The 56,376-nt window shown below is 62.0% G+C and carries 56 protein-coding genes and 1 pseudogene (1 of these 57 only partly in view); 31 read left to right on the top strand and 26 right to left on the bottom strand.

Annotation, left to right across the window (positions count from 1 at the left end):
- The 7 genes from ACODSO_RS10805 to ACODSO_RS10775 all read left to right on the top strand — a co-directional run.
- Positions 1 to 425 carry the final stretch of an SDR family NAD(P)-dependent oxidoreductase gene (locus tag ACODSO_RS10805; protein WP_489037008.1) on the top strand. Its footprint begins 532 nt before the window's first position, so the window shows 425 of its 957 coding nt (coding positions 533-957); its start codon lies beyond the left edge, outside the window; its stop codon occupies positions 423 to 425.
- Between the two features lie 49 nt (positions 426 to 474).
- The gene (locus ACODSO_RS10800; RefSeq protein ID WP_489037006.1) at positions 475 to 1,221 is read left to right on the top strand and encodes a glucose 1-dehydrogenase; all 747 of its coding nucleotides are present in this window, start codon (positions 475 to 477) and stop codon (positions 1,219 to 1,221) included.
- Positions 1,222 to 1,343: 122 nt separating this feature from the next.
- Positions 1,344 to 2,279, top strand: a complete 936-nt coding sequence (locus ACODSO_RS10795) for a cyclase family protein (RefSeq protein ID WP_489037004.1) — start codon at positions 1,344 to 1,346, stop codon at positions 2,277 to 2,279.
- A gap of 129 nt (positions 2,280 to 2,408) precedes the next feature.
- The gene (locus ACODSO_RS10790) at positions 2,409 to 2,900 is read left to right on the top strand and encodes a flavin reductase family protein (protein ID WP_489037002.1); all 492 of its coding nucleotides are present in this window, start codon (positions 2,409 to 2,411) and stop codon (positions 2,898 to 2,900) included.
- Between the two features lie 39 nt (positions 2,901 to 2,939).
- On the top strand, positions 2,940 to 3,440 hold the full coding sequence (gene accB, locus ACODSO_RS10785; protein ID WP_489037001.1) for an acetyl-CoA carboxylase biotin carboxyl carrier protein: 501 nt from the start codon (positions 2,940 to 2,942) through the stop codon (positions 3,438 to 3,440).
- A gap of 2 nt (positions 3,441 to 3,442) precedes the next feature.
- A complete protein-coding gene (locus ACODSO_RS10780) occupies positions 3,443 to 4,798 on the top strand; it encodes an acetyl-CoA carboxylase biotin carboxylase subunit (protein ID WP_489036999.1) in 1,356 nt (451 codons plus the stop codon).
- A 3-nt stretch (positions 4,799 to 4,801) separates the two neighbouring features.
- A complete protein-coding gene (locus tag ACODSO_RS10775) occupies positions 4,802 to 6,268 on the top strand; it encodes a carboxyltransferase (RefSeq protein WP_489036997.1) in 1,467 nt (488 codons plus the stop codon).
- Positions 6,269 to 6,348: 80 nt separating this feature from the next.
- On the opposite strand, the gene ACODSO_RS10770 is transcribed toward ACODSO_RS10775, so the two are convergent.
- Both ACODSO_RS10770 and ACODSO_RS10765 read right to left on the bottom strand, forming a co-directional pair.
- Positions 6,349 to 7,923, bottom strand: coding sequence for a class I adenylate-forming enzyme family protein (locus ACODSO_RS10770; RefSeq protein WP_489036995.1), 1,575 nt, complete (start codon positions 7,921 to 7,923; stop codon positions 6,349 to 6,351).
- A gap of 57 nt (positions 7,924 to 7,980) precedes the next feature.
- Positions 7,981 to 8,532, bottom strand: a complete 552-nt coding sequence (locus ACODSO_RS10765; RefSeq protein ID WP_489036994.1) for a TetR/AcrR family transcriptional regulator — start codon at positions 8,530 to 8,532, stop codon at positions 7,981 to 7,983.
- Between the two features lie 251 nt (positions 8,533 to 8,783).
- On the opposite strand from ACODSO_RS10765, the gene ACODSO_RS10760 reads away from it, so the two are divergent.
- From ACODSO_RS10760 to ACODSO_RS10695, 14 genes and pseudogenes are all read left to right on the top strand, one after another.
- A complete protein-coding gene (locus ACODSO_RS10760) occupies positions 8,784 to 9,911 on the top strand; it encodes an acyl-CoA dehydrogenase family protein (RefSeq protein WP_489036992.1) in 1,128 nt (375 codons plus the stop codon).
- Entirely contained in the window at positions 9,908 to 10,810 is a 903-nt protein-coding gene (locus tag ACODSO_RS10755) for an acyl-CoA dehydrogenase family protein (RefSeq protein ID WP_489036990.1), read from the top strand. The genes ACODSO_RS10760 and ACODSO_RS10755 overlap by 4 nt, the downstream gene beginning before the upstream one ends.
- A gap of 30 nt (positions 10,811 to 10,840) precedes the next feature.
- Positions 10,841 to 12,205: an MFS transporter gene (locus ACODSO_RS10750; protein ID WP_489036988.1), complete on the top strand. Its 1,365-nt coding sequence runs from the start codon at positions 10,841 to 10,843 to the stop codon at positions 12,203 to 12,205.
- A gap of 114 nt (positions 12,206 to 12,319) precedes the next feature.
- Positions 12,320 to 13,561, top strand: a complete 1,242-nt coding sequence (ribB, locus tag ACODSO_RS10745; RefSeq protein ID WP_489036987.1) for a 3,4-dihydroxy-2-butanone-4-phosphate synthase — start codon at positions 12,320 to 12,322, stop codon at positions 13,559 to 13,561.
- A 34-nt stretch (positions 13,562 to 13,595) separates the two neighbouring features.
- A complete protein-coding gene (locus tag ACODSO_RS10740) occupies positions 13,596 to 14,381 on the top strand; it encodes an SDR family NAD(P)-dependent oxidoreductase (protein ID WP_489036986.1) in 786 nt (261 codons plus the stop codon).
- A 113-nt stretch (positions 14,382 to 14,494) separates the two neighbouring features.
- Positions 14,495 to 15,172: a 3-oxoacid CoA-transferase subunit A gene (locus tag ACODSO_RS10735; protein ID WP_489037054.1), complete on the top strand. Its 678-nt coding sequence runs from the start codon at positions 14,495 to 14,497 to the stop codon at positions 15,170 to 15,172.
- Positions 15,173 to 15,176: 4 nt separating this feature from the next.
- Positions 15,177 to 15,821 carry a 3-oxoacid CoA-transferase subunit B gene (locus ACODSO_RS10730; protein WP_489036985.1) on the top strand — a complete coding sequence of 215 codons (645 nt, stop codon included), beginning with the start codon at positions 15,177 to 15,179 and terminating at the stop codon, positions 15,819 to 15,821.
- A complete protein-coding gene (locus ACODSO_RS10725; RefSeq protein ID WP_489036984.1) occupies positions 15,818 to 17,821 on the top strand; it encodes a 3-hydroxyacyl-CoA dehydrogenase NAD-binding domain-containing protein in 2,004 nt (667 codons plus the stop codon). Before ACODSO_RS10730 ends, ACODSO_RS10725 begins: the two co-directional genes overlap by 4 nt.
- A complete protein-coding gene (locus ACODSO_RS10720) occupies positions 17,734 to 18,711 on the top strand; it encodes a cyclase family protein (RefSeq protein WP_489036983.1) in 978 nt (325 codons plus the stop codon). Before ACODSO_RS10725 ends, ACODSO_RS10720 begins: the two co-directional genes overlap by 88 nt.
- Positions 18,708 to 19,541 (top strand): enoyl-CoA hydratase-related protein, encoded by an 834-nt coding sequence (locus ACODSO_RS10715; RefSeq protein WP_489036981.1) that lies wholly within the window; start codon positions 18,708 to 18,710, stop codon positions 19,539 to 19,541. Before ACODSO_RS10720 ends, ACODSO_RS10715 begins: the two co-directional genes overlap by 4 nt.
- On the top strand, positions 19,534 to 20,751 hold the full coding sequence (locus ACODSO_RS10710) for an acetyl-CoA C-acetyltransferase (RefSeq protein ID WP_489036979.1): 1,218 nt from the start codon (positions 19,534 to 19,536) through the stop codon (positions 20,749 to 20,751). Before ACODSO_RS10715 ends, ACODSO_RS10710 begins: the two co-directional genes overlap by 8 nt.
- A 128-nt stretch (positions 20,752 to 20,879) precedes the next feature.
- Complete coding sequence (locus ACODSO_RS10705) at positions 20,880 to 21,500, top strand: 3-hydroxyacyl-CoA dehydrogenase NAD-binding domain-containing protein (RefSeq protein ID WP_489036978.1); 621 nt, start codon at positions 20,880 to 20,882, stop codon at positions 21,498 to 21,500.
- Positions 21,488 to 21,655 carry a hypothetical protein gene (locus ACODSO_RS10700; RefSeq protein ID WP_489036977.1) on the top strand — a complete coding sequence of 56 codons (168 nt, stop codon included), beginning with the start codon at positions 21,488 to 21,490 and terminating at the stop codon, positions 21,653 to 21,655. Before ACODSO_RS10705 ends, ACODSO_RS10700 begins: the two co-directional genes overlap by 13 nt.
- A 21-nt stretch (positions 21,656 to 21,676) precedes the next feature.
- A pseudogene (locus ACODSO_RS10695) lies at positions 21,677 to 22,270 on the top strand (amidohydrolase family protein); the annotation flags it as partial.
- A 74-nt stretch (positions 22,271 to 22,344) separates the two neighbouring features.
- Here the strand turns inward: ACODSO_RS10695 and ACODSO_RS10690 are convergent.
- Positions 22,345 to 22,782, bottom strand: coding sequence for a DUF6114 domain-containing protein (locus ACODSO_RS10690; protein WP_489036976.1), 438 nt, complete (start codon positions 22,780 to 22,782; stop codon positions 22,345 to 22,347).
- Positions 22,776 to 23,297, bottom strand: coding sequence for a DUF6230 family protein (locus ACODSO_RS10685; protein WP_489036974.1), 522 nt, complete (start codon positions 23,295 to 23,297; stop codon positions 22,776 to 22,778). Before ACODSO_RS10685 ends, ACODSO_RS10690 begins: the two co-directional genes overlap by 7 nt.
- A 421-nt stretch (positions 23,298 to 23,718) precedes the next feature.
- Between ACODSO_RS10685 and ACODSO_RS10680 the strand changes: the two genes are divergently transcribed.
- From ACODSO_RS10680 to ACODSO_RS10670, 3 genes are all read left to right on the top strand, one after another.
- Positions 23,719 to 24,729: a GGDEF domain-containing protein gene (locus ACODSO_RS10680; protein WP_489036972.1), complete on the top strand. Its 1,011-nt coding sequence runs from the start codon at positions 23,719 to 23,721 to the stop codon at positions 24,727 to 24,729.
- 47 nt (positions 24,730 to 24,776) lie between these two features.
- On the top strand, positions 24,777 to 25,187 hold the full coding sequence (locus ACODSO_RS10675) for a DUF6153 family protein (protein WP_489036971.1): 411 nt from the start codon (positions 24,777 to 24,779) through the stop codon (positions 25,185 to 25,187).
- A gap of 83 nt (positions 25,188 to 25,270) precedes the next feature.
- Positions 25,271 to 25,903, top strand: a complete 633-nt coding sequence (locus ACODSO_RS10670; protein WP_489036970.1) for a DUF305 domain-containing protein — start codon at positions 25,271 to 25,273, stop codon at positions 25,901 to 25,903.
- 66 nt (positions 25,904 to 25,969) lie between these two features.
- On the opposite strand, the gene ACODSO_RS10665 is transcribed toward ACODSO_RS10670, so the two are convergent.
- The 4 genes from ACODSO_RS10665 to ACODSO_RS10650 form a co-directional block, all read right to left on the bottom strand.
- Complete coding sequence (locus tag ACODSO_RS10665) at positions 25,970 to 28,024, bottom strand: heavy metal translocating P-type ATPase (protein ID WP_489037053.1); 2,055 nt, start codon at positions 28,022 to 28,024, stop codon at positions 25,970 to 25,972.
- 106 nt (positions 28,025 to 28,130) lie between these two features.
- Entirely contained in the window at positions 28,131 to 28,361 is a 231-nt protein-coding gene (locus ACODSO_RS10660; protein WP_489036969.1) for a heavy-metal-associated domain-containing protein, read from the bottom strand.
- Positions 28,362 to 28,971: 610 nt separating this feature from the next.
- Positions 28,972 to 29,379, bottom strand: coding sequence for a universal stress protein (locus ACODSO_RS10655; protein WP_489036967.1), 408 nt, complete (start codon positions 29,377 to 29,379; stop codon positions 28,972 to 28,974).
- Positions 29,380 to 29,387: 8 nt separating this feature from the next.
- On the bottom strand, positions 29,388 to 30,878 hold the full coding sequence (locus tag ACODSO_RS10650) for a CitMHS family transporter (RefSeq protein ID WP_489036966.1): 1,491 nt from the start codon (positions 30,876 to 30,878) through the stop codon (positions 29,388 to 29,390).
- An 86-nt stretch (positions 30,879 to 30,964) separates the two neighbouring features.
- Between ACODSO_RS10650 and ACODSO_RS10645 the strand changes: the two genes are divergently transcribed.
- Complete coding sequence (locus ACODSO_RS10645) at positions 30,965 to 31,669, top strand: GntR family transcriptional regulator (protein WP_489036964.1); 705 nt, start codon at positions 30,965 to 30,967, stop codon at positions 31,667 to 31,669.
- A 140-nt stretch (positions 31,670 to 31,809) separates the two neighbouring features.
- On the opposite strand, the gene ACODSO_RS10640 is transcribed toward ACODSO_RS10645, so the two are convergent.
- The 3 genes from ACODSO_RS10640 to ACODSO_RS10630 all read right to left on the bottom strand — a co-directional run bounded on the left by ACODSO_RS10640 (position 31,810) and on the right by ACODSO_RS10630 (position 34,125).
- Positions 31,810 to 32,271, bottom strand: coding sequence for a cupin domain-containing protein (locus ACODSO_RS10640; protein WP_489036963.1), 462 nt, complete (start codon positions 32,269 to 32,271; stop codon positions 31,810 to 31,812).
- Between the two features lie 83 nt (positions 32,272 to 32,354).
- Entirely contained in the window at positions 32,355 to 33,770 is a 1,416-nt protein-coding gene (locus ACODSO_RS10635; protein ID WP_489036961.1) for an NAD-dependent succinate-semialdehyde dehydrogenase, read from the bottom strand.
- A gap of 37 nt (positions 33,771 to 33,807) precedes the next feature.
- A complete protein-coding gene (locus ACODSO_RS10630; protein WP_489036959.1) occupies positions 33,808 to 34,125 on the bottom strand; it encodes a putative quinol monooxygenase in 318 nt (105 codons plus the stop codon).
- 89 nt (positions 34,126 to 34,214) lie between these two features.
- On the opposite strand from ACODSO_RS10630, the gene ACODSO_RS10625 reads away from it, so the two are divergent.
- Positions 34,215 to 35,270 carry an Ldh family oxidoreductase gene (locus ACODSO_RS10625; RefSeq protein WP_489036958.1) on the top strand — a complete coding sequence of 352 codons (1,056 nt, stop codon included), beginning with the start codon at positions 34,215 to 34,217 and terminating at the stop codon, positions 35,268 to 35,270.
- A 266-nt stretch (positions 35,271 to 35,536) separates the two neighbouring features.
- On the opposite strand, the gene ACODSO_RS10620 is transcribed toward ACODSO_RS10625, so the two are convergent.
- From ACODSO_RS10620 to ACODSO_RS10595, 6 genes are all read right to left on the bottom strand, one after another.
- Positions 35,537 to 35,770 carry an FAD:protein FMN transferase gene (locus ACODSO_RS10620; protein WP_489036957.1) on the bottom strand — a complete coding sequence of 78 codons (234 nt, stop codon included), beginning with the start codon at positions 35,768 to 35,770 and terminating at the stop codon, positions 35,537 to 35,539.
- A gap of 53 nt (positions 35,771 to 35,823) precedes the next feature.
- Positions 35,824 to 36,027 carry a response regulator gene (locus ACODSO_RS10615; RefSeq protein ID WP_489036956.1) on the bottom strand — a complete coding sequence of 68 codons (204 nt, stop codon included), beginning with the start codon at positions 36,025 to 36,027 and terminating at the stop codon, positions 35,824 to 35,826.
- 122 nt (positions 36,028 to 36,149) lie between these two features.
- Positions 36,150 to 37,100, bottom strand: coding sequence for a TAXI family TRAP transporter solute-binding subunit (locus ACODSO_RS10610; RefSeq protein ID WP_489036955.1), 951 nt, complete (start codon positions 37,098 to 37,100; stop codon positions 36,150 to 36,152).
- 25 nt (positions 37,101 to 37,125) lie between these two features.
- A complete protein-coding gene (locus ACODSO_RS10605; RefSeq protein ID WP_489036954.1) occupies positions 37,126 to 38,490 on the bottom strand; it encodes an MFS transporter in 1,365 nt (454 codons plus the stop codon).
- 123 nt (positions 38,491 to 38,613) lie between these two features.
- A complete protein-coding gene (locus ACODSO_RS10600) occupies positions 38,614 to 40,044 on the bottom strand; it encodes a sensor histidine kinase (protein ID WP_489036953.1) in 1,431 nt (476 codons plus the stop codon).
- Between the two features lies 1 nt (position 40,045).
- Positions 40,046 to 40,705, bottom strand: coding sequence for a response regulator transcription factor (locus tag ACODSO_RS10595; protein ID WP_489036952.1), 660 nt, complete (start codon positions 40,703 to 40,705; stop codon positions 40,046 to 40,048).
- A 132-nt stretch (positions 40,706 to 40,837) separates the two neighbouring features.
- On the opposite strand from ACODSO_RS10595, the gene ACODSO_RS10590 reads away from it, so the two are divergent.
- The gene (locus tag ACODSO_RS10590) at positions 40,838 to 41,770 is read left to right on the top strand and encodes a DAPG hydrolase family protein (protein ID WP_489036950.1); all 933 of its coding nucleotides are present in this window, start codon (positions 40,838 to 40,840) and stop codon (positions 41,768 to 41,770) included.
- A 128-nt stretch (positions 41,771 to 41,898) separates the two neighbouring features.
- Here the strand turns inward: ACODSO_RS10590 and ACODSO_RS10585 are convergent, their stop codons facing one another.
- The 9 genes from ACODSO_RS10585 to ACODSO_RS10545 form a co-directional block, all read right to left on the bottom strand.
- Positions 41,899 to 43,662, bottom strand: coding sequence for a sigma-54-dependent Fis family transcriptional regulator (locus tag ACODSO_RS10585; protein ID WP_489036949.1), 1,764 nt, complete (start codon positions 43,660 to 43,662; stop codon positions 41,899 to 41,901).
- A gap of 248 nt (positions 43,663 to 43,910) precedes the next feature.
- Positions 43,911 to 45,560, bottom strand: coding sequence for a chaperonin GroEL (gene groL / locus ACODSO_RS10580; protein WP_489036948.1), 1,650 nt, complete (start codon positions 45,558 to 45,560; stop codon positions 43,911 to 43,913).
- 45 nt (positions 45,561 to 45,605) lie between these two features.
- Positions 45,606 to 46,631: an NAD(P)-dependent alcohol dehydrogenase gene (locus tag ACODSO_RS10575; RefSeq protein WP_489036946.1), complete on the bottom strand. Its 1,026-nt coding sequence runs from the start codon at positions 46,629 to 46,631 to the stop codon at positions 45,606 to 45,608.
- Entirely contained in the window at positions 46,628 to 47,371 is a 744-nt protein-coding gene (locus ACODSO_RS10570) for an iron-sulfur cluster assembly protein (protein ID WP_489036945.1), read from the bottom strand. Before ACODSO_RS10570 ends, ACODSO_RS10575 begins: the two co-directional genes overlap by 4 nt.
- Complete coding sequence (locus ACODSO_RS10565; RefSeq protein ID WP_489036944.1) at positions 47,368 to 48,414, bottom strand: amidohydrolase family protein; 1,047 nt, start codon at positions 48,412 to 48,414, stop codon at positions 47,368 to 47,370. The genes ACODSO_RS10570 and ACODSO_RS10565 overlap by 4 nt, the downstream gene beginning before the upstream one ends.
- 61 nt (positions 48,415 to 48,475) lie before the next feature.
- Complete coding sequence (gene mimD / locus ACODSO_RS10560; protein WP_489036942.1) at positions 48,476 to 48,820, bottom strand: propane 2-monooxygenase effector subunit MimD; 345 nt, start codon at positions 48,818 to 48,820, stop codon at positions 48,476 to 48,478.
- Entirely contained in the window at positions 48,817 to 49,941 is a 1,125-nt protein-coding gene (locus tag ACODSO_RS10555; RefSeq protein WP_489036941.1) for an aromatic/alkene monooxygenase hydroxylase subunit beta, read from the bottom strand. Before ACODSO_RS10555 ends, mimD begins: the two co-directional genes overlap by 4 nt.
- Positions 49,942 to 49,986: 45 nt before the next feature.
- Positions 49,987 to 51,030 carry a 2Fe-2S iron-sulfur cluster-binding protein gene (locus ACODSO_RS10550; protein WP_489036939.1) on the bottom strand — a complete coding sequence of 348 codons (1,044 nt, stop codon included), beginning with the start codon at positions 51,028 to 51,030 and terminating at the stop codon, positions 49,987 to 49,989.
- A 100-nt stretch (positions 51,031 to 51,130) separates the two neighbouring features.
- A complete protein-coding gene (locus ACODSO_RS10545) occupies positions 51,131 to 52,762 on the bottom strand; it encodes a ferritin family protein (RefSeq protein WP_068374608.1) in 1,632 nt (543 codons plus the stop codon).
- Positions 52,763 to 53,063: 301 nt separating this feature from the next.
- Here ACODSO_RS10545 and ACODSO_RS10540 point away from each other — a divergent pair, with 301 nt between their 5' ends.
- Genes ACODSO_RS10540 through ACODSO_RS10525 form a run of 4 tightly spaced genes read left to right on the top strand, consistent with a single transcriptional unit; the run spans position 53,064 to position 56,298 of the window.
- Complete coding sequence (locus tag ACODSO_RS10540) at positions 53,064 to 53,783, top strand: SDR family NAD(P)-dependent oxidoreductase (protein WP_489036937.1); 720 nt, start codon at positions 53,064 to 53,066, stop codon at positions 53,781 to 53,783.
- Positions 53,784 to 53,820: 37 nt separating this feature from the next.
- Positions 53,821 to 54,540, top strand: coding sequence for an SDR family NAD(P)-dependent oxidoreductase (locus tag ACODSO_RS10535; RefSeq protein ID WP_489036935.1), 720 nt, complete (start codon positions 53,821 to 53,823; stop codon positions 54,538 to 54,540).
- Positions 54,541 to 54,562: 22 nt separating this feature from the next.
- Positions 54,563 to 55,456: a carbon-nitrogen hydrolase family protein gene (locus tag ACODSO_RS10530; protein ID WP_489036933.1), complete on the top strand. Its 894-nt coding sequence runs from the start codon at positions 54,563 to 54,565 to the stop codon at positions 55,454 to 55,456.
- On the top strand, positions 55,456 to 56,298 hold the full coding sequence (locus ACODSO_RS10525) for a polysaccharide deacetylase family protein (protein WP_489036931.1): 843 nt from the start codon (positions 55,456 to 55,458) through the stop codon (positions 56,296 to 56,298). Before ACODSO_RS10530 ends, ACODSO_RS10525 begins: the two co-directional genes overlap by 1 nt.
- The last annotated feature ends 78 nt before the right edge of the window (positions 56,299 to 56,376 follow it).

Here is a 56,376-nt window from a genome sequence, read left to right as displayed (position 1 = left end):
TTGCCGGTCTCACGAAGACACTCGCCCACGAAGGCGAGGAATTCGGTATCGTGGCCAACGCCATCGCACCGATGGCAATCACACGAATGAACCGCGACGCGTTCTTCGACGGGACGAATTCCGAATCGGACGACTGGCAAGAAGATCTCCGGAGCGGCAAAGCGCCGATGGGGCCTGCCGAAATCGTTTCGCCGACCGTCCTGTGGCTCGCGCACCCGTCGACGAATATCACAGGCGAAATCTTCAGCACGTCGTCCGGTAAAGTCGCCCGCGTCGCCTTTGTGGTTGGCGAGGGCTACTTCGATCCGAACCACACCCCGGAAGATCTTCGTGACAATGCCGAGGCCATTCGCACGCTGGGCAATTTTCTCGACCCGAAGTCGACGGGCGACGAACTCGCCGTCATACCAATGCTATTCGCATGAATTGGCCATCGGTTCGCTACCGAATCAAACGAGAAAGCAGTGCATTGTCATGGGAAAAATGGACAACCGTGTAGCTCTCATAAGCGGCGGAGCTCGAGGCATGGGTGCATCCCACGCCCGGCTTCTGGCAGAGGAGGGCGCTGCCGTGGTAATTGGGGATGTCCTCGACGATGAGGGTAAGTCGCTTGTCGCCGAACTCGGCGACCGTGCACGCTACGTGCATCTCGATGTTACCCAGTCAGCCGATTGGGAGCATGCCGTCGCTACCGCGGTGTCGGAGTTCGGTCGGCTCGACATTCTGGTAAACAACGCCGGCATCGTGCGCATAGGCGATATCGAATCGCACTCGATCGAGGATTGGCACACCATGATCGCGGTGAACCTCACTGGAGTATTCCTGGGAATGAAGACAGCGGTACCCGAGCTGAAGAAGAACGGCAACGGTTCGATCGTCAACATCTCCTCCATTGCCGGACTGCAAGGTTTTGGTTCGATGGCCTCGTATAATGCGTCGAAGTTCGGTGTGCGAGGGCTGACGAAATCGGCCGCAATCGATCTCGGGCCTCATAACGTTCGAGTCAACTCGATTCATCCCGGTTTGATCAGGACGCCGATGACCGAGGGTGCAGACCAGTCGCAACAGCACGTGGCGATGAAGCGGGGCGGTGACCCCATCGAGGTGTCCCGCATGGTCTTGTTCCTCGCCAGTGATGACTCCTCCTTTTCCACTGGATCGGAGTTCGTCATCGACGGCGGAGAAACCGCAGGTCTTGCCCAGAACGCAGTGTTCCACTGAAACAACGGCTTTCGCTGTTCTGAACGAGAACCCATCCCACGTCGGCTCGGCGCACCCATAACCCCTCCTGGTGCGCCGAGCCGACTTCCATTTGCCCACACCACCTGGAAGTTGACGACGCCATGACCAATGCCGCATTGCCGAAGTACGACGAGTTGCCCGAGCTGGGCAATCTCGGTGTGAGGCACAGTTGGGGCTTGCTTCCGACGCGCCTGGGGACTCTGGCGCTCCTCGATGAAGGGCGTGCGCGCGCCGGCGCGGAATCGGTGATATCCGGGCGATCGTTCGGGTTGTCGCTACCGCTCGATACCTTCGACCCGCCCCTTTTCGGCCGTGCAGCGCTTGCACATTCGGTATTCGAATCCGGCCGTAACACATTCGAGGACACGGTTGACTCGTACAACCCTCAGTCAGCCTCACAGTGGGATGGTCTGGGCCATGTTCGAGCGCGAGAACTCGGCTTCTACGGAGGCGTCACCGACGACGAAGCCGCCCGTGAGGAGCTCGGCATTCATCACTGGGCGCCTCGCGGAATCGTCGGTCGCGGAGTCCTCCTCGACGTAGCCCGATATTTCGATCTAAAGGACATTGCGTGGGATCCGTTCGGGGGTGACACGATTGGAGTTGACGTTCTGAAGGACGTCGCGCAGGCACAGGACCTCACCGTGGAGCGAGGAGACGTTCTGTGTGTTCGAATCGGTTGGACGGCTGAATACAAGCGTCGTGTAGCGGAGGGTCGCGACTCGAGTACCGTCGGTGACCGCTTCTCCGGCTTGTCCGCGGCCGAGTCGATGGCGCGGTTCCTCTGGGACAGCGGATTCGCTGCAGTCTGCTCCGACAACCCGGCGATCGAGAGCGCGCCGGGGAACCGAGAAGACGGGTCACTTCATCGCCGACTCATTCCCTCCCTGGGCTTCGCGTTGTCCGAACTCCTCGACCTGGACGAGCTGGCTGCAGCGTGCCACGCCGCCAACCGGTGGAGTTTTCTGTTCACCGCCGCACCTTTGCCCGTGGTCGGTGCAGTCAGTTCTCCAGCCAACGCAGTCGCGGTGATGTAGAGGGAGGTGCACACACTCTCGTTGACTCGTGAGGTCTGCATCACCTAGGGTTAATCTGCCAACCGACTGTTAGAAAAGCTACCTCGGATCTCTTGCAGCGATGGTTCGAGATCGACAAAGGACACAGACATGAACCGATCGACAATCGATGCCACCGAGTTTCGGCGCGTACTCGGCCACCTTCCCACCGGGGTCGTCGTGGTCACAGCCATGGTCGACAACGACCCGGTCGGTATGGCATGCAATTCGTTCACATCGATCTCGCTGGATCCCGCATTGGTCGGATTCTGTGCCGCCAAGACCTCGAGCACCTGGCCACCGATACGCGATGCCGCCAAGTTCTGTATCAACGTCATGGCCGAAGAGCATGCCGAGCTGACACAGAACTTCTCGCGCAGGGGAATCGATCGATTCGCCGGAGTCAAGTGGGCTCCGCGTGTCTCCGGGCCTGGCTTGGCCGGTGCCGTCGCGTGGATCGACTGCACTCTGTGGAACGAGTACGAGGCCGGAGACCACACCATCGTCCTCGGCCAGGCAGGCGCGATCGAGGCCGCCAGCGAAGTATCGCCGCTGGTGTTCTGCAAGGGTTCCTACGGGGCCTTCGCAACTGCTGCAGTCTGATCTTTTGGGCGAGATACAACAACTGAGGAGAGCTGGAAAATGAGCCTGACACCGCAAGAAATCAAAGATATCGTCGTTGCGTTGCAAGATTCACAATGGGATCAGGCGACGGTGACAGTCGGCGACGTCCGGATAGCGGTGGGCCGTAACGGGGCCACCCCTGATGCCCAACCAGCGTCCGCTGCTCCGGCCGTGGCTGCGGTCATTCCTCCGGTGGCCCCTTCGCCGGGCGCGCCCAATCATGCTCCCGCCGCCGACCCTGCGCCAACTACGGCCGATACGTCCGGGGCCTCCGGATACGTCGTGACTGCACCGAGCGTCGGAGTGTTCTGGAAGACACCGCAGCCAGGTCAACCGCCGTTCGTCGAGATCGGCAGTACCGTCGAGGCAGGCGATACTCTGTGCATCGTCGAGGTCATGAAGCTGATGAACAACGTCACTGCCGACGTCGCCGGAACCATTGCAGCAGTGCACGTGGAGAACGCAGTCCAGGTCGAGTACGGCACACCCCTGTTCACCATCACTCCACGGGAGCAGTGATCGTGCGTCGCGTACTGGTAGCTAATCGCGGCGAGATCGCAGTCCGCATCGTGCGGGCATGCTTCGACGAAGGCGTCGAAAGTGTGCTGGCCGTCTCCGAATGCGACAAGAATTCCCTCGCCGCTCAACTCGCCGATAGCACCGTCGTCATCGGGCCCAGCCAGGCATCCGAAAGCTATCTGTCGGTCGACCGCATCGTCGCGGCGGCACTGTACGCAGACTGCGACGCAGTACATCCCGGCTACGGCTTCTTGTCCGAACGCACCGATCTCGTCGAAGCATGCGCAGATCACGACATCACCTTCATCGGTCCGCCGGCCGAAGTCATGCGCCGCTCCGGTGACAAACTCACAGCGCGTCGCACGGCCGCCGAACTCGGTATTCCCACCGGCTCGGGGACCGCCGGCCTCACGACGACCGAGGATGCGGTCGCAGCTGCCGACGAACTCGATGACTACCCGCTGCTGCTCAAGGCTTCGGCAGGCGGTGGGGGACGCGGTATGACGGTCATCCGCGATCGCGCCGATATACGCAAGCATTTCTCCCGCTCGAGCACCGAAGCGGAGCGCGCATTCGGCGACGGCACAATCTATCTCGAACGATATGTCGAATTCGCCAGACATGTCGAAGTCCAGATCCTCGCCGACACGCATGGCAACGTCGTGCACTTGGGCGAACGAGATTGCTCCACCCAGCGGCGCTACCAGAAACTGGTGGAGGAAGCCCCGGCAGTCGGCTTGCCTCCGGAGCTTCTCGAGCGCGTGCGATCGGCGGCAGTCGATCTGGCAAAGGGCCTGGACTACGTCGGTGCAGGAACTGTCGAGTTTCTCGTCGACACCGAACGCAACGACTTCGTCTTTCTCGAAGTCAACGCACGAGTACAGGTCGAACACCCTGTTACAGAGATGGTCACTTCGATCGACATCGTGCGCGAACAACTTCGAGTCGCGCAGGGCCATCGACTCTCGTTCACTCAGGATCAGGTGACACTCACCGGGCACGCCATCGAATGCCGCATCAACGCCGAGGATGCGCGAAACAACTTCTTACCCCATCCGGGCAAGATCACCGGCTGGGTGGCTCCCCTGGGCGCCGGCATCCGCGTCGACACTTGTGCATTCCCTGGCGCCGAGATCCCACCGTTCTACGACTCGATGATCGCCAAACTCATCGTCCACGCCTCCACCCGCGAGGCTGCCACAGAGCTGATGGGACGCGCGTTGGCCAAGCTTCGCGTCGAGGGAGTCCCCACCACCATCGACTTGCATGCCGCATTGATGGCAAACAAAGACTTTCAACACAGCCCAGTCACCACGAAGTGGCTGGAGAACGAGTTCCTGCCGAACTGGGAGGCATAGACCATGACCACCATCGACTTCGTCGATCAAACACTGCGCGACGGTCAGCAGAGCCTCTGGGGCCTGAAGATGCGGCCCTTTCATGCCGCCGACGCCCTCTCACATCTCGACCGGGCCGGCTACCGTGTCGTCGACCTCACCGGCCCCGGTATGTTCACCGTCCTTCTACGGACGTTCAAGGACGATCCATGGGCTGCGACGGATTTCCTCGTCGACGGGCTGAAGAACAACGTCGTACGGTGCGGAATGCGGACGATCAGCGTGATCGGGTTCAACCACACCCCTGATTCGATCATCGACCTATGGATCCAGACTCTGATCAAACACGGTGTGACGAGCTTCTGGATCTATGACTGCCTGTACGACATGCCGACGATGCATCGCCTGGCGAAGGTCATCTTCGACAACGGCGGTGTGGCCGTACCTGCAGTGATGTACGGACTCACCGGTGCTCACGACGATCAGTTCTTCGCAGACCGTGCTCGGGAGATGGCGAGCTGGGATGGGGTCGAGAGCATCTACGTCGAGGATGCAGCCGGGGTCCTGACGCCGGAGCGCGCGGCGACCCTGTTGCCGGCCATTCGGGCAGCGACAGGAACAGTCCCGTTAGAACTGCACTGCCACAACACGACCGGACTCGCGCCGCTGAACTATGTGGAAGGTATGAAGGCCGGCTTCACCATCATCCACACGGCGTCTCGGCCGATGGCGAACGGACCGTCGCTACCTTCGACCGAGGCGATGGTCAACATCGTCGAGTCCCTCGGCTTGAAGCACAACCTCGACATCTCCACCTTTGCTCCGGTAGCGGAGAACTTCGAGTGGGCAGCGCGCGACGCCGGTTTCGAGCCATCGGTTCCGGCGGAATACGATCCGAGAATCTACGAACATCAGCTTCCCGGAGGCATGACCGGCACGCTCATCAGTCAGCTGCAGCAACACGGCATGGCAGACCGCTTCCCCGCCGTACTCGATGAAATCCCGAGGGTTCGACAAGAGCTTGCGTCGCCGATCATGGCGACACCGTTCAGCCAGTTCGTCGGAATTCAGGCAGTGCTCAACGTCGTCACCGGTGAGCGGTACAAACTCGTTCCCGACGAGGTCATCCGGTACTCGATGGGCCACTATGGACCACTGATCCGAGAGGTCGACCCCGCCGTACTCGACAAGATCCTGAGCTCGCCGCGCGCCAAGCAGTTCCAGAACTGGGTTCGGCCCCAACCGACCCTCGCTGACATCAAGTCACAATTCCACGCTGACATCAGCGATGAAGATCTGTTGATGCGCTTCATGACGTCCAATGAAGAAGTCGATGCGATGTTGGCAGCCGGACCGATCAGGACCGATCCCCGGCGGAGCGAGAACGAGATCGTTCAGGCGATCCGCGACATCGCACGAGGGTCGTCGTCGATCACGTCGCTGTCGATCGCGCAGCCAGGATGGACACTCGACGCCTGCAAGAACCACTGACGACACCCGGTTTGGGGCGCCACGAACGATTCGTGGCGCCCCAGCGTGTGGCGAGCCGGACGTGGTAGACGAACCGAATTCTATTCGGCGAGAACGACATCCCGGACGAGGTTGCGTCTGATCTTCAGACTCGCGGTGCGGGGCAAGGAATCGAACAGTACCAGCCGTGTCGGCTTCTTGTACGACGCCAACGTCTTTCGGCAATGGTCCTGTAGTTGTTCGAGAGTCGGAGCTTGGCCCTCCGTCGGTACGACGGCTGCGACGACGGACTGTCCCCACCGAGCGTGCGGTGCGCCCACGACCGCGCATTCTGCGATGTCTGGATGAGTTGCCAGGCAGGCCTCGACCTCAGACGGGTAGACGTTCATTCCACCGCTGACGATGAGGTCGGTTCGCCTGTCACTGACATAGACGAATCCGGCAGCGTCCATCGAGCCGAGATCGCCTGTGTGGTACCACCCGTCGACAAGTGCGCGGTCGGTCGCATCGGGCAGGTTCCAATAGCCCTGCATCAAAGCTGGTGAACGCACTATGATTTCGCCGACACTGGCCCCGTCACGGGGTAGCGATCGAGCACTCTCGTCGCAGATGTCTATCTCGACGCCGTCGACAGCTCGGCCGACCGACGCGAAGGGGTCCGCGGCGGCGCTGGTGGAATTGAAATCGCCGATCCGGGTAGCGGTCACCAGGCCACCGGAGTTTTCGGTCATTCCTAAGCCTTCCACCAGTTTGTCGCCGATCGCCTCGTACAGCGCTCGCAGTTTGGCGGGACCTGCATTGGACGCCGAGTGCAACACGGTGTGAAGACCGGCGATTCGGTCGGGCACCGCGCGCACGGCGGCGACGAAATCGTCGATCACGGGGGAAGGGATGTACGTGAACGTGACGGCATAGCGTTCGATCGCGTCCAGGAGGTCCGCTACGGTCCAGGGGCCCAGGATGACGACGGTACCGCCGATCCGTAGATGGGTCAGCACGTGTGCGGGCACGGTGGCGACGAACGACATGGACCCCGTCAGCGCGGCGACACTTCGGGCGGGTAGCCGGTAGGCGGCGCTGTTGGATTCTGCGATGGCCCTGATGCTGTCGTGGGTCAGGACGGCACCTTTCGGTCGTCCTGTCGTTCCGCTGGTGTACCCGATGATGTACGGGTCGTGTGGATCGGTCACCGCCACGGCGTCATGACCGAGGACCGGGGTCGACACCAACTCGTCGAACGAGACGAATGCGCCACCCTTCGGGGTGCAACCTCCGATGACCACTCCGGTGTCGAGGTGATCGACAGCGGCCATGACGGTCTCCGAGTGGTGGGCGTCCCAGACGATGATCCTGGGTTCGCAGTCCTCGATGAGCACCGATGCCTCCGTGGACGTGAGGCGAGTATTGATCGGGACCATGATCGCGCCCATTCGTGCAGCGGCGATGTACAACTCGACGTATGCTGCGCTGTCGTCGAGATAAGTTGCGATTCGATCGCCATGCTGTACCCCGAGTCGCGACAATCCCTGTGCGAGAGCGCGACTGGATCTGCTCAGCTCATCGTAATTCACGGTCCGTCCGCTGGGCTCGATCAACGCGAAGTCGTGCGGACGATGCTGTGCATGGTCGTCGATGCATTCGGCGATCGTGATGGGCGCGGCGATGTGGGAACTCACGGATCTACCTCCGGCGAAATGCGGTGCGGATGAGACCGCGGTGGTGTGTTGATGTGTTCACGGTGTGATGGATTTGAGAATCATGCGAGAGAACTGCGCAGCGATCTTTTCGTTGGAGAGGCGGTGCTTCTGGCCTGGCCTGTGCCACGTCGGCACGCTGTTCAGCGCGCCCAGGAACAAGCGCACCGTTAGTCTCAGATCGAGGTCCTGGTCGACTTGACCGTCTTCCTTCGCGCGTACCAGCAAGTCGTAGATCCGCTGTTCGAAACGACGCCCTTCCGCCTGTACCTCTTCGAGTCGGGCACCGGTCAGCCGAAGGCGTTCGTTGAAGTAGATGGCTACACGCTCGACGTTGCCGAGGTACCACTTCATCAGTGCCTCGAGCAGCTCGGCCAGCTCTTCGGCCGCAGGAAGGCCTCTAGCCTCGATTTCCTCGGAAATCCTCTCCGACTGCGCGTGCGATTCCTTCATGATGCGGAGCAGCAGGTCCTCTTTCGAGGCGAAATAGTAGTACAGGCTGCCTTTGAGTACTCCGACCTCGGTCGCCACGTCCTGTAAGGAGGCTCCGCTGTAGCCCTTCTCGAAGAAGATTCGAACGGCCGCGGTCATCACTTCCTGATCTCGATTGCGGCGTTCACCCTGCTTGGAACTTGGTTGTGCTGTTGAATCCGAACGAGACGGCACGCTTTTTCCCCTCTGCAAAATCGCGAGTGTCCGGTCCGTATCAGTTCGGAACACTTCACAACCATACGTTTGGTAGTCAGCCTACGTGGCGCTTGACACATTGGGAAATTGCGGCCTAAGTTATCAACCAATCGTTTGGGAGACTAGCTCCCCAACCGTGAACGGAGTTGCAACGCGTGACACAACACATTCCAACTGAGCATTCCTCCCTTTTCGCCCAGTCCGCTGGGCAGTGGCTGCAAGACAATGTCCCGCAACGTTGGCGTGAGCACCGGGGGACCCTTGCCGAAGAAGAGTCGATCGACATCCGCCGCGAATGGGACCGCCAGCTCTACAAGGCGGGGTACTCAGGCCTGTCGTTGCCCTCTGAGTTCGGCGGTCGAGGCCTCGGCTTGGCCGAGGAAGTCGAATTCAGCGAGTTGGCCGCACGGGCGCAGGCGCCGGACGGCCTGGCTCGTATCGGCCGAATTCTGACCGCCCCAACGCTTATCGCTCACGGGACACCGGCGCAGAGGGAACGTTTTCTTCCGCCGATTCTGCAGGGTGTCGAGACGTGGTGCCAGGGCTTTTCCGAGCCCGGCGCCGGATCCGATCTCGCGGGAGTGAGCTGTCGCGCAGAGAAGGTCGACGGTGGGTACGTGATCACAGGGCGAAAGATCTGGACGTCCTTCGCTGCGTATTCCGATCGCTGCCTGTTGCTCGCGCGGACGGACCCCGACGCGCGTAGGCACAAGAACCTGTCGATGTTCATGCTCGACATGAAGCAGCCCGGTGTCGAGATCAGTACGATTCGGCAGATCTCGGGCGGCACTCACTTCGCCGAGGTCCACTTCGATCGAGTCTTCGTCTCCGACGACGAACTCATCGCAGGTGAGGGTGACGGCTGGAAGGTGGCCATGACGACGCTGATGAACGAGCGTGGCGGAGTCGAGGCTGCAAGCCGTTACGTCGAAATGCGGGCAGACATGGATCTGTTGCAGCAGACGCACGGAGGTGATCCCCGCCGCGCGGACGTACTTGAAAACCTCGACCGGCGAACCGATTTGGTTCGGTGGCAAATCTCCAAAGCTGTCACACTCGAAGCCGACGAGACCGCATTCGTCCGCGCCACCTCGATCCTCAAAGTGCTGTGGAGTGAGTTGTTCCAGGAGATCACCGAATTCGGGCTGCGCTATTCGACACCCGAACTGCGAGATCACTGGCGCTATCAATACCTGGAAAGCCGGTCCTGCAGCATCTACTCGGGGACGTCCGAGATTCAACGAAACATAATCAGCGAACGAGTTCTGGGGCTGCCGCGATGACTACATCCACAATGACCGTTGCATTGCCGTCCGAGATGGGAGTAGCGGCAGCAGAGGGACTCCGAGATATCCTCGCGCGCAGCGTAGGCACTGCGAACATCGCAACCTTCGCAGAGGGAGAGTCCCCGCTGAAGTGGAAGTCGATCGCCGAAGCCGGCTGGGTCGGAATCGCCGACGGTGGCACCGACGACGATGCGCTTTCGCTGCGCGATCTGGTCGATGTGGCGTCCGTGTGGGGTGAGTACTGCGTTCAGTTGCCGTTCGTGGTGACGCTGTTCACACGCCGTCACAGCGCGGCCGCTCGGGCATTCGACGGCCCAGTGACTGTTGCCATACCGACACCGCAGACGGCCGTGGGCTGGAGTGTTGTGCCCTTCGGCCTGTATCCAGGAACGGGCTTGCTCGAATCGATGGATACCGACCATGTCATCGACGTCCCTGAGTCCTCTCGATTGGACTTCGCCCCGACACTTCTTGCCTCCGAAGCCCTCTTGTTGTCCGGTCTGTCGGAGCAGGCCGCACGCGAACTCGGCGTGCTCTGGGCGGCAGAGGGTGCCGGGATCGCCAAGCGGATGGTCGCGATCGGCGTCGAATATGTCAGCGGCAGAAACCAATTCGGCAAGCCGATCGGATCGTTCCAGGCGGTCAAGCATATTTTGGCCAATGCACACATTGATGCGGAACAGGCCGAGACATCGGTTCTATGGGCGGCCGCCGAGGAGGACAAATCGTTCGAGCTGTCCGTGCACGCCCTCGAACTCGCGATCGCCGTCGCCGAGCGTGTGATTCAGGTCCACGGCGGTATGGGATTCACCTGGGAGATGGGCCTGCACTACTACCTCCGACATCTGGTCAGCCTGCGCGACCTGGTAGCCGGTCTTCGCATCGCTGGTCGCTGACCGGCTCTTCGATCGTCAGAAAGCAACGACATGGACATCACCACACCGCAGACCGACTCCGCTCGCGCAGACTCCAAGCGCACGAAGAGCGGCCGCAAGGCCGCATTCGCCGGCGGGGTCGGCACGATGATCGAGGGGTACGACTTCAGCATGTACGGCTACATGGCCGTCATCATCGCGCCGCTGTTCTTCCCCTCCGACAACGACGTCAGCTCGCTACTGCTGACTCTGTCGGTGTTCGCCGCCGCATACGCCGCGCGCCCCTTGGGCGGACTTGTCTTCGGCTATGTCGGTGACCGAGTAAGCCGCCGTACCGCGCTCCTGACCACTCTCTTGATGATGGGCCTGGCCAGCGCGGCGATCGGCCTGCTTCCGACCGCCCTCTCTGTCGGGCCGATCGCATCGGTCGGCCTCGTCGTCCTTCGCCTGATCCAAGGCTTCTCTGTAGGCGGCGAAGTCGCGGGCGCTGCCACTCTGGTTTCCGAGGCAGCACCCGTCGGGCGCAAGGGCAGATACGGTGCGCTCAACCCGTTCGGAGCCACCCTCGGCTTCGCTGTGGCCTCCGCTGTCGCGGGACTCGTTTCACTGCTGACCACCGACGAGCAGATGGCGTCGTGGGGTTGGCGCATTCCGTTCCTCGTTGCACTCCCTCTTGCCGTGGTGTGTCTTGCGCTTCGGCGCTCCCTTGTCCACGAGGCGCCGGCAACGAAGAAGCAAGCGGCCAAGTCACCGGTCGTCGCGGTGTTCACGACGTGGAGAAAGCAACTACTGCAAGCATCCGGGATCAGTCTTGCGGTGAACGGCTCCGCGTACTTCGGGCTGACGTACCTGAGTATCCACCTGATCCAGCAGCTCGGCTATCCCAAGACCAGCGTGTACTGGACTACGACCATTGTGGTCGCACTCGCGGCCTTTCTGATGCTCGTAACAGGACGTCTCGGTGACCGAATCGGTCTGCCCGCGCTCGCCGGTATCGGTCTGGCCGGCTACTTTGCAGTCACCTTCGCCGCCATGGTCGTCATGGGCCAGGGAAGTCTGCTGCTCGCCGGGATCGCGTTCCTGTTGATCATGGTCAATACTTCGTTCCTGCAGGTGGCAGGGTATTCGATGATCCCCGAACTGTTCGGCAGGACGGTGCGCTACACCGGTACTGCTTTGGGATGGAACATCGGAGTCGTCATCGCCGGAGGAACTGCCCCCGTCCTATGCGTTTGGCTGGTAGATCGGACCGGCAGTGCGCTCTCTCCAGCACTGTTCGTCATGGGGCTTTGTGTTGTCGGAGGGGCGGCCGTCTGGTCCGTACACCGCTCACGGGACTCTCGGCCGATCGACGATCACGAAGCCGATCAAGTCATTGCTCGCCCCGTTGATCAGGACGTGGTCGACGCCGGCTGAGTCGCTGAGCTGCGACAGTTGTAACTGTGTGTGACCGGCACTACAGTATCAAACGACCGGTTGGTGGCCAGCGATTTCGGTCGCACCGCACTCACTGCCTCGAAAGGTGAAGACATGACAGGGAATCAATCGGTGGAACTCGCGATCGCGGCAATACGCCGAGGCGAAATGGTTCTTGTCGCCGACGATCACGATCGCGAGAATGAAGGCGACCTGATCATGAACGCAGCAGCTATCACCGAGGAGCAGATGGCGTTCTTCCTGCGCTACGGCAGCGGCATTGTCTGCACACCTATGACTGCAGCCCGCGCAGATCGACTCTCGCTTCCGTTGATGGTCGCCGCGAACACCGACAAGATGGGTACAGCGTTCACGGTGACCGTCGACGCAATCGACGCTGGTACCGGAATTTCTGCTGTTGCCAGGACGTCGACAGTCCACGCCCTGGCGTCCTCTGCAACGACTCCGCGTGATCTTCGTCGGCCAGGGCATGTGTTCCCTCTGGTTGCCGTCGACGGCGGAGTGCTGACTAGACGCGGACACACCGAGGCAGGCGTGGACCTGGTGCGTATGGCAGGAGAGAACGAACCGGTTGCGGTCATCACCGAACTCGTGGACGACGACGGCGTACCTATGTCGGGAGCGGTGCTCACCGATTTCGCCGAGAAGCGAAACATCCCGTTCGTCACCGTCGATGACCTTGTTGCGTACCGCAGGCGACACGAAGCGCCGCCTGCGCCGCTGTCGAGCGCTGTAATCGACACCGAATACGGAACATTCATGGCTCACGTGTTCCGCGACCGAGTCTCGGGGGTCGAGCACGTTGCCCTGACCACCGGCCCCGCGCTGCAGCCAGGAACAACGGTCACCGCCCGTGTGCACAGTGAATGCCTGACCGGCGATGCACTCGGCTCTCAACGCTGCGACTGCGGCCCGCAGCTACGTGACGGCCTACGCCTGGTCGCTGAATCCCGTAATGGCATCTTGGTCTACCTTCGCGGGCACGAGGGACGGGGCATAGGTATCGGGAACAAGTTGGCCGCTTACGCGCTGCAGGAACTGGGCGCCGACACCGTTGATGCCAATACGCAACTCGGCCTACCTGTCGATGCCCGCGAATACGACTGTGCCGCAGATATTCTGCGCTACTTCGGTGTCGCATCCGTCGACCTGATCACCAACAATCCAGACAAGGTGTCCGCGCTCGAACACAGCGGCATCGAAGTGCACTCGCGCCTCGAATCTCCGGTGCACTGGGGCACCCACAACGTGCACTACCTACAGACCAAGCGGGAACGAATGGGCCACGTGCTACCGGAGACACCGCTTCAGTTCCTCCAGTCGGTCTCGGTCTAGGTCTCCTCACACACCTCACACGAAAAGGAAGAAAATGACTACGACAGTTCCGCACGCGTACTCCCAGCTGGACCTGACCGGAAAGAGCGTTCTGATTACCGGCGCCGGCAGCGGTATGGGCCGGGAGGCTGCGATCCTCGTCGCCGGCCGCGGTGGACGCGTGACAGCAGTCGATGTCAACGAAGTCGGTGGCAAGAAGACGGTCGAGGCCATCGAACAGGCGGGCGGCGAAGCACAATTCGTTCGCGCCGACATCACCGATGAGGACGACGTAAGAGCGATGGTTCGGGCCGCGGTCGATAATTTCGGCGGGCTGCACGGAGCATTCAACAATGCCGGAATCATCGGTGCGGGTGGCAAGATCGAGGACTTCGAATACGACAAGTGGAAGTCTGTCATGGACGTCAATCTCAACGGCGCATTCCTGTGTCTGAAGTACGAGATTCCAGCGCTGCTTGCAAGCGGTGGGGGATCGGTCGTCAACACCGCCTCGACCGCTGCAGCTATCGCCTACCCCAACCTCCCCGCGTATGTCTCGAGCAAACACGGAGTGCTGGGGTTGACCCGCCAGGTCGCGCTCGACTACGCCTCGCAGAACATTCGGGTCAATGCGGTACTTCCCGGCTCGACGATGACGCCGCTGGCAGAGGAAGCGTTCGCCGACCCCGAGGTGAAGGCCAAAGCCGAAGCTGCGCAGCCGATCGGTCGTCTCGGTCGGCCTGAGGAGATCGCAGAGATGGCTGCGTGGCTGCTGTCCGACGCGTCGTCGTTTGTGGTCGGCTCGGCGTTCTTCGTCGACGGCGGAGTAAACGCGGCCTAGCTGTTCAGTGCGGAGTACGTACACGATTCAAGCCGGAAGACGGGCCTTTCCAACCCCGTGACGAGTCCGAAACAACGTCGCCGCAGGCGACATCGAACGAGAGTTGTGTGGTGATGAACAAGCAGGTCGGCAGTGCCGCGGACGCAATCCGTGGGCTCGGTGACGGAGCGACCGTCATGATCAGTGGGTTCGGTCCTCCCGGACAGCCAGTGACGCTGATCGAGGCCCTCCTGGCTTCAGGAGCTACCGATCTGACGGTCATCAACAACAACGCCGGTGCAGGCGGCGATGCAATCGGTCAGTTGTTCGCGGCGAAACGAGTACGCAAGGTCGTATGTTCGTTCCCGAAGGCCATCGGCTCCACAGTGTTCGACGAGCTCTATCACGCAGGGGAGATCGAGCTCGAGTTGGTACCACAGGGAACTCTCGCCGAACGTATCCGGGCCGCCGGAGCCGGGATCGGAGGATTCTTCACCCGTACCGGCTATGGCACCGAGCTGGCCGAGGGGAAAGAGGTACGCCAGATCAATGGCAATGGATATGTGTTCGAGACGCCGTTGTTTGCCGATTTCGCACTGATCAAGGCGCGGGCAGGCGATGTCGTGGGCAACCTCGTGTACCGAAAGACCGGCCGCAATTTCGGTCCGGTCATGGCCCCTGCCGCAACCGTCACCGTTGTCGAGGTGGACGAGATAGTCCCTGTCGGGGCGCTGGATCCGGAGGCCATCGTGACACCCGGCATCTATGTCGACCGGATCGTCAGTGACACTGCGAACAAGAGTGGAGTCTGACCTGATGGTTCTTTCACGCAAAGAAATCGCTGCACGAGTGGCGCAAGACATCCCCGACGGTTCCTATGTCAATCTCGGAATCGGAATCCCCACTCTGGTCGCCGATTTCATTCCCGAGGATCGAGAGGTTGTCCTCCACACGGAGAACGGTCTTCTGGGAATGGGGCCGGCAGCCGAGGAAGGCCACGAGGATCCCGACCTCATCAATGCCGGAAAGATCTACGTGACCGAAGGTGTCGGCGCGTCATACTTTCACCATGCCGACTCGTTCGCGATGATGCGCGGAGGTCATCTCGACGTGTGCGTCATGGGTGCGTACCAGGTGTCGATCGATGGCGACCTCGCGAACTGGCGCACCGACTCGCCGACGGTGATACCTGGCGTCGGCGGCGCGATGGATCTCGCATCCGGCGCACGCAGGGTATTCGTCATCATGGATCTATTCTCACGCGGTGGAGAATGTAAGTTGGTCCGCTCGTGCAGCTATCCGCTCACCGGCGCCGGCTGTGTCGAACGCGTCTATACCGATGTGGCTCTGTTCGAGACCGGCAACGGTGCCGTACGAGTCCTCGACATCTTCGACGGCAGCGACATCGCGTCGCTTGCCGAGCGCACTGGCCTCGACCTTGTCGACGGGCGGTCATCATGAGCTCGGTTACCACGTCGGTTACCAACGGAGTCGCGATTCTGACTCTGGACAACCCTCCTGTGAACATGGGCAACGCTGCTCTCCGCACAGCCCTTGCCGACGCTCTGGACTCCCTCGCCGGGCGCAACGACATACGCGGCGTCGTGCTCGTGTCGGCAGGACAACACTTCTATGCAGGGTCCGATATCTCGGAATTCGATCGTCCACTGGTGCATCCGCAGCTGCCGGCCGTCATCGAACGGATCGAGAAACTACCTGTTCCCGTTGTGGCTGCGTTGACTGGAATGACCCTCGGGGGCGGTTTGGAACTCGCCTTGGGATGCGATGCCCGCATCGGCGACACCTCCGCAGTGCTCGGATTTCCCGAAGTCACGCTCGGTATACTGCCGGGCGCTGGTGGCACGGTTCGAATCTCGCGGCTCGCCGGGGTGCCCGCCGCCATTGATCTTGTTGCCTCCGCTCGGCAGGTGAAGGCCGACGAGGCCAAGCTGCTGGGGCTCCTCGACGCAGTAGTGGAACCGGATCAGCTTCTGTCTGCAGCTTTCGAGCTCGCCGGAACGCTCGAATCGAAGAATCGGCTCATCGATCGGACCGTACCGGAGATCAGAGACGATGAGTTGGCCACAGCTCGAGTGAAGGCCTCCACACGCGCAAGGCCCAACGTCCTGGCCGCCATCGATGCGGTTGTGCGCGGAGCCGGCCTCGATCCCCACACCGCGTTGGCCGAGGAACGCGCGCTGTTCGACCAGCTTCGAGGCGGGGAGGAGTCAGCAAACCTGCGGTACCTGTTCTTCGCAAAGCGGCGCGCCGCCAAAGCCCTTCGCGCTTCGTCGAAGGCCCCCAGCATCACCACCGTCGGCATAGCGGGGGCCGGCACCATGGGTGCAGCGCTCGCCCGCACCTTCGGCACCCGCGGATACGAGGTGATCGTCTACGACACCAATCGCTCTGCGCTCGATCTCCTGGCGACCGAATCGGCTATCACAATCACCGACTCGCTCGCCGACCTCGGCAAGGCGCAACTGCTCGTCGATGCCGTCTTCGAGGACATGGATGTCAAGAAAGAGTTGATGTCCTCCGTGGAACCGCACCTGGCCGACAATGCCGTGATTGTCAGCAACACTTCCTATCTCGATTTGAACGAGATGGCGTCGGTGCTGCTCCGCCCGGAGCGTTTCGGTGGTCTGCATTTCTTCAACCCGCCGGACCGCAACCCGTTGGTCGAGATCATCCGGACGGCGACGACGGACGATTCCACGCTTGCGGTGCTGGGGTCGGTCGTCGCCAAGCTCGGTAAGTCGCCCATCCCCGCTGGCGTCGGCGACGGTTTCGTCGCCAACAGGGTGTATGCCGACTACCGTTCGCAGGCGGAGTTCCTCGTGGAGGAAGGCGCGTCGCCGGACGAAGTCGACGCAGCGCTCGTGGAACTGGGCTTTGCGATCGGCCCCTTCGCCGTCGCAGACATGTCCGGTCTGGACATCGCGTGGGCTCGGCGGAAGAGGATGGCGCCGACTCGGAACCCGAAGCTGCGCTACGTCACTATTGCCGACCGCCTCTGCGAGGCGGGCAGGCTCGGAAAGAAGACGGGCGCTGGGTGGTATGCCTATCCGGCCGAGGCGAAGCGCGGGGTCTACGACGGGGTCACCGCGTCGATCATCGATGATGCGCGCCGCGACGCCGGTATTGTGCCGAGATCTGTCGAGGGCGATGAAATTCGAGATCGTGTTCTGGGCTCGATGGTGTGTGCTGCAGCAGCACTCGTCGAGAACGGGGTTGCAGAACGGGCGTCGGACATCGACGTTGCATTGACGGAGGGATTTGCGTTCCCGAAGTGGCTCGGTGGTCCGATTCGTGCTCTCGCTCTTCGTCATCGGGAGGACGTGATCGACGTGCTCGCCATGGTGTACAGGTCATGTCCGGAGACGTTCGCGTCTGCCGAGCCTGCATCGCGAGGCGAGATGCCGCCGCCGATCGCAATTGTTCTGGAGTCGGTTCGATGACTACAACCGAACCGGTACCACGAGATGAAGGAATCGATTTGTCGCAGAATATGTCCCCTGCAAATTGGGGTGGGACTACCTGGGACGGCTCGATCGAATGGCCGCAAGGCAGTTCGCGAGCCTATGACCTGGCTGTTCTGCTGGAGACAGGGATGACTCGGCACGCGGCCCATCCGCCGTTCTCCTATGCGCTGGTGAAGAAACATCACGAACATCCCTATCCCGGTGGAATCTCCTCGGCGATGGAGATGCTGACAATGGGTGCGCACGTCGGAACGCACGTCGACGCGCCAGGGCACATTTCGCTGGACGGCTGCATCTTCGGCGACCGCGAGGTAGGAAAGTACGAAAGCTCGTACGACGGCATCTCGGTCGGATCGGTCGAGGAGCTTCCTCCGTTGATCGGCCCGGGCCACCTCGTCGACGGTGAGCTGCTGTTCGGGCGCGAGCTCACTCCTGCCGACGGTTTCGGAGCCGACGAACTCGACGCGTGGTTCGCAGATCGGAGTGCGCCGAAACCCGGCTCGGTCGTGGTGTTTCGTACCGGGTACATGAAGTACTGGCACGACACCGACAAGTATCTCGGTACTGGAAAAGGGTTGCCGGGCGTTACCCTGTCGGGAGCAAAGTGGTTGACCGACAGAGGAGTTCGTGCTGTCGGGAGCGACACTGTCAATTTCGAGAACAAGCCGCAGTGGACGGTTCCGGCGTTGAACGTCCACGTCCACATGCTGGTGGAGCATGGGACCCCGATTATGGAGTCGCTCGACCTGGAATCTCTCGCCGCCGACCGAATAGAGGACTTCTTCTTCGTCGCGTCGGCTTTACGTATCAAAGGCGGCACCGGATCTCCCATCCGCCCACTCGCATTCGTCGGAGGACACAAGTGACTGACGCACCCCTGCTCGTCGACACGGACGGTTACGTCACCTGGTTGACGCTGAATCGGCCGGCTCGGCTCAACGCCCTGAGCGACGACTTGCTGGATCTGCTCGAATCTGCTCTCCGCGAACTCGCGAAGACCGAGCAGCGTGTCATTGTGATTCGAGGCGCGGGCAGGGCGTTCTGCTCCGGATACGACATCGCGGCCGATTCGTCCGAGGTCGGGTACGCGGCGGAACGTGGTGTGATCGAGGATCGAGATCGGTTGCTGCTCAACGTCGAACGCTTCACCCAAATCTGGCGCCAACCACAGGTCGTCATCGCCGCCATACACGGGGTCTGTGCCGCAGGCGGCACTCAGTTGGCTTCCCTGTGCGATATCACGCTCATCAGCGATGATGCGATGGTCATGGCCTCACCCGCATTGCCGCTCGGCGGTGGCTACATCTCACCACTCTGGGAACATCTCGTCGGCGCCAAACGTGCCAAGCTCATGTCTTTCGACGCGGGCCGTCGAATCACGGGCAAGAAGGCGAGCGAGTGGGGTTGGGCCGCAGAGTCATTCCCACCTGATGAATTCGAGACGGAAGTTCGCCGTACCGCTCATTCGATCGCACGGACTCCCCTGAATCTGCTCAAGCTCAAGAAAGAAGCGGTCAACCGCGCCGCGGAAACTTCAGGTCTGCTCAGCTACATGCGGATGGGCGCCGAGACCGATGCGCTGCTCCACGTGACACCCGAGGTCGCAGAATACCAATCCTGGATCAAGGAGGGCGGAGTGAAGTCCGCCATCGCTCGCTTCAACGCAGTCCCGACCGGTGCTGGTCCCGATGCCTGAGGCCGTGATCGTCTCGATCGCCCGCTCACCCATCGGCCGTGCGGGAAAGGGATCACTGGTGAGTCTGCGCGGTGACGACATGACCGCGCAGATGGTGACTGCAGCTTTGGATCAAGTTCCGACCTTGGATCGTTCCAGCGTCGACGATCTGTTGCTCGGATGCGGATTGCCCGGCGGCGAACAGGGTTTCAACATGGCCCGCGTCGTTTCCATCCTTGCCGGTCTCGATGCAGTTCCCGGAACTACTGTCAATCGTTACTGCGCGTCGTCGGTGCAGACGACTCGAATGGCGTTGCATGCGATCAGGGCAGGGGAGGGGGATGTCTTCATTTCAGCGGGTGTCGATCAAGTGTCCAGGCTGGCAGCAGGTAGCTCTGATTCCTGGCCGAACACTCATAACCCGGCCTTCGCCGACGCGCAAGCGCGTAGCGAATCATTCGCGAGCGGGGGACAGACCTGGGCGGATCCACGCCCCGCAGGTCTGCTGCCCGATGCCTACATCTCCATGGGACAGACGGCCGAGAACGTCGCCCAAATCACCGGCATCACCCGTGAAGAACAGGATCGCTGGGCGGTCCGAAGCCAGAATCTGGCCGAAGCTCATATCGCGTCCGGTCACTTCGCTCGGGAGATCACTCCGTTGTCACTGCCCGATGGGACGGTGGTCTCGGTCGACGACAGTCCCCGCGCCGGCACGACGTACGACAAGATCAGCGCGCTCGAAGCCGTCTTCCGGCCCGACGGCAGTGTCACAGCGGGCAACGCCTGCCCGCTCAACGATGGCGCAGCCGCAATGGTGATCATGTCCGACACCAAAGCGAAGGAGCTCGGGCTGACACCCGTGGCGCGGATAGTCTCCACAGCGGTGTCCGGACTGTCACCGGAGATCATGGGTCTCGGACCCATCGAGGCAAGCCGCAAAGCTCTTGCTCTGGCACATATGTCGATCAACGATATCGATCTGGTCGAGATAAACGAAGCTTTCGCTGTTCAGGTCATCGGATCGGCACGAGAACTGAATATCGACGAAGACAAGCTCAATGTCGCGGGCGGTGCCATAGCCCTCGGGCATCCCTTCGGGATGACTGGTGTCCGCATCACTGCAACTCTGCTCAACAACCTCACCGCCCGTGATGGGCAATTCGGGCTCGAAACGATGTGTGTCGGGGGCGGTCAAGGGATGGCGATGATCATCGAGCGGTTGTCCTGACTTCGGTGCCGACGCTCGCGCAGCTGTCGCATTTGGTAATCGCGCTCGAAGGTCGAATCGGAAAGCACCGCACCCGGTGTTGTGTCCTGTTTGGGGCATGCTTATCTATCCGAGTAGATAGGTAATTCATGCGAGATCGCTTTTGCGACAGCGTAAGCGGAAGCCTTCGATTCGTCGACTCCGTCGTGGAGGCTGCACGGCACGCAACGTTCGTGCAGGAGAGTGGGCCCGAACGCGTCGATCTCAAGGGCGCGCTTCTCGCCGAGATCGATGCTGCCGCAGCACCCGGCGTGATCATCGCGTCGTCGACGTCAGGACTGGAACCTAGTGTCCTGCAGTGCTTCTGCTCGGTAGACCCGGGATGGGTCATCGTCGGTCATCCGTTCGACCCCGCCCACATCATCCCGCTGGTCGAGGTGGTACCAGGTCGCTCGACGACGGCAGAGTGTGCCGAGGAAGCCCTGGCCTTCTATCGCGGCATCGGCAAGAAGCCGGTGTTGGTCCGGGCCGAGATTCCGGGCCATCTGACCAACCGGTTGCAGGCGGCGCTGTGGCGGGAGGCCTACTCGCTGGTCGACCGTGGGGTGGCGACGGTCGCAGACATCGACACCGCGATTTCGCATGGTCCGGGACTTCGCTGGGCAATCGTTGGACCGTTTACAGCGCAACATCTTTCGGGTGGAGAGGGTGGTATGCGTCATCTCCTGAACACCTGGGACCGCGCACTCAGAAGTGGATGGACGATCTAGGTGAACCGCAGCTCACCGCTGCACTGGCGAACAAGCTCGTGACCGGCATGGACGATGAGATGGTCGGTATCGACCGAAGGGGTTTGGTTGCCGATCGCGATCGGCTTCTCGTCGACCTCATGCGACTCAAAGGCTCTGCTCGGCACTTGCCCTGACTATCGAAAGAGGCAAGGAGCATCGTGACTTACATTCCAGCCCTCGATCTCGATGCGCTCGTCGCCATCGACGTCCACACGCACGTCGAGGCGGACGGCAATCACCACTGCTCGCTCGACCAGGAACTTCTCGATGCCTCGGCCAAGTACTTCAAGCCAGGCGTCAATCGCACTCCGACCGTCGGCGATCTGGCTTCGTACTACCGTGAGCGCAACATGGCGGCAGTGATCTTCACCGTCGACGCGCGCACCGCACTGGGACACCCGAGAGAGGCGATCGCCGCCGAAGCAGCCGAGGCAGTCGCTCGTATCGGCGTCCTCGCGCGGGATTACGGAGTCCGCGGGATGAAGTCTCACCCCAGTCTGCAAGATTTCGAGCCCAACGATCGAAAGTACTACCCGATATACGATGCATGCGCCGAGCATGGACTGGTGGCGCTGTTTGATACCGATCAAACCGGCATCGGAGCTGGGCTTCCCGGTGGACGAGGCATCAAGTTGCGGTACTCGGACCCTATGTTGCTCGACGACATCGCCGCGGACTTCCCATACCTCACATTGGTTTTCGCGCACCCGTCCGTGCCGTGGGTCGATTCGTCGCGCTCGATCGCGACGTAGAAAGCGAATGTGCACATCGATCTGTCCGGATGGTCGCCCAGCTCGGCCTCAAGGAAGGCTGGTTCCACTCATCATGAAGGAGAACGCAATTCGGATGCTCGGCCTGTCTCGGTAGCGGGTTGAGTCGTTGTCTCGGCAGACCGCCAGGCAAGTGCGGCGGCCGACCCGACGACACCCAGAAGAGTTCCGACGACGAACCCGCCGAAGTTGGCCGCAGGCAGGGCCACCAGGGCCAACAGCATGGCCGCGACCCCGGCTGGGATGCGTGCTGCCGGCTGAAGTAGAACTGTGCACGCACAGACCAGCATCAGCGACCCGAGCAACAACGTCGACACCCCGGCAATCGTGCTGATGGAGATCAGCAGATCGCCGACGCGAAACGTCGAGAATGTCGGTAGCAGAAGACAGACCCCGGACAACGCCAGGAGCACGCCTGCCCAGAACGGCCTCGAAGACCGCCACGAGCGGAAGCGTGCGCGACGGTCCGTCGATATGGGTTGCGTCAACATGAGGCCTCCCGTCCCTCCACTGTTACCGCGAGACCCTGCAGTGATGCCCCGGTTGCGGTGAGCGAGATGATGTCGATCGTGGTCGTCGACGCCCACGACTCGCCCACTTGAACGGCTGAGGTCTGCGAGCCGGTCACCTCACCCAGCGCGCTGGCGTCGAGACCGAGCCGCACGTCGGCAACGGTGAGCGATCCTCCAACGGAAGCGACGTCGAGGATGAGGCTTTCCGCTGTGGTGCTGTCGCCGGGGACGCGAGCGAACAAGGTGACATCACCGAGAAGCGGCAGTCCGCGTGCCACCGTGGAGAGGCAGACATCCGATAGCTGTGCTTGGTCGATCTTCACAGCGATGCTCGGCATCTCGCCTGCCGCGGTGCTCACTGCACGGGGATAGACGGTGATGCCCTGAGCACCGACGGCGGATACCGTGCCGGTGAAGGTCTGCCCGGACAGTGCAAGATTCATGGGCAATTGACCGGTGGCGATCCCGCCGCCGATGATCGTCACCCCGATCATTCCGATCCCGGCGACGAGGAAGAAGCGGCCGCGATGGATGGCGCCGCTAGCGATGACGATCGACCGACACTACGTGGGCGTTCAGAGGTGCTCCGGTGATTAGCCTGACGTGTCTGTCTGTGTTTGTCATGTGTGTCCGTTCGTCTCGCCTCAGCACTGAGCATCCCCAGCGGCGACGCTCGCTAAACCACTGCTGGGGCTGGCGCTTGCGAAGACGCGAACACACCGTTCCGGTTTCAGTAAGCATCATGCCCCCTGGCAGAATGAGTCCGTCGCCACGAGACTCGGGGTCGGCTCGGTGCACGAGTATCGAGTCCGGGTGGCATATCCCTCGCACCCAAAAGGCCACACCCACATGCATCCAGTCCGACGATGGTGGTCGTTTCCCGCCGATTTCGCCTGGTCGGCCGCCTATCATCGCATGAGCCCGCTGCTGAGTCATGTTCATGTCGCGGTGGGAATCTGGTGCTGGTTCTTCGCGGCATTGTGCGTCACCGCAGCTCATACTCCGGCAGGTTTCGACTCCGGTTCTGCAGAGAAAGCCGGCTACGTCCTTGCCGTGGCAAACACGATCGTCGGAGCCGTGTGGGTCCGCGGATCGCTTCCTTCCGAGAAAGTGTCTCGACTTTTCGTCGCCTACATCGAAGTCACGATCGCCGCCGCGCTGTTCCTGTTGGCCGATCCGTTCGTAGCGCTGCCCGGCGCAGCCGCACTCGGGATCATCGGCAGCTACATCGCGGTCTTCCACAGTCCCAAGTTGTTCGTGGCTCATCAGATATGGTCCGTCGCTGTGACTGGAGCTCTGCTGGCGCGAGCGGTCACGGAGCCTGCTGCCGATGTGGTGCTGGCGTGCGCGTACGTCATTCTTCTGACGCTCATCTTGTTCTCGGCGCCGATACTGACTCAGGCTCTCCTGTTGCTGCTGCGCAGCGATGCAGCTACCGCCTTCTACGATCCGCTGACCGGGCTGCGCAACCGGCGCGGATTGGACGCGGCAATCATCGAGCGTGGGAGAGATACGGACCTGCACGGCACTACAGCGGCGGTCCTAGTGGTGGATCTGGACGGGTTCAAGCTCGTGAACGACCGCTTCGGTCACGTGCACGGCGACGCCGTGCTCCGCGCGACGGCCAACGCAATCGACGAGGCCTTTCCGCCGCCGGCGATCACCGCGCGGACCGGAGGCGAGGAATTCGCGATCCTCACCTTTGTCGACTCACTTGCGGCGATCGATCAGATCGCCGGTCTGCAGAGATGTCTCGCGGCCAACCCGGAGGTGGGCACGACCGTGAGCGTCGGCGGTGCCCACCTTGCTGCCGCCTCGGTTGCTCGCGACTTCGAACAAGCCTGGAGTCGAGCAGACGCCGCGATGTACGCAGCCAAGCGGGCGGGCGGAAACGCAGTGTCGTTCCATGACCCGCAGGTCCGCTGACTCGATACCAGTACCCCTAGGGGGTATATCTTGGTATCGTCGATGACATGCGATCAGCAATTCGGCACCGCCGACGGGGCTTTGCCCTGTCGACCGGATTGTTGATTGCGCTGACCGTGTTCGGAGTGCTGCTGATGCACTCGGTGACACCGATTTCTTCGACGAGTACATCCATGTCGATGGGTGCCCACTCCGCGATGGTGCCGATGCCAGCGGCCGACAGTTCGATTCCGGTGGCGTTCGGTGAGCATGATTGCCCGTCTGCGCATCAGATGATGCACCCCTGTGTGTGGACGACGGCGTCGTGGCCTGCATTGACGGTTCCGGCGATGAGCGTCGGCTTCGAGCTTGCGTCGGCAACAGTGCCCGGAATGGGCGGCCGCACCGAGTCGACGTTGGGACGCGGTCCGCCGTGGACGCTCTGGCAGTTGGACAGATCGGTGACCTTGCGAGTGTGACGGGGAGCCCGGTGAGCGCACGCGCACCGGCGGATCGAAAGACATCCGTTTCCCTGGACAATCACTCTTGCAAGGAGTTCGACATGCGTACCAAATTTGTAGTTTCGCTCGCTGCTGCCACTATGAGCGCGTTCCTCGTCGTCGGCTGTAGCGACGACTCGACCGATTCTCCGATGGACGGGCACTCGATGGACGGGCGGTCGATGGATGTGTCCTCGTCTGCGCCCTCCTCTGCGGACGGGGCCAGTGCGTCGGCGGTGTTCAACGACGCCGATGTTGTGTTCGCGCAGCTGATGTACCCGCACCACGCACAAGCAGTCGAGATGGCCGCGATGGCGAACGGCCGCACCGATAATCCCGAGGTCCTGGCGTTGGCGTCGGCGATCGAAGCCGCGCAGCAGCCCGAGATGGACCAGTTGACTGCGTGGCTCACCGAGTGGGGCCAGCCAGCCCCCACTGCGGGCATGGGCGGAATGGATCACAGCCCGGGCAGCGGCATGATGACGCAGCAGGATATGGGCGGTCTGATGGCTGCCTCGGGTCCTGAGTTCGACCGCCAGTGGTTGACGATGATGATCGCCCACCACCGCGGCGCGATCGAGATGGCGAATACCGAGATTTCCGACGGTTCCAATCCCGATGCCCAGCAGATGGCGCGCACGATCGTCGACACTCAGCAGCAGGAGATCGACACCATGCAGCGACTGCTCGGCTGACTCGACCCGCAATCGACCGAAGGCCGCACCCCCTACGGGAGGGTGCGGCCTTCGGCCGGTGTGCAGCTACCGTCGTGGTTCTCCGTAGGTGCGGGGTGTGAGGTCCAGTCGGCGCAGCAGTTGTGCGTTGGCGGCGACGATGATCGTCGACAGCGACATCAGGATTGCCCCGATCGACATGGGGAGCACGAACCCGACAGGTGCCAGCACTCCGGCCGCGAGCGGAACGGAAATCAAGTTGTATCCTGCTGCCCACCAAAGGTTTTGCTTCATCTTCCGATAGGAGGCGCGGGAGAGTTCGATCACCGACAACACCGATCGTGGGTCGTCGCTGGCCAGAATGACTCCGGCCGATGCAATGGCGACGTCGGTGCCCGCACCGATCGCGATGCCGACATCGGCTTGCGCGAGAGCGGGTGCGTCGTTGACTCCGTCGCCGACCATCGCAACGGTGCGCCCTTCCTGCTGTAGGGCAGCGACGTTGTGCGACTTGTCCTCTGGCTTTACACCGGCAAAAAAGCGATCCACGCCGAGCTCGGAGGCGACGGACTTCGCCACGGCATCGGCGTCGCCGGTGATCATGACCACCGCGATTCCCCGGGCGTGGAGGGCGTCGATCGCAGTGGGTGATTCGGGCCGGATCTCATCCGCCAGTGCGAGCGCACCGATTACGATGGCGCCGGAGAGGACGTGCAGGATGATTGCCCCGTCTTCGCGCCACTGCTCGGCGACAGCGAGTTCGGCTGCGTGTTCCTGCTCGAGCAGAGCTGGCCCGCCGACCTGGATTCGGGTTCGGTCGACGTCGGCAGACACCCCGACAGCGGGGGAGGACCGGAAGTCGGTGGCAGTCGGGACGGGCAGATCCCTGTGACGTGCGGCGTCGACGATGGCGCGCGCAAGTGGATGCTCGGAATCAGCTTCGGCGGCAGCGGCAAGTGCGAGGACCTCATCGGCAGTGCGCCCGGCGGTCACGTCGATCGCGGTGACGGTGGGTTCACCTTTGGTGAGGGTGCCGGTCTTGTCGAACAGCACGGTGTCCACTGTCCGCATGGTCTCGAGTGCAAGCCGGTCTTTGACAAGGACACCGCCGCGGGCTGCTCGTTCGGTGGCGATGGAGACCACCAGCGGAATCGCCAGGCCGAGTGCGTGGGGGCAGGCGATGACCAACACGGTGATCGTGCGGATGACGGCGTCGTCGGGCATCCCGAACAGTGTCCACGCTGCGGCGGTGACGATGGCGGCTCCGAGGGCGAACCAGAACAACCAGCCTGCGGCGGTGTCGGCGATGCGTTGAGCTCGTGATGTCGAGTTCTGGGCGTCGGCGACCAACCGGCCGATCCCGGCGAGGGCGGTGTCTTCCCCTACCGCGGTGACCTGGACCCGGAGACCGGAGTCGGTGGCGACCGTCCCTGCGACGACCTGCTCGCCGTCGCCGCGGCGGACGGTGCGTGATTCACCGGTGATCATGGATTCGTCCATGCTCGCCGATCCGGAGACGATGGTGCCATCGGCCGGTACTCGGCCGCCGGGTCGGACGACGACCGTATCGCCGAGCTGCAACTGGTCCGGGGATACCGTCACTACATCGTCGCCTTCGATGCGTTCGGCGGTGTCGGGCAGCAAGGCTGCCAGCGAATCCAAAGCGGATGTGGTCTGTGCGAGAGATCGCATTTCGATCCAGTGTCCGAGCAGCATGATCACGATCAGCAGGGCCAGTTCCCACCAGAAGTCGAGCTGATGGTCCAGCACGCCGAGGCTTGCTCCCATCGATGCGACGAACGCGACCGTGATCGCCAGGGCGATGAGCAGCATCATTCCCGGCGCACGTGAACGTATCTCGCTCACTGCCCCGGTGAGGAACGGGGAACCGCCCCAAGCGAACATCACGGTGCCCAACACCGGGGATACCCAGGCGATCCACGACGCGTCGGGCAGTGAGTAACCGACGAGCATCGCGAACATGTCCGAGGCGAGGATCACCGGGACCGCGAGTACCAGCATGACCCAGAACAGACGACGGAACATGCCGACGTGATCGCCGTGTCCGCCGTGCCCCCCGCCATGACCACTGTGGTCCGTGTGACCGCCGTGTTCGGGGCGGGCTGCGCTGTGCTCGGACATGTCGTGTCCGGTAGGCGGGTTCGCTGCCTCGGCCACCCCGGCGTCGACGCCGGTAAGTGTGTGGTTGTTCATCGTGCGAGTCCCTTCTATCCACCGAGTTCGATGGCTACTCGGCGCGCGAGTCTGCGGGTTGTGGTTCTGCTGTGTATCCGGCTTCGCGGACGGCGGCGATGACCTCGGCCTGGTCGAGCTCTACGGCGCTCGTCACCGTCAACACCCCTGCCGACGCCGATGCTTCGACCGCCTTTACGCCGTCGACGGCGGTGACTTCGTCGCGGACCGATGCCTCGCAGTGGCCGCAGGTCATGCCGGTGACTCGGTAGTTCGTGGTGATCATGCGAAGCTCCTTCGTTGCTGGATTCAGATACCCCCACGGGGTATCTGACGATCAGTACGGACCATACCCCCTCCGGGTATCTTTTGAAAAGGGCCAGCTTGCTTCGCAGACCTGACAGCTACGAGCCCGCATCTGACTTTCGCGGAGGACCACCACCGAGTTGCTGTCACCGAAGATGAACAGCAGGCCGGCCAGGACGACGACCACCGCGCCGACGCTCGCCACGGTCAGCGAAAGATGGTCGGAGAGTCGAGTGGCAACGGTGATACCGATGACGCACGCGACACCATACGCAGCCAAAATGATTGGTACCCAACTATGGTCGAAGTCGGCACGTTCGGTGAGGATGGGTGAGAGGCGTTACACCCCGCAGCTCGGCGTTCCTGGTCGCGAAGGATGCCGCTCTATCCGATGCGGTCATCCAAGAAGCGTGCACCGTTTCCGCGGGCCACAGGCCCGGCTGGGACCACGCCACGGCGTGGAGACGTCTGGGATATCGATCTCGATGTTGTCGCCATCGAGTTCACCCGCGTTGGCGTCAACCCTGCCCTGGATGCCTTCACCGGTGTCGCCTGCAGCCTGACTACGGTCCTCCGGTTCGGGTCTCGGTTCAGTCGAGTCCGGACTTGATCGTGAGGACGGGACAGGGTGCGTCGAGCATCACGCGCTGGATCTGGCTGCCGAGCAGTAGTTTCATCGTCGCGGACCGACGCCGCATTCCGACGACTACGAGGTCTGCCGAAACTGTCTCTGCAACTTCGATGACCTGCAACGGGGCGTCGTTGCCTGCAGGGTAGACGGTGTAGGCGATGCTGCGTTCGCCGAGTTCTCGTGCGATAGCTTCGCCGAGGGCGGGGGAACTGTAGTTCGGGATGGCTGGAGAATCAGCGTCTCCGACGAGCACGACATGCACTTTCAGTTCGCCGACGCGTCCGGCGAGTAGTGGGCCGTTGTCGAGTATCCAGTTGAGGGCGAGTCGGCTTTCGGCGCGATCGTTCTGTGCGGTGACGATGTTCATGGGTGTCCTCATCCTGGGTAGGCAGCGACAAGTGCGCCGACGACGAGCATGACCGAACAAACTAGAGATGCACGCCAGATCACTTGTCGAAGGTGCGCTCCGAGTTCGACTTTGGCGAGTCCGATAAGCAGAAGGAACGATGCCACCAGGGGGCTCGAGGTGTGCAAGGGCTGGCCCACGATGGCGGCTCGGGCCATTTCTTCGCTGGTGATGCCGTAGTGCGAGGCGGTTTCGGTGAGCACCGGAAGTACCCCGAAGAAGAATGCGTCGTTGCTCATCAAGAATGTCAACGGAATGCTCAGCACACCGGCGATGATGGCCAGGTGCGGGCCGAAGGTATCGGGGATGATCCCGACCAGCCACCTGGACATCTCTTCGACCATCCCGGTGCCGTTGAGCACTCCGGTGAGAACCGAAGCGGCGAAGACCAGGGCGACGACGGAGACGACACTCGATGCGTGCGCTTTGATCTGGTCGGCCTGCTCGCTGACGCGCGGGAAGTTCAGAACCAGGGCGACACCGACAGCGATCATGAATGTCACTGGTGGTTCGACAATGTCGAGCACGAGCAGTGTCATCACTGCGATGGTGAGACCGAGGTTGAGCCACAACAACTTCGGGCGTGCTTTGGGGCGGTGCAGGTGGCTCGTAGCGTCCTCTGGAAGGTCACCGAAGTCGCTGGTGTCATCGGGTGACGGCGAGGATGTGTCGTCACCGGTGCCCACCAACGGCGAAGCCGGTCGATCGGAGTCGGTCGACGCTGTGGATCCGGAAGAAGTTCCTGTGGCCCCGGAAGGTCCGGTGGAGGATCTGCTGCCGGTGGCTCCTGCTGTTGTAGTAACGCTTTCGCTCTGCAGGATCCGTGACTGATGGTCGAGAGTGAGGGTGCCGACGCGCTTGCGCTCGGCGCGGCCCAGGAAGTACGCGAGAACGAGTACGGCAACAAGGCCTGCTGCTATTGCCGGGATCATCGGGACGAAGATGTCGATAGGTGAGACGCCGAGGGCTGCCGATGCACGGGCTGTCGATCCACCCCAGGGAACGGTGTTGAGGACACCGTTGGCGGTGGCAGCGACCACAGTCAGAATGACCGGGCTCATGCGGAGCTTGAGGTAGATCGGCAAGAATGCCGAGGTCACGATGATGAACGTGGTGGATCCGTCACCGTCGAGGGAGACGATCGAGGTCAGCAGTGCGGTGCCGACGACCAGGCGCATCGGGTCGTTCTTGACGAACTTGAGGATCAACCGGATCAACGGATCGAACAAGCCGACGTCGATCATGATGCCGAAGAAGGTGATCGCGAAGAACAGCAGTGCGGCGGTGGGGGCGAGTTTGAGCAGCGCCTCCATGATTATGTCGCTCAAGCCGAGACCTGCGCCTGCAAACAGTCCGAACACGGTGGGCACGAGAATCAGTGCCGCGACCGGTGTGATGCGTTTGCTCATGATCAGGTACATGAAGACCGCGATCATGGAAAAACCAAGTATGACGAGCATCGTCGCCCTTTCGAGTAGTGGTGTACATCACTGTATACCGTATGGCGTTCCTTGGCGAGTGCCATTTGGTTGGCTAAGATGCACTCATGGCGGGAGACAGCAAGAGCGACCGGGTGTATGCGCAGCTCAAGGCTGAGATCATGTCGGGAGAAATCGCACCTGGCGTATCCCTGAGTGCAATCACCACTGGCGAGCGCCTGCAGGCGTCCAGGACACCGGTGCGCCAGGCATTTGTCCGGCTGGAGGCCGAGGGTCTGGTGACTCTTGTCGACCGACAGGGGGCGCGTGTGGCCCCGATATCGATATCGGGTGTGCGCGATCTTTTCGAGCTACGAATTCTGCTCGAGTCGACAGCCACTGGCATGGTGGCCGAAGCCGTGCGCCTCGATCCAACCGCCGCGGAGCCCTTCCAGAAGATCCTCGACGAGCTCGAGAGCATGAAGGGCGTGAAGGCGTCACCGGAGCGTTGGCAGCGGTTCTACGAACTCGCCGAGGAGTTCGATCGGTCAGTGGTCGCTCATACTCGCAACACTCACTTGTCGCGTTCGATCGCCGAGTTGCGTCCGCACAGTGCACGATTGAGGTCGATTGCGCATGCGACACCGAATCGATTGGAAACCTCGCTCGTCGAGCATCAGCAGATGTGCCGGGCGATCATTGCCGGTGATTCCGTCGCCGCGCGGGCCGCTTCGTCCGAGCATCTCGAGGCCACCGAGCAGACCATTCTGGATGCGGTGTTCGACCCCGCGCGCGCGGGCCGCGGACCGCAGATCGACCTCGTCACCGCATAGTCCCGTTGTGCACCCGCGTCCGTGAACAACAAGGCAAATGGCAACGGTCGCACCGAGGTGCCACCGGATGCCATCAGCCGCAGAATCCATTGGCACTGTAGTTCTGCGGCTGATGTCGTGTCCTGCGATGGACCGTGACGTCAGGCGATGTTGGTGCCGTGTTCCTCGTCGATGCGGGTGGTGACTCCGGTGGCGATGACGGTGCGGTTGGCGTCGATGGAGGCGTAGGTCCAGAAGATGTGCAGCTCATCGGTTTCGGAGACGTTGTGGAAGTAGTGCCGGATTCCTGCGGGGATGAAAGAGTTGTCCCCTTTGTTGACTGTGTATTCTTTGCCGTCGATGTGCGCGACGGCAGAGCCCTCGAGAATCAGCACTGATTCGTCGCAGTTGTGGATGTGCTCGGGGATGGCAGATCCGGGGGCGAACATGGTGATGCCGTTGAGGAAGTCCTTCGCACCGACCTGCGGGGAGACGAGGGGGACGGTACGGGCTCCGCCGCCACGTTGGCGTGGGGTGATCTCGGATGCGTGCAGGACAACGGCGGGGCGACCGTCGTCGCTGGCGGAGTCGGTGACAGTGCGGCCTTCGGTACTGGCAATCATGAGTGGAACAACCTCCTGAGACGAAAAAGACTGGTGGACAATGGTGTCGAGTGGTGGTCCGTTGAAAAAGGCTGGCTTGGGTGTCATTCGGAGACGGGTGCGGTGGAGGCAGGGGTATTCATTGCCCACCATGTGCGAACGTTGACGAATTCGCGGATGCCCGCGGAGGCGAGTTCACGGCCGTAGCCGGATCGCTTGGTGCCGCCGAACGGCATTCGGGCATCGGAGGCGACGACAGCGTTGACAAAGCACGCACCGGAGGTGATGCGTTTGCCGACCTCGATGGCCTTGTCGACGTCGGCGCTCCAGATGCTGGCACCGAGTCCGAAGCGAGTGTCGTTGGCGACGTAGACCGCTTCGTCGGCGTCGGCGACGGTGATGATGGAGGCAACAGGTCCGAACGCTTCTTCGTGGTAGGCGGCCATTCCGGTGCTGACGTTGCCGAGCACAGTGGGAGCGTAGAAGTTACCCGGCCGATCTAGTGCACTCCCGCCGGTGAGCAAGGTGGCCCCGGCCTCGACCGAGGTGCGGACCTGTTCGGCGACACCGTCGCGTAGATCGGCCCGCGCCATGGGGCCGACATCGGTGCCGTCGGCTTCGGGGTCACCGATGGTCAGCGATTGGACGGCGGCGACGACGAGGTGGGTGAATTGTTCGGCGACAGCGGCTTCGACGATGAACCGTTTGGGTGAGATGCAGGACTGGCCGGCGTTGAGGAAGCGGCCTTTGGCGGCCAAGTGCGCGACCTTGGGTAGGTCGGCGTCGGCGAGGACGATGAACGGATCCGATCCGCCGAGTTCGAGGACGGACTTCTTGATCTCGCGTCCGGCGATCGAGCCGACAGCCGATCCGGCGCGTTCGCTGCCTGTGATGGTGACAGCGCCGACACGGGGGTCGGAGATGAGGCGCTCGGTGACGGCGGGCACGTCGGCTTCGGCAACGAGCAGAGTGGTGAACAAGCCGGTGGGTAGACCGGCCGCTTCGAGGATGGCCTGGGCTTCGAGAGCGGAGCCGGTGGTGTTGGGGGAATGCTTGAGAAGTGCTGCGTTACCGGCCATCAGTGCGGGGGCGGCGAACCGGAAGACCTGCCACAATGGGAAATTCCACGGCATGATCGCCAGCACGATCCCGACCGGCTCGTAGGACACCCAGGAGGTGTCGGCAGAGGTGTCGTAGGGCTCGTCGGCGAGGAAGCCGGCGGCGTTGTCGGCGTAGTACTCGAGGCCGACCGCGCACTTTTCGACCTCGGCGCGAGACTCGGTGAGCGGCTTGCCCATCTCGCGGGTCACCAACAACGCCAGCGACTCCGCGCGGGCGCGCAGTTCGGCGGCACCGGCCTGGAGGACCTTGGATCGATCATCGAAACTAGTCTGCGCCCAGGAGATCTGAGCGTCCGACGCGGTATCGAGCGCCGAGTCGAGCGCAGCGTCGGTCATCGTCGGATACGTGGCCAGTTCGAGACCCGTCGCCGGATTGATCGTCGTGATGGAAGCTGACATGAAGTGCTCTCCTAATGGTGGTCGAGAATGGAGCCGGTCAGGCGGACGTGGACTCGATCACCGTGGTGACCGATGTACCGAAGGTGTTGTGCTGCGAACTGGGCACGAGGACGTCCTCGGCGATCGAGCGCCACACCGCGAAGTGCGCGGAGGTCTTGTGTACATCGAACGCGGCTCGGTCGGTGTAGCGCTCGTAGTAGAAGAAATGGTTCGGCTCGTTCTCGTCCTCGAAGACATCGAACTGGCAGCAACCCGGTTCATCGCGAACCGAGGATTGGGCGTTCTCTGTGATCGCGGCGAGGAACTTCTCGCGCTTGTCGGCCTGGACCTTCACCGATACCAGCAGGTTCAACACGGCACGAACTCCTCGATTCGATTAAGGCGCAAAGTATGTATGTCGTAGTGTATACCTAAACGTATCGAATGAAACGAGGGATTCACTTCATGTCTGACGCGACCCGCATCAAGCCCGATGCGCTCATCGACTTCGCCACCGCTGTTCTGCGTTCCTACGATGTGCCCGAGGCGGACGCTGATCTGGTGGCCGACAGCCTCGTCCAGTCCGATCTGTGGGGGCATCAATCACACGGGGTGCTGCGCCTGCCTTGGTATGTCGCCCGACTTCGCACCGGAGTGATGACAGCGGTCACCGCCCCTGAAGTCGTTGCAGACGCGGGTGCATTGCAGATCCTCGACGGCAGGGACGGAATCGGACAGGTGCTGACCGAGACCGCCCGCAAGACCGCGATCGAACGCGCGCGTGTCTATGGCATCGGCATGGTCGGCGTCCGCAATTCCAACCATTTTGGTACCGCGATGTATTACACCCGTCGTGCTGCCCTCGACGGATGCGCCTCGATTCTGACCACCAACGCCAGCCCCGCGATGGCGCCGTGGGGCGGACGCGAGAAGCGGCTCGGTACCAACCCGTGGTCGATCGGAGCGCCGGCTCCCACGCCGGGGGGAGCGGTAGTCGTCGACATCGCCAACACCGCGGTAGCCCGCGGCAAGATCTACCTCGCCCGTAACCGGGGAAACGCGATCCCCGACACTTGGGCAATGGACGCAGAAGGCCGAGTCACTACCGACGCCTCCGACGCCATCGACGGCGTCATCTTGCCGATGGCCGGCCACAAGGGTTACGCCATCACGTTCATGATGGACATCCTCTCCGGCGCTCTGACCGGAAGCAACACGGGCACAGCGGTGAAAGGCCCGTACGTCGCCGATCAACCCAGCGGTGCCGGGCACATGTTCATCGCGATCGACGTTGCGACTGCCGGAGCGACCGAGCGCTACCTCGACGCCGTCCAAGGACTGATCGACGAAGTTCACTCCACTCCACTGGCAGAAGGCACGGATCGTATCTTCTACCCCGGCGAAGTCGAAGACGACGCCGCAGCGCGGAACCTCGCCGACGGGGGAGTCGTACTGGCCGAGCAGACCATCGAGAACCTGCGAATCTTGGCCGCCGAGACCGGCACCGCATTGCCCTTCTGACAACGTCCCGATCGAAGTCGTGGGGAGTGGCAGTGTTCATATCGCGTACAACCGGTAAGCGGCCCAGTCTGTGCGGTCGTCGCGCAGTCGGGTCGATGAACGTCGTCGTTGCCCACACGTCGGCCCATAAGAGTTCAGGGCCGGTGACACTGGTAGATCCCGGATGCTCGACTCCTCGTCCGGTGCGGGGATCGATGATATCCGCGCCCCGCGCCCCGCGCAGTTGCGCTCGATGTCGCGAGCGCGCCGTCGACCACGGGGATCACCTACGTGATACGTGATCGGTCCGCGGGGTCCTCGATGCCGATGTTCCACGGACGGGCGAGTTCGGCCGAGTGCTTGCCGAGTCCGCACACCACGTCTCCGCCGGCGTTGATCGAGAATGTCACCTGCTCGAGCGCTCGCAGGCCGTCCGCGGCTGTTCCGACGGCCCACCCTTTGGCGAGTCCGGTGGGGTCCCATCCCGCTGGGGCCGACGCGATGGGTGGTGAAGCGGCCAATCTTGGATCAGAACGGATCCGGCATTGCGGGCCAAGTATTCCAGGAGTGCGAATTACTTTGCTGTGAGCCGAATTCCGACTCCGCTGCGAGCGGCCTTTCTCGAGGCTGGGTCGACGGTGAGGCTGCCCACAGAGAGTATCGCGGGCCGCTCGGGTGCGCCTCGGCGAGCGACGACCACGAGGTGTCCGTCCGATTCGAGGCCTCGTTTGACGGTTGCGGCGAGCAACTCCTCGTCTTCGACTACCAGAATGCGCACGGGTTCGAGTGTGACTCACGTGTGCTGTGAGGGAGCTGAGATCGTGCGATCCGAAGCGAGCCATCGCAACACGTTCGGGCTCACCTCTCTCGTCGGGGCCGAAAGCCCGACTGGAATGCGAATTACCCGTGACGTCTTCGGTATTCCTGTTCGGCCCCGGGGTGGAGAGGAATCGCGCCGGTCATGACGAGCGAGCGCGCGTCGAGGAATTGGCTGCCGATCGCCTGGCGTGGAACCAATGCTGACGAGTTGTCGAGCAAGAGACCCACCAGTCCAGCGACAACCCGGTCCGGCACGTCGGGGCGAACCAGCAGCAGGTTCGGAATTCCCACCGTCGTCACTTCCGGATGTTCGCCGTAGACGTTCGCAGGCACCAGCACGGCCTCGTACGCTGTGCCGAATCCGCGTCTCAAGTCCGCGACCACAGCTCCCAGATCGAGTAACCGGATCGCCGTCGGTGGGTCTGCGAAAGCTGGAGTGGGTAGCCCGCCTGCCCACATCACGGCGTCGACCTCGTTGGCCGACAACGCTTGTTCTGCTGACTTCATCGACATCTGGACTTCGCGGACTGCATCGGGCGCGGACAAACCTGCCACTTCGAGGATCCGTTTCGACACAAGCGTCGCGCCCGCCCCCGGGGCGCCGATACTTACCGCTCGCCCCCGAAGATCACCCAGGGTCTCGATAGCCGAGTCTGCTCGCACAGCGACCTGGAAGTAGTTCTCGTACACGCACCCCACCGCCGCGAGATCGTGATTCGGATGAGCGTATGCAGCATCGATGAGGGTCAGCGCCAGCTCGGCCCGTCCGGAACCCACTGCCTCGAGGTTGTCGATGGAACCGGCCGTCGTCGACGGGACAATGTCCGCCACACCAGTGTCGGCGGCCGCTGACGCGAGCAACCCGGCGAACTCCCAGAAGAAGCCGCCGACTTCACCTGCTGCGAGATGTAACTGCGGCGGTGGTTCGGACCCGCAGGACGCCGTGGACGTGCCTACCGCGGCAACACTCGCGGCCAGCAGCCCAGCCCGCAGCGCTGTTCTGCGGGAGAACGACGCTGCGGGCTGGGCCATCTTTGTCACTGTAGGGCGTGGAGGGTCACTGGAAGGCTCGACCCTGTTCCCGGTCGAGTACGGTTTCCGACTTGTTGCGCAGAACGAAGATGTAGACCAGGAGGGATATCGTGATCACGATCGTGACGTAGAGGATGAACCACGACACGTGCCCGCCATTCTTCGCCGCCTGATAGATCAACGGAGCCGTGCCACCGAACGCGGAGTTCGCGAGCGCGTAGCCCAGACCGACTCCGAGAGCGCGCACGTGCGAAGGGAACAACTCGGCCTTGACGATCGCATTGATCGATGTGTAGCCCGTCAAGATCACGTAGCCAACGCACACCAAGGCGAGGGACTGCACCACCGAGGTGGCCTCCGGCAGGTACGTGATGAGCACGTAGGTGTACATGACACCGCCCACGCCGAAGAAGACGAGCAGCGGCTTCCGGCCTACTTTGTCACTGATCATTCCGCCGATGGGCTGCAGCAACATCAGGAAGATCAGACCGGTGAGGTTGATCCACGTTCCGGTCATCCCCCGGTCCTCGTACACGGTCTTGATCATCGAAGGCGCGTTGACGCTGTAGGTGTAGAACGCGATGGTGCCACCCGCCGTCACCAGGAAGCAGATCAGAAGGGCACGCCAGTGGTTGCCGACAAGTTCCCGCAGAGACCCTGAAGCCTGGTCGGCACCGCTACGGACGGCCTCGAGCTGATCCTTCGTCAGCGACTCGTCCATGCTGCGACGCAGCCAGAAGACCACCACCGCTGCGACCCCGCCGATGAAGAAGGCGATGCGCCATCCGAATTCCTCGATCTGTCCACGATCGAGGAACACCTGCATCAGCAACAGGGTCACCTGCGCAAGAACGTGCCCGCCGATGAGGGTGACGTACTGGAACGACGAGAAGAAACCACGACGCTCACGAGTGGCAGCCTCTGACATGTAGGTCGCGGACGCGCCGTACTCGCCGCCGGTCGCGAAGCCCTGGACCAATCGGCTCAGAATGAGGATGACCGCCGCCCACACGCCGATGCTTTCGCGTCCCGGGGTGAGCGCGATGACCAGCGAACACGCGGCCATCATCGAAACACTGAACGTCAGGGCAGCGCGTCGACCGTTCCGGTCCGCGTAGCGGCCGAAGAACCAGGATCCGACCGGCCTCATCAGGAAGGTGACCGCGAAGATCGCGTACACGTAGATGGTCGAATTCTTGTCCGCCGAATCGAAGAACTGATTTTCGAAGTACGTCGCGAAGACGGTGTAGACGTACACGTCGTACCACTCGACGAGGTTGCCCGACGAGCCTCGTAGCGTGTTGAGTACGGCACGGCGGGTAGCCGCTGGAGTCGATACGGCCGGGGGCGAACCCGGCAGATCGGCGGTCGAGCTGGCCTTGTTGGCCATAGGGGGAGTCCTTCCACAGGGGTGCTGGAACGTTGCCGGATGCTGTGCGGCAACGTCGCGTTCCACTACTGTGACGGCAGGCACAGCCGGCAACCAAGCCGTTCCGCATTTCCTAACACTCCCTTAGGAAATCCCCGTGTCGTCGCTGATCACCGCTAGCTGCAGTTCGATGTGCAATCCGGATGGTCGACGCACACTGACCTGAAGACTTCCACCTGCCCGCTCGGTCAGTGCGTGCACTATCGAAAGCCCGAGACCGGTGCCCACGCCGTTCGCGGTGGATGATCGGAAGAATCGGTCGACGATCATCGGGAGTTCGCCGTCGGGCACGCCGGGGCCGGTATCCGACACCCAGACCGTGATGAGATTCTTGCTGGTCCGATAGCCGATCTCGACGTCTGAACCAGCACCTGCGTACTTCGTCGCATTGCTGAGTAGGGCGTCGAGAATTCGGATCAGGTCGTCTTCCGGTATCGCCGCCAGGACACTTTCCTCGAGGGCCGGCTGTGTGACGCGAAAGTCGATCCCTGCCGCCGCCATCGTGCTCGACCAGAATTCGACTCGATCAGTGATCGCGCTGTCCACGTCGCACCCGACTGTCTGCGTGTTCGCGGGTGTCTCGGCAGCGGCGAGGACAAGCAGATCTTCGACGACGGTACTGAGCCGATCGACTTCGAGTGTGGTCTTGCTGTGCGCTTCGGTCGCTGAATCGGATACCTTCATCCCCAATACGTCCAGCCGAATGCGTAACGCCGCCAGAGGGTTCCGAAGCGCATGGGCCGTATCGGCTACCAGCCTGCGCTGCGCGGCCGTGGCCGTCTCGACGTCGTCGGCCATCGCGTCGAAGGCACCGGACAGTTCTCGAACCTCCGGTGGGCCGACGTAGGTACGAGGCTTGGTTCGACGACGGGTATCGGCTGACGTCTGCCCGGCCGGCAGTTGGTCGGTGAACTTGTCGCCGAACGAATGGACCCGCAACGACAGTGCTGTCAGTGGGCGAACCACCCAGCGTGACAATCCGGCGGCGAGCGCCGCGACGGTGAGTAGAATCATCAAGGCGCCGACGGCAATGACGACCCACGTCCGCGCGACATCCTTGCGTGCGGTATCGGTAGACGCTGCGATGACCACGGCGCCGTCGACTTGTGTTCCCCCACCGACCGGGGCGGCGATCAACACCGAAGACTGTGACCACGGAGTCAAACTCGAAGGGATATCACCGCGTTGGTTCCGCAATGCTCCTGCGATCGCTTCTTGCACGTCTGCGCGCTCGATGTCCAGGCCTGACAGTGCGCGAGCCTCTCCGGTGCGGTCGACGACGGCGATGCCCTCGTTGTACAGACTGTTGTAGCGTTGCACCGACTCTCGGAGCCGCGGCACACCGGATTCATCCTCTCGCGAGCTGAGTTCGGTGAAGAAAGTTACTGCAGCGGCGCGGTTTTCACCGAATCGTTGTACGCGCTCACGGCCGACCAGCAGTGCCAGGGGCACCGACAACGCGAGCACGACGACGGTGGAATAGATCATCAGCACCACCAGGACACGGCGTCGCACGTCAGGTGTCCCAGCGGTAGCCGAAGCCGCGGATGGTGACGATGGTGCCGGAACGTCCCAGCTTGGCACGCAATCCCGTCATGTGAACGTCGAGCGTCCGTGAAATGGCAACATAGGCGTTGCCCCAGATGGCGTCCATCAGCTGCTCCCGACTGACCGCTTCACCCCGTCGCGCGACGAGATGAGCCAAGAGGTCGAACTCCTTGGTCGTCAGCGCAACATCGTGACCGTCCACCGCGACGCTGCGGCCCACGAGATCGACGGTGATGTCGCCGAGAACCATCCTGTCGGCGACGTGCTGGCTCGTTGCACTTCGACGCCGCGCCGCCACCTCGAGCCTCGCGTGCAATTCGCCCAACCGAGCTGGCTTGACGACGTAATCGTCCGCACCGCCGCGAAGGGCCCGGACCACCGAGCGTTCGTCGTCCCGCGCGGTCAGCACCACCACCGGGACCGAACTCAAGGTTCGCAGTTTGCGTAGGACTTCCAATCCGTCCATGTCCGGCAGTCCGAGATCGAGCAGTGCGACGTCGAAGTCGTGGTATCCGAGAAGAATGTCGGCGCCGCGGCGCATCCGGACAGGTGCATGCCCCACCTCGGTCAAGGCGTCGACCAGAGCGTCACCTATTCCGTCGTCGTCCTCCACCACCGCGATACGCATTCACACCAAGATAGTTCGTCGGCAAGTCGGGATGTACCGGAACTGCTCGCGGCAAGCCTCGGGTGCTGCAACCTGGCGTTGACATGAACTCCGCCAAACCATAACCTCAACGGATGTTGAGAAACGGGTGCCATGAGTGAGGGTCCGACGCGACGCCAGATCGTCGTCGGTGCGGCAGCAGCGGTGGCCGCGGCTGTTCTCGGTCCGACAGCGAAGTCGAGCGCGGCACCCGGGGCGGGCTCAGCTGAGGAATGCGGCGGTCGATACCAGGGCTATCGTGAAGGCGACCGAGGTCGCCCGTATGCCCGCTATATGGCTGACCGGACGGCACCAGCGCCGGTCGCCGTCGTCGACACTTACACGGGCCCAGCCCTCGCGGCCGGCGACTTGCCTGGATTCGCCTCTATCACAGCCGATCTCGCAGCGGCTGGCTACTCACCGATCGAGACAGGTTACGGCCAGCTCCCCGATGGAGTAATTTTTGTTGCTGTTCACACCGTGATGCCGCGTGTCACGGCGGCAATGTGGGACTGGTGGTTCGGATGGCACTCCACCGAGGCGGCCCGATACAAACTTTGGCATCCCGACGCTCACCTGTACGCCGCGCTCGCACAAGACCGGACTGCGCTCGACATTCCCGACCGGGCAAAGTACATCGGCAACACGACGTTCGTGGACGAATACATCGGCCCGAAGCTGCAGCAGTTGATGATCGACTTTCGCGATCCAGTCGCGCACGGATTCGATGTCCCCGCCGACCAGACGGTGATTTTGGGGCGGGTCGGTAGCGCCATCGCGCCGGTCGACTTGGGTTGGATCGCTCACCAGATCAGGCCATGTGACGATGGTGCAGAAATGCGGAGTCGCTTCTATCTGAACATGCGTGGCCTGCACATTCCCGATCTGAAGCAGGCCGCGTGCGCTATCCAGCGTGGCGCATCGGTGGATCCGGCCGATCTCGTTGTCGGACTGGACTTGGCCCGAGACTTGATGTTGCATTGCGGACAGGAGATGAACCATCTCGCTGGGTTTCTTCCTGAGCTGTCCGCAGAATTCGGCTCGTAGTAGTTACGAAGTATGGGCGGTCGCGTGAGTCGGCGCCGGGGCGCGGTTCCCGAAATCGTCCCGATTCCGATGAATTCGGGTTGTGCGCGTGCAGTTGTCTTCGGTCCGGCGGGACATCGGGGCGGGTGCTACAGGTCGATGCCGAACTCGCGGATCTTTCGGTAGATGGTGGCGCGAGACATCCCCAGGGCGTCCGCTGCTGCTTGCTTGTTTCCGCCGTTGCTCTCCAAGCTGTGCACGATGGCGTCGCGCTTGAGAGCTTCGATCGGGGTGAGGGTGCGGCGACTCAGTGCCCGACAGCTGGGCGGCAGCTTGTCTACTTCGACAATCCCCGACCTCTGGTTGTGCACGATTTCTTGCAGGATTTCACGAAGTTGAGCGACGTTTCCGGGCCAGCTGTACTTGGTGAGCTGACGGATGGCCGCAGGGGACATGGTCAGGTCCTGCCCGCGGCTGAGCTGGCGAAGTATGTAGGGGACCAGTTTGTGTATGTCTTCTATCCGGTATCGGAGCGCTGGTACGTGGACCGTGTGGCCGAAGAACGGCTGGACCAGGGCATTGCTCTCCGTGTTGTCCGTTTCGGTACCGATGGTGACCCCGATCCATCCTGCGTGTTCGCGACCTTGGATCATGCTCGCGATGGTGCGCTGATGGGTATCGGGCAATGTGTCGATGTCGCGAATGATCACGCTGAAACCGTCTTGTTCGAGCTCGGATTCCAGCGAGAGCATCGCACCCTCGGTGGCAGCGAGTTCCGTTGCGGTGAAGAACTTCGTCGTAGTCGAGATATGTTGAATGGCTGATGCTTTCAAAATGCTGAACCGTCCGCTTCCATATTCACCGGATACGGCCACCCACTCTTGCTGTCTGGCGCAACGGGCGATCTGCTGGCTGCTGTGCCTCCAGGAGGAGCTCTCGCCGACGATCCCGGGAAGGGCTTTTGCGCTCTCGATGGCGACCGTCGTCGCGGTGGGATCGGTGAGGTATGCGTAGTAGACGGCCATACCGCGACGAGAGGACACCGTGGCGTCCACTGCAGGGGAGAGTCGAACGGTCTGCCCGCCGGGCAACGTCAGGATGTGTCGGCTGTTGCCCGAGCCGCTGGTGAGGTCGACGGCATGTTCGACCACCGCTGCCTGATCCTGGGGGTCGAGGGCGCGTCGCAGCTTTCTGTTGAGCAGCACAATGTCGTCGCCCAGCGCGAGAACCCCGACCTGTTGCGATCGTCTGCAGGCTCGGAGGTACGCGTTGAGCAGCGAGGTTTGTTCTTCGCTCGACTGCGCGAGCAATCGACCTTCGATCTGCGCAGTGGCCGACCGCGCCAGCGTGACAAGAAGTGGGGCGCCGTCTTCGACGCAGCCGGTGACGTCGAGGACTCCGACAACCGAACCACTGATGGGGTGCACGATCGGAACGCCCGCGCAGACCAGATTTCCCAAACTTTCGACGTAGTGCTCTGCCCCCGAGACCAGGGTGGGTTGCCGGGTTTCGAGTGCAGTTCCGATGCCGTTGGTCCCGGCGAACTGTTCGGAATAGCTGAATCCGGGGGCGAGGTTGACGTTGTCGAGCATTCTCAACAGTTGGTTGCTCCCGGCTGTTCTGTTCAGAACCACGCCGTCGGCAGAGGTGAGAATCACCGACACGGGCTCGTCGACCAGTCCGTCGGCGAGCTGCCGCAGAACTGGTGTTGCCGCCACCACCAGCGGGCTCTCCAGGTCCGGGTCGCGGACATAGGGCGCGTGCAAGATGTCGGGTTGGACATTCAGCGACCGCGACCGTTCCCAGGAAAAGGAGATGGGACCCCGAACGGCATCGTCGAACTGCTGCTCGGTGAAGTATTTTTCACGAGCCCTGCGAAGGTCCCTGTCTCGTACCGAGATTTCCTTGCTCATGCTTGTCCGCCTACCCACATCTAGAGCAACGGGTGATTCCGTGATCGCGAAAAAGCTGTGCTCCCGAATCGGACGATCACGCCGTAACAGGCTGATGTTAGCCGATTGTCACCGATCGGTAGTGGTTTTGCGATACCGACGATGAAGATCATGTCTCTTCGATCCGTGACGGATGACGGGGTGGCACCGGGACTACCTCGACGCCACTCCGTCTACCGATCTTGTCTGCGTTGCAATCGAACTCGTTCTCAGTAGATGTTGGACGGACGAACCATCCCTTCGGCCAGGTCACCGAATCCGGGCGCCATGATCGCGCCCGGATTGCCGAAGACTTCCTCCACCACAGCGGTTTCCGTGGTGATCAACAGTGCTGCAATCGATGCTGCACTCTCGAGAGCCGCCCGGGTGACCTTGAACGGATCGATGACACCGTCGTCGAACATGTCTCCGTACTCGCCGGTAAGTGCGTTGAACCCGTGTCCGATCGGCAGACCGGTGACGACCTCGACGACCTCGTCGCCCTCGAAGCCGGCATTGATGGCAATCCACCGCAGCGGCTCGGTCAAGGCCTTTCGAACCACTTCCACTCCGATCGCCTGATCACCGGTCAGTTCCAACTCTGCGAGCGCGCGGTGCGACTGCGCCAGAGCCGTCCCGCCGCCGGAGACGATTCCCGATTCCAGTGCCGCTCGCGATGCGGCGACAGCGTCTTCGACACGGAGCATCCGCTCCTTGAGCTCGACGCTGGTCGCGCCGCCGACCCGGACCACCGCGACCCGTCCGGTCAACCGCGCGATGCGCAGTTCGAGGCTGTCTCGGTCACCGTCGATCTTGGAGCGTTCGAGCTGACTCTCCAACTGAGAGACACGAGCGTCGAGGAGCTTCTGATCGCCCCGGCCGCCGACGATCGTGGTGGCGTTCTCGGTGACGGTGATCCGGTCGCACGACCCGAGTTGGTCGATGGTGACCTCGAAAAGTTCGAGGCCTGTGTCCTTGGCGATCACCTGGCCGCCGAGCGCAATGGCCAGATCTTGAAGCTCGGCGACCCGTCGGTGCCCGAAACCGGGGGCGCGGACAACGACCGATTGCATGGTCTTGTGCATGTTGCCGCCCACGAGCAGCTGCAGAGCGGGTCCGTCGACGTCTTCGGCCACGACGACGAGCGGGCGGTCCGCGCGCTTGGCGGCCTCGATGCTCGGCATGATGTCCTGAACCTGGTTGATCTTCTTGTTCGTCAGAAGGATGACCGGGTTATCGTGCACTGCTTCGGCGCGCTCGGGATCGGTGATCATGTAGCCCGAGATGAATCCGTGATCGAACTCGATACCGTCGACGACATCGACTGCCATTCCGAGAGTTTCGCTTTCCTCGGTGGTGACGATGCCGGATCTTCCGACGTACTCCACGGCCTTGGCGACACACTGTCCGATCGCCTCGTCGTCGCTGGCCGCGAGTGTGGCGATGCGCTCCAGGTCGATGCTGCCCACTACTTCGACTGCTTGCGCACGTAGGGACTCGACAACGGAGGCGACGGCCGTTTCGATTCCTCGACGCAGTCGCATCGGGTTCGCGCCGGCGTCCACTGCGCGCAGGCCCTCTCGTACCATCGCCTGGGCCAAGACGGTTGCGGTGGTGGTTCCGTCACCGACAACACCGTTGGTTTTCATCGCGACTTCCTTCACCAACTGGGCACCCATGTTGGCGAACGGATCACGGAGCTGGATCTCTCGAGCGATGGTGACGCCGTCGTTGGTGATCGTGGGCGGACCGGTGAGCTTCTCGAGCACCGCGTTTCGTCCTTTGGGTCCCAACGTCACCTTCACTGCGTCGGCGAGAGCGTTGACGCCCTGCTCCAGTAGCGCGCGTGCTTCGGTGTTGAACCGCAGTTCCTTGGCCATGAGTTCGTTCCTTTCGAGTGTGTGTGGGTGGGCGCTGATGCGGCTCTAGGGGACGAGGATCGCTCGGCCTCGGACACGCCCCGCGTCGAGATCGTCGAGTGCTCGTTGGAAGTCGGCGAGCGGGTATGTGGTGGTATGCAGCGACACCTGGCCGTTCGCTGCCAGTGCCATCAGCTCCTGCAGGTCGTTGTACGACCCGACGAGGTTGCCGATGAAGTTGATCTCGGTGGAGATGACATCGATTGTGGGGATGTCGATGTTCTCCCCGTATCCGACGACGTAGTAACTTCCTGCACGACGGAGCATCGCGACACCGTCCCGGGTGGCACCGCCTTCGCCGACGAAGTCCAGAACCGCTTCTGCGCCATGCCCGTCGGTGAGTTCGAGGACCTCCTTGACGTGGTTCCCGTCTGCAACGATCCCGTGATCGGCACCGATTCGCAACGCAAGGTCGATGGCATCGGGGTTGCGATCGAGGACGACGACCTTGACTCCGGAAATGGCCATGAGAACCTGAATCCCGATGTGTCCCAATCCGCCTGCGCCGACGACGACGCATGTGTCACCGGGACGGGTATCACGCGCAACCTTGGCCGCAGCGTGATAGGCGGTCAATCCGGCGTCCGCGAGGGCTGCGACGTCGGCAGGTTCGAGCGAATCGTCGATCTTGACGACACTACGGGCTGTGGTCCGAAGGTACTCGGCATAGCCGCCGTCGCGATCTATTCCAGGGAATTCACTGTTCTCACAATGCACGTCGTCACCGAAGCGACACGCGCGGCACAAACCGCAAGTCACCAGCGGGTGCAGTATCACTTTGTCCCCGACCGCCACGTTGGTTACCGCGTCTCCGACGGCCTCGACCCAGCCGGCGTTCTCGTGACCGATCGTGTACGGCAGCGTGACTCCGCTCTTCTCTTCCCACTGTCCTTCGAGGATATGGATGTCGGTGCGACACACGCCGGCACCGCCTATTCGCACGATCACGTCGAACGGTCCTTCGATGCCGGGCGCGGGGATGTCGGTCATTTCCAGTGTCGAGTGGTAGCCCACCACCTGTACTGCCCTCATTGAAATCTCCTGGTTCTGATGTCGGTGATGCGTGGAGACGAGCTGATCGGTTCACTGTCGCTGTATCGGGTGGCCAGCAGCCCGCGGCAGAAGTGCGAGTTGCCTTCGATGGAGATCCGGACGGATTTCGCGAACCGAAGCTTCAGAGGGATCTCCTCTGGTGCAACGGATTGTCCGTGTTCGTCGACGAACACCCGGCTGTTCGGGCAGATGCTCAGTCCGATCGCGCTGCGACGGCGGAGTAGAGCGGTGGTGTGTCGTTCGCTCCTGATATCGCGGAGGGTGAGCGTGTGGATGCGCTCGACGCCTTCACCGGTCTGTGCCAGATGGGCAGCAATCGAGCGTTCCATCGCGGCTAGATGGGCCTTGCGGAGAAACACGCCTCGCAGTTCCTCGAGACTGTCGTCGGCCTCCGAGCCGAAGGTGCCGCGGTAACCGGCGTCGGCCGCCAACCCGATGTTGATCTTGTCGCTGTCGTGATGGTCGTCCAGCAAGACCCTGACCGTGCCGATTCCCTCGACGAGTCGAAGGGCGTCGAGGGAATCGGAGGCCATCAGGTACGCGAAGTTCGGGGAGCAGAACGCCGTCGGCAACCGCAGATGCACTTCGACGCCGTCGTCGTCGAGCGTCACCGATCTGACGAATCCCAGCTCGGTGATGGGCTCGTCGAGTTCAGGGTCTGTGACCGTGGCGAGCGCATCGATGACGTCGACGGGAGAGCACAGGGCCAGGGTGGTCATGACGACACGGCTTCTTTCGCTCCTGCGGCGACCTCGACACCTTCCTGGCCCGGGTTCCCCGCGGGGCGGAGTTCGGCGGGAATATCGATGCCGTACAGCGCGGCGGCGTTGGCCCCGAGTATTTTTCGCTTCTGATCGACGGTGATCGGTGCGTACTCCGACTGCATGTCCTCGGGGATCTGGAAGTCCACGAACTTCTCGATGAGCCACTTGGGAGTCCACAGCGCATAGTCGCTGCCGAAGAGGATCTTGTCCTCACCCAACCAATAGAGCAGTTCGCCGATGATCTGGGCGAAGTACCGCGGACGGGTGTGAATGAACGGCAACGCCACAGCGAGGCCGCCGTAGACGTTCGATTCCTGGGTGGCGATCCAACAGAAGTCCTCGAGCCGGGGCAGTCCGACGTGTTCGACGACGAAGCGCAGATCGAGGTAGTCCGTCGCAACCTTGTCGACATCTGCGACGTCGAAGGCGTCTCGGTCCAGTGGCCGGATCGTCGGCCCCTTGTGCACGTGAATGTTCTTGATACCCAACTTGATGCACTCTTCGAGGTATCGCCTCGACCAGGGCTCGTCCAGCTTGTATCCACGGGAATCGCCGTGCCATTCGGCGGTGTAGAGCTTGACGCCCTGCAGATTCATCCGATCCGCATCCTTGCGGAGTTGTTCGAGGCCTGCCTCTTCGAACCTGGGATCGTAGGCGTGGTTGTAAGTCAGCTTGTCCGAGTGCTTCTGTGTCAGAGCGAACGCGTCCTCGGTCTGTCCGAAACCGGTGTGATAGAAGTCGCTGAGAAGGGTCGCCTGAAATATCGCGTGGTCGACGTACCCGTCGACGAACAGATCCTTGTACAGGCGATCCTCGCCGTAGTACTGATATGTCTCGTAGTCCCACAGTTCGGATTCAGGACTGAGGTTCTTGTGGTAGTCGTAGAAGCAGTCGATGAACTGCTTGCCGTGAATGTTCTTCTGGTTCTTCTCGCGTGCGTCCCACAGGTGTACGTGGCCGTCCACGATGAAGTACTTGTCGCCGTTCTTTTCGTACATGGTCTCGGTCTCCAACTCTCGTGAATTCTCTTCTGCTGCGAATTGCTGACGGGCTCGAACGTCAGGGGAGCTCTGCGAGGTCGAACCCGATGTACTCGGCCGCATCTTCGGGGCTGGCGAAGAGCATCGTCTTGTCATCGAGGTGGACCATGCGGCCGTAGTGCGTGGAGCTGATCTCTTCGAACACGGAACCGTCGAATTCCTGTCCGAGCGCATCGGTCAATTCGTCGTAGTCGAACGACAGAAGTTTGGTGCCGTCGACGCGAATCATCGAGGGGTACTCGGTGAGCTCGACGCCGGCCTTGGCGCCCATTACCTCGGCGACCACCCTCCCTACCGGTGTGTTCATCAAGGTCACGCCACACATGTTCGAAAATTCCGTGTTCGATCCGAATTGCATGGTCATCGTGCCAACTCCTTGGGGATGTCGAGGCCGAGGGATTCGAGCAGAACCGTGAACTTGGCGATGGCTGCGTCCAAGCTGGAGGCGAACGTGACGGCCTTGTCCGCCGGCTGAGACCAGATCGGCTGCAGCGCCCGTGCCGCGTCGAGGCACCGGGGTACCCAGACGGTCATCCACTCACCGAACAAGGCGCGGTTTGCCTCGCCGTGCTCGGGATCGTGGGTGAGGAGCTGGAACAGTGTGCGGGTGTAATTCAAGTCGCGGTCGTAGTCGTGTTCACCTGTTCCGACGATGGTGGGCGTGATGTAGTCGCCGTTTCGGGCGGAAATCTGCATCACCAGCTCGGTGCGGAAGAGGGATCCGACGAGCTGCTCGAAGACGATGTTGGTGGCGAAGAGCAGCTCGCACCAGTCCGGCACCGCGGTGAGCTGCTCGACGACTTCCCGAACCGGCTGCCATTCCGGGGCGTTCTTCCATACATCGACGTGCGCCGACCCGTCGAACGAGACAACTGCCTCGGACAGGTCGAGGTTGAACAGGGCGAGGTCCTGCGCGAAGCGCATCTTGTGGGCGGCATTGACGGCTACAGCGGTGTTGATCATGTTGGTCGGACCCGAACGCTGAATCGAGGTGAACACGTGCAGAGCCAGACCGTTCTCCGCATGCATCCACGCGCCGACATTTCGCTCGATGAACTTGAGCCACGGCGTGTTCCAACCGTCGTACGCACGGGCGCGTTTGGCGTTGCTCAAACACAGCTCGACTTGATGCACCACTGCGGAATTGTTGCGGAAGATGGTCTGGTCCCACTCCTCGTTGGGATCGAGAAACTCGTGCCAGTTCGACGATTTCGCGGCTGTCCAGTCCTGGGGGTATCCACCGGGGCCGTCGCCGAAGCCGTAGATCCACCCCTGTGTCAGGTGACGGTCGGGGTCGGGCTGCACGTCGACGGTTACGTCTTCGTACATCGTTGCCCGGCGCTTGGCCGGTGTGTAGTAGCTGTAGGTGCGGCTCTTCGAGCTGGGGAATTCCTTCGCGCCGGCTTCGGAATCGGTGAATTCGATTGTGGGGAAGCTGCGGTGCTTCGGCTCCGCCGTGACAGTCGAGTCTTGGGTTGCAGTCATGTCTGGCCTCTCGGTTGAGGTGTGGGCTGGTATCGGTGAAGCGGTCTAGTCGAATGCCGGGCTGGTGAACTTGTCGTAGAAGACTTGATCCGTCGGTGTTCCGCATACGTCCAGGAGCTCCAGCGCGGCATCGACCATCGGGGGAGGCCCACACAGGTAGACCTCCGACTTGGCGATCCCGGGTTCCAGTCGCCGGACGACGTCGGTGACGTTGCCTTCTTCAACCGATATCGCACCGGAGGACGCCACGCCTACCGAATCGGATACGCAGGCAACGAAGGTGAAGTCGACCAAACCATCACCGAGGGCGTTGATTTCGTCGATGTAGAACAGGTCGTTCGGGGTGCGCGCACCGTAGTAGAAGTGAACGGGTCGGGTGTTGGCCGTTTCCTTCATATGGCGCACGATCGAGAGAATCGGGGCCATTCCGGCACCGCCGCCGATGCAGACCACTGGCAGGACGTGGCCGTCCTTGAGAGTGGACGAACCGTAGGGCCCGGTCAGGGTGATCTCGTCCCCGACCGAAATTCCGTCGTCGAGCAGTGCCGCGAACTTGCCGCCCGGGTACTTCTTGACGAGAAACTCGACCTGGTCCGGAGTCGACGGTGTCGACGCCATCGAGAAGGATCGCAGGTCATCGGTGCCTGGGATCCGCAGGTCCGCGTATTGGCCCGGCTTGAATTCGAACACTGCCGGTTCGACGGGTTCGAGGCGTAGTGCCACGATGTCGCCGGTCACCGATTCGAGGGAAGCGACCCTGGTGGTCACCGTCTGGATCGGGATGCCGCCGAGCAGTTCGTCCTCGTCGAAGTTCAGCAGCTCGATGGTGCAGTCGCTGTATGCCTTGGTACGGCACAGAAGTACGAAGCCCTCGTCTTCTTCTGCTTCGTTGCACGCGAACGTCGAGTGATTCTCCATCTGAATATCGCCGTCGAGGACGAACGACTTGCAGGCCGAACAACGTCCTTCTCGACAGCCGTGCATGAGATGGATTCCTTGTCGGAACGCTGCATCGAGGATGTGTTCGTCCTCGCGGACTTCCATCTCGATGTCGACCGGTTCGAAGGTGATGCGGTGGGTGTCGGCCACGAGGGTCTCCTGAAGTGGGTGTATCGGTGACGCTGCAGTTCGATGACGCTGAAGTCGGTGGGCAGCGGCTGATCTCAGTCGCTGCCCACCGAGGCTGAGATCAGGCAGGCACGGTGGCGCCGGCGCGGTAGGCCGCGATGTGCGCGTTCCGTTCCGACTCGGTCATCTGGTTCAGCAGCACGTTCGGACTTTGGAAGGTGTTGCCGCGGACGTCGTCGAGAGTCCACATCTTCTTCGGGTCCAGATCGAGATGCGGCTGACCGACGAGAGTCTTGCCGTCGTCGCGAACGTAGCCGAGATCCGAGACTATGTCGGCGAGATCCTTCCCGTGATGCAGAGTCTCCCATTCGCGGAATCCGGTGAGGCGCCCCATGTTCGGGGTGTCCTTGCCTTCGTACTCGCCACGGAAAGCTACCGCATCCGTCCAGTAGCACGTCTCCGAGCAGTACGTGCGCCACTGGTTGTCGACCTTCTCGACGACCATGTCTTCACGGATGAGAGCGGGCACCATGCACGTCCAGCAGCGGTGTGGGTACTGGTAGCCGACATCCTCGAAGGCGATCGGCTTGTTGATGCCGGGGTAGGCGAGCCGGTTGTAGTTCTCCCACCACTTTCCGTACTTGCTGTACCAGCCTGGGTACTTGTGCTCGAACCACTCGAAGTCCTTGTCGGTCATGGTGTCGATGCGCCAGTAGTTGACCGGCCAGCCGGTTGCGAAGAAGCGGGCGACCTCGTGCACGTATCCCTTGTTCGTGATCCGGTTCCATGCTTCTTCGACCAGGTCGTGAGGGATGGTCAAGCCGTACTTTTCGAGCGGAATCAGGTAGCTGCGGTAGTAGTCGTCGTAGATCCAGCGGCGCCACATCTCCGCGTAGCTCTCGCGGTCCTTGCGTCGATCTTTGGTCCCGTACTCGATGAATGTGCCGATCGCAGCGTCGACGACGCAGTGGTTGTTCCACCACGCATATCGCAGATCACGTTCCAGCAGTGGACGATTCCGCTCGTCGGCAAGTGCCATGAGCAGGATCGAATAGCCGTTGGAAATGTGGCGAGACTCGTCGGACTGCACCGAGTGGAATACCGTCGGGAGCAGGTAATCACCGTTGGCGGCTGCCTCGTCGGGCATCGCGACGAACAGTGTGTTGGTGAACGCTGTCTCCGCGACGACGGTCAGATAGATGTTCGCGGCAGTGATGGCATCACCGGTGATGAAGCCTTCGCCGAACTGCCGACCGATGGTGCCGGCGTAGTTGTTCGCGAACGCCTTCTCGGTCATATCGAACCCAGCCGGGTCGATGTAGTTGTTCATGTACAGCTTCTTGAGGTTCATCTGAATCGTCGAGTGCCTGACCTCGTCGATCATCTGCACGGCCAGGCCGTTGTGGATCTCCGGATTGGGCACCGCGTCGATGGCCATCGGCATCGCCCGTGCCGCCGAGATCTCCGGGAACGGAATGATCGACAAGAACAGCTTCTGCCACTCGAGCCAGCGCTGCTGGACCTGGCGGAACATGTTGCCGCGAATCGCGCCGTCCATCGCGCCGTAGACGCGGTTGTCCTTCTCTTCCTCCATGGGGAAGTAGGACCGCATGATTTGCTTCAGCGGGTCCTTCTTCGGTGCTTTCTCGAACGTGTAGTCCGTGCCGAAGCGAGTCGCAGGTGTGGCGAACGTGGGTTCCCACGTAAGCTCCGAGATCTTCGCGTGTGCCTTGGTAAGGCTTTGCCTACTCAATGTGCGCCTCCTGGATGCGAGGTCAGCGGGGTTGCCGGCCTTGTCGGGAAGATGTGCACACGATTGAACCCCGTGATCTGCGTCTCATCCGTCTCACTTTGAGATTCAGGACACATAGCGGAAGCGTCCGGTGCCGTTCGATCGCATCGCCCGACCCTGTTACGCCCACGAAAACTCTCCGACCCGCTGGAGCGCATACGTACATCTACGGACGTGCCCACTGCCCTGGGGTTCCTACTGTTCAGCCATCGCATCAATCGGATGCGCATCACCGATCTCGGTGAGGTGAGCGGAAGGAGCCATGATGGGACGGTTGTCCGGATCAGTGGCCATCGTGACCGGCGCTGCCGGCGGTATCGGGCTGGGCATCGCGGAGCGATTTGCGCTGGAAGGCGCGACCGTGGTGGCCACCGACGTCCAAGTGTTGACCAGAGACAGCGCAGTCGATGTTCGGGAGCACGACGTTACCGATGCGGCTCAGTGGAAAGCCCTCATCGACAACGTCGTGGCCGCGCACGGCAAGGTCGACGTCCTGGTCAACAACGCAGGCGTTGCTGGTTACCACGACATCGTCGAAACCTCGGTCGACGAGTGGCAGCGCATTGTCGCGATCAATCAGACGGGTGTGCTGTTCGGGATGCAAACGGTCATACCGGCGATGCGTGCGAACGGCGCAGGTTCGATTATCAACATCTCCTCGATCTGCGGGTCGACTGCTGTACCCGGCGTTGCCGCATATCACGCGACCAAGGGCGCAGTCATCACGATGACCAAGAATGCCGCAGTCAGTTACGCCCGCGACGGTATTCGGGCCAACGTGATCCTTCCTGGCTGGATCAAGACCCCGATGACAGTCGGTCAGACAGACGAGCTCAACGCCCGATACCTCGACGCCACGCCGCTCGGTCATGGCGCAGATCCGGAGGATATCGCCTGGGGCGCTGTGTATCTCGCATCACGTGAATCCGCGTTCGTCACGGGTGTCGAGCTGCCGATCGACGGCGGATATCTCGCGCAATGAGTGCCGTCGCCCCTTCGAAGAAAGAGAACGTACCGTCATGAACAGGTTGCAAGGCAAAGTCGCGCTGGTCACCGGTGCGCAACAGGGAATCGGACGCGCGACGGCCGAGGCATTCATAGCAGAGGGCGCCGTCGTCTATGCCGCGGATCTGACCGATACCTTCGACGCGATCGAGGGTGCTCGTCCGATCGTGCTCGATGTGTCGAAGGAAGGCGCCTGGCGGACGACGATCGATGCCATAGTGGCCGAGCGCGGAAGCATCGACGTGCTGGTCAACAATGCAGGTGTCATCGCGTACTCCGGTATCGAGGAGATCGAGATCGGGGAGTGGGACCGTGTCCTCGGGGTGGACCAGACCGGCGTGTGGCTCGGAATGCGCGCGGTGATCCCATCGATGTTATCGACAGGCGCGGGCTCGATCATCAACCTGTCTTCGGCATGGGGCGTCGTCGGTGGAGTCGGCGTGGCGGCATACCAGGCGGCGAAGGGGGCAGTCCGATCGATGACCCGCAACGCTGCGATCACATATGCGCCGCAGGGTATTCGGGTCAACTCGATCGTTCCAGGATGGATTCGCACTCCGCTCGCCGAAGCCCAGGATCCCGAGATCAATGCGCGCGTCATCGGAGGTACGCCGATGGGCCGCGGCGCCGAACCTATCGAAATTGCTTACGGCGCTGTCTATCTCGCCAGCGACGAGTCCTCGTTCGTCACCGGAACCGACTTGGTGATCGACGGCGGACTGCTCGCTCGCTAGCAACAACGACAAGGAGAACACTATGAGCAGGAGCGTCACCGTGTCTGCGGTGCAATTCGAGATGCGTCAGCTCGACGGTTTCGACGCGTTCGCGGCACAGATCCGCGGACTGATCGAACAGACCGACGGCAGCGATATCGTCGTCTTTCCAGAACTGGTCACCGAGCCGCTGTTCACGGCCAAGCCAGGATGGCAGTCGGACTCGATTTCGGAACTGGGCCGGATCTCCGAATACACCGACGACTACCGTGGGCTGTTCATGGAGCTTGCGAGAGCACGAGGCCAGAATATCCTCGCGGGAACGCATCTCGTCCGTAAGGGGGACCAACTCCTCAACACCGCGTTCCTGTTCACGCCGGACGGCACCGAGTATCGCCACGAGAAGACACATATCTTTCCGGCGGAGGCGGAGTGGGGAACGGGTGAGGGTGACTTGCTCGAACCGATCGATCTGGGCGCAGTCACCGTCGGTATCGCGGTGTGCTACGAAGCCGAAATTCCCGAGGTGAGCACTGTGCTGTCGCGGCGCGGGGCCGAACTGCTGTTGATTCCGTCGTACACCTTCACCGAAGCGGGCTTCTATCGCGTACGGCATACCGCTGCAGCGCGGTGCATCGAGAACCAGGTGTATGCCGCACATGCTCCGATCGCGGGGTTCGCCGGAGCGCCGCTGTCACCGGGCTGGGCGCGGGCTTCGATTCTGAGCCCCTGCGATCTCGGCTTCCCTGCGAACGGCGTTGTGGCCGAGGCTCGGACCAACGTCGAGGACGTCATCACGGCAACCTTGGACCTCGACCTGTTGGCCGAGAACCGCAAGACCGGTGCTGCGACGACGTTCCACGACCGACAGCGGCGGAACCCGCTGTACCGCAGTTTCACGACCGACCTACTTCCAGAACTGCAGGAGACACCGTAATGCCCCTGAACTTGCCCGAAGGTAAGAAGATCGCCGTCAACATCGGATGCGACTTCGACGCACACAGTGTGTGGATGGGAACGTTCGGAAAGACCAGTCCGAGCTACCTCTCCCGCGGTGAGTTCGGCGCCGAAGTGGGTGTTCCGCGAGTGCTCTCGCTGTTCGAGCGCTACTCCATTGCCGGAACCTGGTGCACGCCGACGCACTCCATGGAGACCTTTCCCGACGCATTTCGGACGATCGTCGACGCCGGTCAGGAGATCGCGGCGCACGGCTGCTACCACGAGTCGGTCCCGTCGCTCGATCACGACACCGAGCTGCATCTCATGGACAAGACGCTGAAGTTGCACGAAAAATATGTCGGCACCCGGCCGCGCGGATATCGTTCGCCGGCATGGGATTTCACGGAGAATACGCTGTCGATTCTGGAGCAGAACGGTTTCGAATGGGATTCCTCGCTGATGGGTCGTGATTTCGAGCCCTACCACCCGAGACCCGTCGAGGTCAGGTGGGAAGAGGGCAGCATCCTGGGGACACCTTCACCGATCCTCGAGTTCCCGGTCTCCTGGTTCCTCGATGACTTCCCGGCTGCCGAGTACATTCCGGGCGTCAATCAGGGATTCGACTCGACAGCATCGATGTACGAACGCTGGAAAGATCACTTCGACTACTGCTACAAGAACGTGCCCGGCGGTGTCATGGCGCTGACGGTCCATCCGCAGACGATCGCTCGTGCGCACCACATCATCATGTTCGAAAGGTTGCTGGACTACATGTCCGGCCACGACGGCGTGTGGTTTGCCTCCCTCAGCGATATCTACGACACCTGGTCCGAGAACTGACTCGCTTCTTCCTTCCATCGAAACCTAGTAGTACTTTGTTAGGTCGGCGTGTCGGCTCGAGTTTTCCGTCGATTCTCG

Source organism: Rhodococcus sp. FG69 (genome assembly GCF_057808915.1).
This window is presented reverse-complemented; position numbering and strand designations above follow the sequence as displayed.

Bases quoted from the DNA above. Each gene is read 5' to 3' on its own strand.
- ACODSO_RS10800 (WP_489037006.1), top strand. From the start codon at position 475: ATGGGAAAAATGGACAACCGTGTAGCTCTCATAAGCGGCGGAGCTCGA.
- ACODSO_RS10795 (WP_489037004.1), top strand. From the start codon at position 1,344: ATGACCAATGCCGCATTGCCGAAGTACGACGAGTTGCCCGAGCTGGGC.
- ACODSO_RS10790 (WP_489037002.1), top strand. From the start codon at position 2,409: ATGAACCGATCGACAATCGATGCCACCGAGTTTCGGCGCGTACTCGGC.
- accB (WP_489037001.1), top strand. From the start codon at position 2,940: ATGAGCCTGACACCGCAAGAAATCAAAGATATCGTCGTTGCGTTGCAA.
- ACODSO_RS10775 (WP_489036997.1), top strand. From the start codon at position 4,802: ATGACCACCATCGACTTCGTCGATCAAACACTGCGCGACGGTCAGCAG.
- ACODSO_RS10765 (WP_489036994.1), bottom strand. From the start codon at position 8,532: ATGACCGCGGCCGTTCGAATCTTCTTCGAGAAGGGCTACAGCGGAGCC.
- ACODSO_RS10755 (WP_489036990.1), top strand. From the start codon at position 9,908: ATGACTACATCCACAATGACCGTTGCATTGCCGTCCGAGATGGGAGTA.
- ACODSO_RS10750 (WP_489036988.1), top strand. From the start codon at position 10,841: ATGGACATCACCACACCGCAGACCGACTCCGCTCGCGCAGACTCCAAG.
- ribB (WP_489036987.1), top strand. From the start codon at position 12,320: ATGACAGGGAATCAATCGGTGGAACTCGCGATCGCGGCAATACGCCGA.
- ACODSO_RS10740 (WP_489036986.1), top strand. From the start codon at position 13,596: ATGACTACGACAGTTCCGCACGCGTACTCCCAGCTGGACCTGACCGGA.
- ACODSO_RS10735 (WP_489037054.1), top strand. From the start codon at position 14,495: ATGAACAAGCAGGTCGGCAGTGCCGCGGACGCAATCCGTGGGCTCGGT.
- ACODSO_RS10730 (WP_489036985.1), top strand. From the start codon at position 15,177: ATGGTTCTTTCACGCAAAGAAATCGCTGCACGAGTGGCGCAAGACATC.
- ACODSO_RS10725 (WP_489036984.1), top strand. From the start codon at position 15,818: ATGAGCTCGGTTACCACGTCGGTTACCAACGGAGTCGCGATTCTGACT.
- ACODSO_RS10720 (WP_489036983.1), top strand. From the start codon at position 17,734: ATGTCCGGAGACGTTCGCGTCTGCCGAGCCTGCATCGCGAGGCGAGAT.
- ACODSO_RS10710 (WP_489036979.1), top strand. From the start codon at position 19,534: ATGCCTGAGGCCGTGATCGTCTCGATCGCCCGCTCACCCATCGGCCGT.
- ACODSO_RS10705 (WP_489036978.1), top strand. From the start codon at position 20,880: ATGCGAGATCGCTTTTGCGACAGCGTAAGCGGAAGCCTTCGATTCGTC.
- ACODSO_RS10700 (WP_489036977.1), top strand. From the start codon at position 21,488: ATGGACGATCTAGGTGAACCGCAGCTCACCGCTGCACTGGCGAACAAG.
- ACODSO_RS10690 (WP_489036976.1), bottom strand. From the start codon at position 22,782: ATGTTGACGCAACCCATATCGACGGACCGTCGCGCACGCTTCCGCTCG.
- ACODSO_RS10685 (WP_489036974.1), bottom strand. From the start codon at position 23,297: ATGATCGGGGTGACGATCATCGGCGGCGGGATCGCCACCGGTCAATTG.
- ACODSO_RS10680 (WP_489036972.1), top strand. From the start codon at position 23,719: ATGAGCCCGCTGCTGAGTCATGTTCATGTCGCGGTGGGAATCTGGTGC.
- ACODSO_RS10675 (WP_489036971.1), top strand. From the start codon at position 24,777: ATGCGATCAGCAATTCGGCACCGCCGACGGGGCTTTGCCCTGTCGACC.
- ACODSO_RS10670 (WP_489036970.1), top strand. From the start codon at position 25,271: ATGCGTACCAAATTTGTAGTTTCGCTCGCTGCTGCCACTATGAGCGCG.
- ACODSO_RS10665 (WP_489037053.1), bottom strand. From the start codon at position 28,024: ATGTCCGAGCACAGCGCAGCCCGCCCCGAACACGGCGGTCACACGGAC.
- ACODSO_RS10660 (WP_489036969.1), bottom strand. From the start codon at position 28,361: ATGATCACCACGAACTACCGAGTCACCGGCATGACCTGCGGCCACTGC.
- ACODSO_RS10655 (WP_489036967.1), bottom strand. From the start codon at position 29,379: ATGAACATCGTCACCGCACAGAACGATCGCGCCGAAAGCCGACTCGCC.
- ACODSO_RS10650 (WP_489036966.1), bottom strand. From the start codon at position 30,878: ATGCTCGTCATACTTGGTTTTTCCATGATCGCGGTCTTCATGTACCTG.
- ACODSO_RS10645 (WP_489036964.1), top strand. From the start codon at position 30,965: ATGGCGGGAGACAGCAAGAGCGACCGGGTGTATGCGCAGCTCAAGGCT.
- ACODSO_RS10640 (WP_489036963.1), bottom strand. From the start codon at position 32,271: ATGATTGCCAGTACCGAAGGCCGCACTGTCACCGACTCCGCCAGCGAC.
- ACODSO_RS10635 (WP_489036961.1), bottom strand. From the start codon at position 33,770: ATGTCAGCTTCCATCACGACGATCAATCCGGCGACGGGTCTCGAACTG.
- ACODSO_RS10625 (WP_489036958.1), top strand. From the start codon at position 34,215: ATGTCTGACGCGACCCGCATCAAGCCCGATGCGCTCATCGACTTCGCC.
- ACODSO_RS10610 (WP_489036955.1), bottom strand. From the start codon at position 37,100: ATGGCCCAGCCCGCAGCGTCGTTCTCCCGCAGAACAGCGCTGCGGGCT.
- ACODSO_RS10605 (WP_489036954.1), bottom strand. From the start codon at position 38,490: ATGGCCAACAAGGCCAGCTCGACCGCCGATCTGCCGGGTTCGCCCCCG.
- ACODSO_RS10595 (WP_489036952.1), bottom strand. From the start codon at position 40,705: ATGCGTATCGCGGTGGTGGAGGACGACGACGGAATAGGTGACGCTCTG.
- ACODSO_RS10590 (WP_489036950.1), top strand. From the start codon at position 40,838: ATGAGTGAGGGTCCGACGCGACGCCAGATCGTCGTCGGTGCGGCAGCA.
- ACODSO_RS10585 (WP_489036949.1), bottom strand. From the start codon at position 43,662: ATGAGCAAGGAAATCTCGGTACGAGACAGGGACCTTCGCAGGGCTCGT.
- groL (WP_489036948.1), bottom strand. From the start codon at position 45,560: ATGGCCAAGGAACTGCGGTTCAACACCGAAGCACGCGCGCTACTGGAG.
- ACODSO_RS10575 (WP_489036946.1), bottom strand. From the start codon at position 46,631: ATGAGGGCAGTACAGGTGGTGGGCTACCACTCGACACTGGAAATGACC.
- ACODSO_RS10570 (WP_489036945.1), bottom strand. From the start codon at position 47,371: ATGACCACCCTGGCCCTGTGCTCTCCCGTCGACGTCATCGATGCGCTC.
- ACODSO_RS10565 (WP_489036944.1), bottom strand. From the start codon at position 48,414: ATGTACGAAAAGAACGGCGACAAGTACTTCATCGTGGACGGCCACGTA.
- mimD (WP_489036942.1), bottom strand. From the start codon at position 48,820: ATGACCATGCAATTCGGATCGAACACGGAATTTTCGAACATGTGTGGC.
- ACODSO_RS10555 (WP_489036941.1), bottom strand. From the start codon at position 49,941: ATGACTGCAACCCAAGACTCGACTGTCACGGCGGAGCCGAAGCACCGC.
- ACODSO_RS10540 (WP_489036937.1), top strand. From the start codon at position 53,064: ATGATGGGACGGTTGTCCGGATCAGTGGCCATCGTGACCGGCGCTGCC.
- ACODSO_RS10535 (WP_489036935.1), top strand. From the start codon at position 53,821: ATGAACAGGTTGCAAGGCAAAGTCGCGCTGGTCACCGGTGCGCAACAG.
- ACODSO_RS10530 (WP_489036933.1), top strand. From the start codon at position 54,563: ATGAGCAGGAGCGTCACCGTGTCTGCGGTGCAATTCGAGATGCGTCAG.
- ACODSO_RS10525 (WP_489036931.1), top strand. From the start codon at position 55,456: ATGCCCCTGAACTTGCCCGAAGGTAAGAAGATCGCCGTCAACATCGGA.